This is a genomic window from Sphingomonas sp. UYAg733 (assembly GCF_054057355.1).
This window is the reverse complement of sequence record NZ_JBSRZE010000025.1, coordinates 1-44,516: the sequence shown is the minus strand read 5'-3', so window position 1 is coordinate 44,516 and position 44,516 is coordinate 1. Positions and strand designations below refer to the sequence as shown.

The 44,516-nt window shown below is 64.7% G+C and carries 51 protein-coding genes and 2 pseudogenes; 23 read left to right on the top strand and 30 right to left on the bottom strand.

Going from position 1 to position 44,516, the window contains the following annotated elements; all coding sequences use genetic code 11:
- Positions 1–48 precede the first annotated feature (48 nt).
- Positions 49–1,230 (top strand): ABC transporter permease, encoded by a 1,182-nt coding sequence (locus ACVWZA_RS21245; protein ID WP_457313439.1) that lies wholly within the window; start codon positions 49–51, stop codon positions 1,228–1,230.
- 7 nt (positions 1,231–1,237) lie between these two features.
- On the opposite strand, the gene ACVWZA_RS21240 is transcribed toward ACVWZA_RS21245, so the two are convergent.
- The 5 genes from ACVWZA_RS21240 to ACVWZA_RS21220 all read right to left on the bottom strand — a co-directional run bounded on the left by ACVWZA_RS21240 (position 1,238) and on the right by ACVWZA_RS21220 (position 6,600).
- Positions 1,238–1,825, bottom strand: coding sequence for a nucleotidyltransferase family protein (locus ACVWZA_RS21240; RefSeq protein WP_457313438.1), 588 nt, complete (start codon positions 1,823–1,825; stop codon positions 1,238–1,240).
- A 20-nt stretch (positions 1,826–1,845) separates the two neighbouring features.
- Positions 1,846–2,769, bottom strand: a complete 924-nt coding sequence (locus ACVWZA_RS21235; RefSeq protein WP_457313437.1) for an XdhC family protein — start codon at positions 2,767–2,769, stop codon at positions 1,846–1,848.
- Between the two features lie 128 nt (positions 2,770–2,897).
- Complete coding sequence (locus ACVWZA_RS21230) at positions 2,898–5,102, bottom strand: molybdopterin cofactor-binding domain-containing protein (protein ID WP_457313436.1); 2,205 nt, start codon at positions 5,100–5,102, stop codon at positions 2,898–2,900.
- The gene (locus tag ACVWZA_RS21225; RefSeq protein ID WP_457313435.1) at positions 5,099–6,091 is read right to left on the bottom strand and encodes an FAD binding domain-containing protein; all 993 of its coding nucleotides are present in this window, start codon (positions 6,089–6,091) and stop codon (positions 5,099–5,101) included. Before ACVWZA_RS21225 ends, ACVWZA_RS21230 begins: the two co-directional genes overlap by 4 nt.
- The gene (locus tag ACVWZA_RS21220) at positions 6,088–6,600 is read right to left on the bottom strand and encodes a 2Fe-2S iron-sulfur cluster-binding protein (protein WP_457313434.1); all 513 of its coding nucleotides are present in this window, start codon (positions 6,598–6,600) and stop codon (positions 6,088–6,090) included. The genes ACVWZA_RS21225 and ACVWZA_RS21220 overlap by 4 nt, the downstream gene beginning before the upstream one ends.
- Positions 6,601–6,765: 165 nt before the next feature.
- Between ACVWZA_RS21220 and ACVWZA_RS21215 the strand changes: the two genes are divergently transcribed.
- Together ACVWZA_RS21215 and ACVWZA_RS21210 are read left to right on the top strand one after the other, a co-directional pair.
- A complete protein-coding gene (locus tag ACVWZA_RS21215; protein WP_457313433.1) occupies positions 6,766–7,767 on the top strand; it encodes a glycerophosphodiester phosphodiesterase in 1,002 nt (333 codons plus the stop codon).
- Between the two features lie 8 nt (positions 7,768–7,775).
- A complete protein-coding gene (locus ACVWZA_RS21210) occupies positions 7,776–8,075 on the top strand; it encodes a hypothetical protein (RefSeq protein WP_457313432.1) in 300 nt (99 codons plus the stop codon).
- Between the two features lie 249 nt (positions 8,076–8,324).
- Here ACVWZA_RS21210 and ACVWZA_RS21205 read toward each other — a convergent pair whose 3' ends face one another.
- The 6 genes and pseudogenes from ACVWZA_RS21205 to ACVWZA_RS21180 form a co-directional block, all read right to left on the bottom strand.
- A complete protein-coding gene (locus ACVWZA_RS21205) occupies positions 8,325–9,332 on the bottom strand; it encodes a sugar kinase (RefSeq protein ID WP_457313431.1) in 1,008 nt (335 codons plus the stop codon).
- Positions 9,329–9,472, bottom strand: a pseudogene (locus tag ACVWZA_RS21200) (SDR family oxidoreductase); the annotation flags it as partial. The pseudogene ACVWZA_RS21200 and the gene ACVWZA_RS21205, both read right to left, overlap by 4 nt.
- Positions 9,473–9,485: 13 nt before the next feature.
- Positions 9,486–10,931 (bottom strand): glucuronate isomerase, encoded by a 1,446-nt coding sequence (uxaC, locus tag ACVWZA_RS21195; RefSeq protein ID WP_457313430.1) that lies wholly within the window; start codon positions 10,929–10,931, stop codon positions 9,486–9,488.
- Between the two features lie 67 nt (positions 10,932–10,998).
- On the bottom strand, positions 10,999–12,030 hold the full coding sequence (locus tag ACVWZA_RS21190; protein ID WP_457313429.1) for a LacI family DNA-binding transcriptional regulator: 1,032 nt from the start codon (positions 12,028–12,030) through the stop codon (positions 10,999–11,001).
- A gap of 293 nt (positions 12,031–12,323) precedes the next feature.
- The gene (locus tag ACVWZA_RS21185; RefSeq protein WP_457313428.1) at positions 12,324–12,656 is read right to left on the bottom strand and encodes an antibiotic biosynthesis monooxygenase family protein; all 333 of its coding nucleotides are present in this window, start codon (positions 12,654–12,656) and stop codon (positions 12,324–12,326) included.
- Positions 12,657–12,762: 106 nt separating this feature from the next.
- On the bottom strand, positions 12,763–13,758 hold the full coding sequence (locus ACVWZA_RS21180; protein ID WP_457313427.1) for a helix-turn-helix domain-containing protein: 996 nt from the start codon (positions 13,756–13,758) through the stop codon (positions 12,763–12,765).
- A gap of 104 nt (positions 13,759–13,862) precedes the next feature.
- On the opposite strand from ACVWZA_RS21180, the gene ACVWZA_RS21175 reads away from it, so the two are divergent.
- Both ACVWZA_RS21175 and ACVWZA_RS21170 read left to right on the top strand, forming a co-directional pair.
- Positions 13,863–14,561 (top strand): AzlC family ABC transporter permease, encoded by a 699-nt coding sequence (locus ACVWZA_RS21175; RefSeq protein WP_457313426.1) that lies wholly within the window; start codon positions 13,863–13,865, stop codon positions 14,559–14,561.
- Position 14,562: 1 nt separating this feature from the next.
- On the top strand, positions 14,563–14,847 hold the full coding sequence (locus ACVWZA_RS21170) for an AzlD domain-containing protein (RefSeq protein WP_457313425.1): 285 nt from the start codon (positions 14,563–14,565) through the stop codon (positions 14,845–14,847).
- A gap of 15 nt (positions 14,848–14,862) precedes the next feature.
- On the opposite strand, the gene ACVWZA_RS21165 is transcribed toward ACVWZA_RS21170, so the two are convergent.
- The 3 genes from ACVWZA_RS21165 to ACVWZA_RS21155 form a co-directional block, all read right to left on the bottom strand.
- A complete protein-coding gene (locus ACVWZA_RS21165) occupies positions 14,863–15,915 on the bottom strand; it encodes a hypothetical protein (protein WP_457313424.1) in 1,053 nt (350 codons plus the stop codon).
- Between the two features lie 10 nt (positions 15,916–15,925).
- The gene (locus ACVWZA_RS21160; protein ID WP_457313423.1) at positions 15,926–17,308 is read right to left on the bottom strand and encodes a peptide MFS transporter; all 1,383 of its coding nucleotides are present in this window, start codon (positions 17,306–17,308) and stop codon (positions 15,926–15,928) included.
- 153 nt (positions 17,309–17,461) lie between these two features.
- A complete protein-coding gene (locus ACVWZA_RS21155) occupies positions 17,462–18,280 on the bottom strand; it encodes a helix-turn-helix domain-containing protein (RefSeq protein ID WP_457313422.1) in 819 nt (272 codons plus the stop codon).
- Positions 18,281–18,412: 132 nt separating this feature from the next.
- On the opposite strand from ACVWZA_RS21155, the gene ACVWZA_RS21150 reads away from it, so the two are divergent.
- From ACVWZA_RS21150 to ACVWZA_RS21130, 5 genes and pseudogenes are all read left to right on the top strand, one after another.
- Positions 18,413–18,808 carry a hypothetical protein gene (locus ACVWZA_RS21150; protein ID WP_457313421.1) on the top strand — a complete coding sequence of 132 codons (396 nt, stop codon included), beginning with the start codon at positions 18,413–18,415 and terminating at the stop codon, positions 18,806–18,808.
- Positions 18,809–18,983: 175 nt separating this feature from the next.
- Positions 18,984–19,610 (top strand): hypothetical protein, encoded by a 627-nt coding sequence (locus tag ACVWZA_RS21145; RefSeq protein ID WP_457313420.1) that lies wholly within the window; start codon positions 18,984–18,986, stop codon positions 19,608–19,610.
- 11 nt (positions 19,611–19,621) lie between these two features.
- Complete coding sequence (locus ACVWZA_RS21140; RefSeq protein ID WP_457313419.1) at positions 19,622–20,308, top strand: hypothetical protein; 687 nt, start codon at positions 19,622–19,624, stop codon at positions 20,306–20,308.
- A 154-nt stretch (positions 20,309–20,462) separates the two neighbouring features.
- Positions 20,463–22,916: a protein kinase domain-containing protein gene (locus tag ACVWZA_RS21135; protein WP_457313418.1), complete on the top strand. Its 2,454-nt coding sequence runs from the start codon at positions 20,463–20,465 to the stop codon at positions 22,914–22,916.
- Between the two features lie 206 nt (positions 22,917–23,122).
- Positions 23,123–23,293: pseudogene (locus ACVWZA_RS21130) on the top strand (transposase); the annotation flags it as partial.
- Positions 23,294–23,324: 31 nt separating this feature from the next.
- On the opposite strand, the gene ACVWZA_RS21125 reads toward ACVWZA_RS21130, so the two are convergent.
- Complete coding sequence (locus ACVWZA_RS21125) at positions 23,325–23,867, bottom strand: ECF-type sigma factor (RefSeq protein ID WP_457313417.1); 543 nt, start codon at positions 23,865–23,867, stop codon at positions 23,325–23,327.
- 166 nt (positions 23,868–24,033) lie between these two features.
- Here ACVWZA_RS21125 and ACVWZA_RS21120 point away from each other — a divergent pair, with 166 nt between their 5' ends.
- The 8 genes from ACVWZA_RS21120 (at position 24,034) to ACVWZA_RS21085 (ending at position 29,865) form a co-directional block, all read left to right on the top strand.
- Complete coding sequence (locus tag ACVWZA_RS21120) at positions 24,034–24,558, top strand: helix-turn-helix transcriptional regulator (protein ID WP_457313416.1); 525 nt, start codon at positions 24,034–24,036, stop codon at positions 24,556–24,558.
- Complete coding sequence (locus tag ACVWZA_RS21115; RefSeq protein ID WP_457313415.1) at positions 24,555–25,265, top strand: hypothetical protein; 711 nt, start codon at positions 24,555–24,557, stop codon at positions 25,263–25,265. The genes ACVWZA_RS21120 and ACVWZA_RS21115 overlap by 4 nt, the downstream gene beginning before the upstream one ends.
- Before the next feature lie 134 nt (positions 25,266–25,399).
- Complete coding sequence (locus tag ACVWZA_RS21110; protein WP_457313414.1) at positions 25,400–25,678, top strand: hypothetical protein; 279 nt, start codon at positions 25,400–25,402, stop codon at positions 25,676–25,678.
- A 31-nt stretch (positions 25,679–25,709) separates the two neighbouring features.
- Positions 25,710–27,215 carry a hypothetical protein gene (locus ACVWZA_RS21105; protein WP_457313413.1) on the top strand — a complete coding sequence of 502 codons (1,506 nt, stop codon included), beginning with the start codon at positions 25,710–25,712 and terminating at the stop codon, positions 27,213–27,215.
- A gap of 11 nt (positions 27,216–27,226) precedes the next feature.
- The gene (locus tag ACVWZA_RS21100) at positions 27,227–27,787 is read left to right on the top strand and encodes a LemA family protein (protein ID WP_457313412.1); all 561 of its coding nucleotides are present in this window, start codon (positions 27,227–27,229) and stop codon (positions 27,785–27,787) included.
- Positions 27,788–27,872: 85 nt separating this feature from the next.
- Positions 27,873–28,946 carry a hypothetical protein gene (locus ACVWZA_RS21095; protein WP_457313411.1) on the top strand — a complete coding sequence of 358 codons (1,074 nt, stop codon included), beginning with the start codon at positions 27,873–27,875 and terminating at the stop codon, positions 28,944–28,946.
- The gene (locus tag ACVWZA_RS21090; protein WP_457313410.1) at positions 28,943–29,434 is read left to right on the top strand and encodes a hypothetical protein; all 492 of its coding nucleotides are present in this window, start codon (positions 28,943–28,945) and stop codon (positions 29,432–29,434) included. Before ACVWZA_RS21095 ends, ACVWZA_RS21090 begins: the two co-directional genes overlap by 4 nt.
- Positions 29,431–29,865: a hypothetical protein gene (locus ACVWZA_RS21085; protein WP_457313409.1), complete on the top strand. Its 435-nt coding sequence runs from the start codon at positions 29,431–29,433 to the stop codon at positions 29,863–29,865. Before ACVWZA_RS21090 ends, ACVWZA_RS21085 begins: the two co-directional genes overlap by 4 nt.
- 22 nt (positions 29,866–29,887) lie before the next feature.
- On the opposite strand, the gene ACVWZA_RS21080 is transcribed toward ACVWZA_RS21085, so the two are convergent.
- The 3 genes from ACVWZA_RS21080 to ACVWZA_RS21070 all read right to left on the bottom strand — a co-directional run bounded on the left by ACVWZA_RS21080 (position 29,888) and on the right by ACVWZA_RS21070 (position 32,365).
- Positions 29,888–31,510, bottom strand: coding sequence for a DUF4166 domain-containing protein (locus ACVWZA_RS21080; protein WP_457313408.1), 1,623 nt, complete (start codon positions 31,508–31,510; stop codon positions 29,888–29,890).
- Positions 31,507–31,938 (bottom strand): thiol-disulfide oxidoreductase DCC family protein, encoded by a 432-nt coding sequence (locus ACVWZA_RS21075; RefSeq protein ID WP_457313407.1) that lies wholly within the window; start codon positions 31,936–31,938, stop codon positions 31,507–31,509. The genes ACVWZA_RS21080 and ACVWZA_RS21075 overlap by 4 nt, the downstream gene beginning before the upstream one ends.
- Positions 31,939–32,008: 70 nt before the next feature.
- Positions 32,009–32,365 (bottom strand): hypothetical protein, encoded by a 357-nt coding sequence (locus ACVWZA_RS21070; RefSeq protein WP_457313406.1) that lies wholly within the window; start codon positions 32,363–32,365, stop codon positions 32,009–32,011.
- A gap of 123 nt (positions 32,366–32,488) precedes the next feature.
- Between ACVWZA_RS21070 and ACVWZA_RS21065 the strand changes: the two genes are divergently transcribed.
- Positions 32,489–33,073 carry a hypothetical protein gene (locus tag ACVWZA_RS21065; protein ID WP_457313405.1) on the top strand — a complete coding sequence of 195 codons (585 nt, stop codon included), beginning with the start codon at positions 32,489–32,491 and terminating at the stop codon, positions 33,071–33,073.
- A gap of 141 nt (positions 33,074–33,214) precedes the next feature.
- Here the strand turns inward: ACVWZA_RS21065 and ACVWZA_RS21060 are convergent, their stop codons facing one another.
- From ACVWZA_RS21060 to ACVWZA_RS21045, 4 genes are all read right to left on the bottom strand, one after another.
- The gene (locus tag ACVWZA_RS21060) at positions 33,215–33,619 is read right to left on the bottom strand and encodes a hypothetical protein (RefSeq protein WP_457313404.1); all 405 of its coding nucleotides are present in this window, start codon (positions 33,617–33,619) and stop codon (positions 33,215–33,217) included.
- A 188-nt stretch (positions 33,620–33,807) separates the two neighbouring features.
- Positions 33,808–34,524 (bottom strand): DUF4886 domain-containing protein, encoded by a 717-nt coding sequence (locus ACVWZA_RS21055; protein WP_457313403.1) that lies wholly within the window; start codon positions 34,522–34,524, stop codon positions 33,808–33,810.
- Positions 34,525–34,617: 93 nt separating this feature from the next.
- Positions 34,618–35,217, bottom strand: a complete 600-nt coding sequence (locus ACVWZA_RS21050) for a hypothetical protein (RefSeq protein ID WP_457313402.1) — start codon at positions 35,215–35,217, stop codon at positions 34,618–34,620.
- A 22-nt stretch (positions 35,218–35,239) separates the two neighbouring features.
- Entirely contained in the window at positions 35,240–35,854 is a 615-nt protein-coding gene (locus ACVWZA_RS21045) for a TetR/AcrR family transcriptional regulator (RefSeq protein WP_457313401.1), read from the bottom strand.
- 48 nt (positions 35,855–35,902) lie between these two features.
- Between ACVWZA_RS21045 and ACVWZA_RS21040 the strand changes: the two genes are divergently transcribed.
- Genes ACVWZA_RS21040 through ACVWZA_RS21030 form a run of 3 tightly spaced genes read left to right on the top strand, consistent with a single transcriptional unit; the run spans position 35,903 to position 36,971 of the window.
- The gene (locus tag ACVWZA_RS21040; protein WP_457313400.1) at positions 35,903–36,361 is read left to right on the top strand and encodes a VOC family protein; all 459 of its coding nucleotides are present in this window, start codon (positions 35,903–35,905) and stop codon (positions 36,359–36,361) included.
- Positions 36,362–36,372: 11 nt separating this feature from the next.
- Entirely contained in the window at positions 36,373–36,747 is a 375-nt protein-coding gene (locus ACVWZA_RS21035) for a nuclear transport factor 2 family protein (RefSeq protein ID WP_457313399.1), read from the top strand.
- A 14-nt stretch (positions 36,748–36,761) separates the two neighbouring features.
- Positions 36,762–36,971 carry a hypothetical protein gene (locus ACVWZA_RS21030; protein ID WP_457313398.1) on the top strand — a complete coding sequence of 70 codons (210 nt, stop codon included), beginning with the start codon at positions 36,762–36,764 and terminating at the stop codon, positions 36,969–36,971.
- On the opposite strand, the gene ACVWZA_RS21025 is transcribed toward ACVWZA_RS21030, so the two are convergent.
- From ACVWZA_RS21025 to ACVWZA_RS21000, 6 genes are read right to left on the bottom strand one after another with little or no spacing between them, the layout of a single operon-like run.
- Positions 36,972–38,507: a hypothetical protein gene (locus tag ACVWZA_RS21025; protein ID WP_457313397.1), complete on the bottom strand. Its 1,536-nt coding sequence runs from the start codon at positions 38,505–38,507 to the stop codon at positions 36,972–36,974.
- Positions 38,508–38,533: 26 nt separating this feature from the next.
- Positions 38,534–38,782: a hypothetical protein gene (locus tag ACVWZA_RS21020; protein WP_457313396.1), complete on the bottom strand. Its 249-nt coding sequence runs from the start codon at positions 38,780–38,782 to the stop codon at positions 38,534–38,536.
- 3 nt (positions 38,783–38,785) lie between these two features.
- A complete protein-coding gene (locus ACVWZA_RS21015) occupies positions 38,786–39,541 on the bottom strand; it encodes a DUF899 domain-containing protein (protein ID WP_457313395.1) in 756 nt (251 codons plus the stop codon).
- Positions 39,542–39,552: 11 nt separating this feature from the next.
- Positions 39,553–39,981: an SRPBCC family protein gene (locus ACVWZA_RS21010; RefSeq protein WP_457313394.1), complete on the bottom strand. Its 429-nt coding sequence runs from the start codon at positions 39,979–39,981 to the stop codon at positions 39,553–39,555.
- Positions 39,978–40,319, bottom strand: a complete 342-nt coding sequence (locus tag ACVWZA_RS21005) for an ArsR/SmtB family transcription factor (protein WP_457313393.1) — start codon at positions 40,317–40,319, stop codon at positions 39,978–39,980. The genes ACVWZA_RS21010 and ACVWZA_RS21005 overlap by 4 nt, the downstream gene beginning before the upstream one ends.
- A gap of 32 nt (positions 40,320–40,351) precedes the next feature.
- Complete coding sequence (locus ACVWZA_RS21000; protein ID WP_457313392.1) at positions 40,352–40,804, bottom strand: hypothetical protein; 453 nt, start codon at positions 40,802–40,804, stop codon at positions 40,352–40,354.
- 36 nt (positions 40,805–40,840) lie between these two features.
- Here ACVWZA_RS21000 and ACVWZA_RS20995 point away from each other — a divergent pair, with 36 nt between their 5' ends.
- On the top strand, positions 40,841–41,641 hold the full coding sequence (locus tag ACVWZA_RS20995) for a helix-turn-helix domain-containing protein (protein ID WP_457313391.1): 801 nt from the start codon (positions 40,841–40,843) through the stop codon (positions 41,639–41,641).
- Between the two features lie 104 nt (positions 41,642–41,745).
- Here ACVWZA_RS20995 and ACVWZA_RS20990 read toward each other — a convergent pair whose 3' ends face one another.
- Both ACVWZA_RS20990 and ACVWZA_RS20985 read right to left on the bottom strand, forming a co-directional pair.
- Positions 41,746–43,200 carry a helicase HerA domain-containing protein gene (locus tag ACVWZA_RS20990; RefSeq protein WP_457313390.1) on the bottom strand — a complete coding sequence of 485 codons (1,455 nt, stop codon included), beginning with the start codon at positions 43,198–43,200 and terminating at the stop codon, positions 41,746–41,748.
- Between the two features lie 167 nt (positions 43,201–43,367).
- On the bottom strand, positions 43,368–44,231 hold the full coding sequence (locus ACVWZA_RS20985; RefSeq protein ID WP_457313389.1) for an HpcH/HpaI aldolase/citrate lyase family protein: 864 nt from the start codon (positions 44,229–44,231) through the stop codon (positions 43,368–43,370).
- Positions 44,232–44,516 lie beyond the last annotated feature (285 nt).

Sequence of the window (44,516 nt, the reverse complement as noted above, 5' to 3'; positions counted from 1 at the left end):
CAACACAGCAGGCGAACATAGATGACCCGGAAGGTGGTCCCCGTTTAGGTGCCGATTACCGGGTCAGGTGGTCCCCAATCTCACGCCGAAACACACGGCATCATCATCGGCGTCGCGGCGGTGGTAACGATGGTCACGCTCGGTCAGGCGACGACCGCTGCGGTGCAGAAACAGATTGCCGCGCTCGGCACCAACATCCTGCAGATCCGGCCCGGCCAGGGGTTCGGTCGTGGCGGCGGCGGGCCGCGTCCGCCCGACTTCGATCAGCGCGATGTGGAGGCGATCACGCGCCAGATCGCCGGCGTCACCGCCGTCGCTCCACAAGCGCAATCGACCGCCACGGCGATCTATGAAGGCGCCAACTGGTCGACCACGATCAACGGCACGACCTCGGCCTATTTTCAGGTCCAACCCTGGCCGCTTACTACGGGCCGGCTGTTCACCCCGGCGGAGGAGCAAGCGGGCAAGTCGGTGTGCATCATCGGTACCACGGTGCAAACCAACCTGTTTCGCGGCGGTCGCAGCGTCGGGCGGCGCATTCGGCTCGGCGGCATCTCGTGCGATGTGATCGGCGTGCTCTCGACGCGTGGCCAGGCCGGTTTTGGCGGCGATCAGGACGATGTCGTGATCATGCCGATCAAGACCGTGCAGCGCCGCTTCACCGGCACCCAGGACATCCGCCTGATGCTGGTCGGAGTCGATCAGGCCTATTCGACCGCCACGGTCCAGGCCGCGATCACCGACCTGCTGCGCGAACGCCGCAACATCAAGGGGTCGAAGGATGACGACTTCAACATTTTCGATACCAAGCAGATATCCGATACGCTAACCGGGACGACCACCCTGCTCACCGGGATCGTCACCGCAGTCGCGGCGATCAGCCTGATTGTGGGCGGGATCGGCATCATGAACATCATGCTGGTGTCGGTGACCGAGCGCACGCGGGAGATCGGCATCCGCCTCGCGATCGGCGCGGTTGCGGGCGAGGTGTTGCTGCAATTCCTGGTCGAAGCGGTTGCGCTATCGATGATGGGTGGGCTGATCGGCCTGGTCGTTGCGCAGGTCGCGGTCGTGTCGCTCGCCCCGGTGATGAAGGTCGACTGGATCTTCGTGCCGCAGATCAACCTGATCGCGTTCGGCATCTCGGCGGTGATCGGCGTGGTGTTCGGTTATTTCCCGGCACGGCGCGCGGCGGCGCTCAATCCGATCGACGCATTACGTCACGAATAGCGGGGGTTCACGAATAAGGACGGACGAGCGCGCGTAGCCGCTCCAGGTCTTCCGGTGTGTCGATATCGATCAACTCGTTGACCGGGGCGACGACATGTTTGCCGGCGCGCACCATCTCGCGTGCGCCGTAATCGCCCTGCAGGGCCAGCAATGCCTCGCACTGGTCGATGCCGAATACAGCTGGCGGCCGAGGATATCTGCCGTCGCTCGATGCGACCACTGCATCGCGGCCATCGGCCACCTCGAGCAGGCTGTGGATCAGCGATGCTGTAACGCGCGGCATGTCGGCGAGTGCGAACAGCACCGCGTCAGGATCCAGCGCGCGCGCCGCCGCCACGCCGAGGCGGATCGAGCTCGACAAATTGCCGTTTGGCGCGTCGTTGGGGATGACCCGGTAGCCGCGCGACGCGAAGTCTAGCTTGGTGTGGCTGGTCACCGCAATCCGCCCCAGGAACGGCATGGCCTCCAATGCGGTGACGACGTGGAAGGCAAGCGGTTTGTGCAGGAATTGCTGCTCCAGCTTGTCCTTGTCGCCAAACCGCACCGACCGGCCGGCGGCGAGCAGGATCAGGACGGTACGGTTGACGGGGATCATCCAAGCTCTCCTATGCTGGCCTAACGCCGTGGCGCGTTGAAGGCTCCGACCATTGCGGCGGCGATCGACAGGGCGATCTCGGTCGGCCCGATCGCGCCGATATCAAGGCCCACCGGCGCGTCGATCCGATCCAGATCATCCTGGCCCAACCCGGTCGCCGCCAGCCGTTCGCGCCGCGCCGCATGGCTGCGCCGCGAGCCGAGCGCGCCGATATAGGCGGCGTTGGTCGCCAGCGCCGCGATCAGCGCGGGGTCGTCGATCTTGGTGTCGTGGCTCAGCGTCACCACGGCGGTCGACCGGCCGGGCGCATAAGCGGTCACCGCCTCGTCCGGCCAGCGGTCGTCGAGCGTCACGCCGGGGAAGCGTTCCCCGGTCAGGAAACGCGCACGTGGATCGATCACGACCGTATCGATGCCCAGTTCGCGTGCCAGCCCCGCCAGCGCCTGCGCGATCTGCACCGCGCCGACGATCAGCAGGCGGCGTGGCGGATCATAGCGATTGACGAACGCCGCACCCTCGATCTCGCGCAGCGAACTCGCGCCGCTGTCGAGGTCGGTCACGACGTTCAGCGCCGCGCCCGCATCGCGCGCCTCGGCGATGCGGTCGAACAGTTCGGGATCGAACCCGGTCGCCGATACCGGTTGCACCATCACCGCGATCTGCCCGCCACAGGGCAGCCCGACTTCCCAAGCGGCCGCGTCTTCGACGCCATAATGCTTCACCACGAATGGCGCGCCCGCGATCACCTCGGCGGCGATGGCAAGAATATCGCTTTCAACACAGCCGCCAGACACCGATCCTTCGAACCGGCCATCGGCATGGACCAGCATCTGACTGCCCCTGGGGCGTGGCGCGGAGCCCCAGGTCGAGACCACGGTGGCCAGCGCCATCGGCGCGCCTTTCCAGGCGCTGGCAGCGGTCAGGACGGAATCGTTATCGGCCATCAGCTATTTCTCATTTCATTCACTAACATCCGTTCGTTTCGAGCGAAGTTGAGAAACCGACCAAGGCTCTCCGGGCATGTTTCTCGACTTCGCTCGAAACGAACGGGGAGAGCGCGTCACGCGTAAAATCAAACTGGCGGCAACCCTGCCAATATCTTGTCCAGCGTCATCGGAAACTCGCGCACCCGTACGCCACAGGCATTGTAGATCGCATTGGTCACCGCGGCGCCCGCGCCCGAAATGGTCAGCTCGCCAAGGCCCTTCACGCCGATCGGATTGGCATGATGATCGATATCCTCGATGAAATGCACGTCGAGATGCGGTACATCGGCATGGACCGGCACATGATATTCGCCGAGATCGTGATTGACGAACTGACCATGGCGTTTGTCGAGCACGGCGTGCTCCATCAGCGCATAACCGATGCCCCAGATCATCCCGCCGATCGCCTGGCTGCGCGCGGTCTTGGCGTTGAGAATGCGGCCCGCCTCGAACACACCGAGCATGCGCCGTACGCGCACCTCCCCGGTCACCGCGTTGACGCCGACCTCGGCGAACTGCGCGCCGTGCGCCGCCTGGCTGAACTTGCGCGCATTGCTGCCCTGGCTGATCTTGCCGGTGGCGACGATCGGCGCATCACCGACCAGTTCGTCGAGCGGCACGCGGCGATTGCCGGCGATGGCGTGGCCATCCTTCAGCGTCATGTCTTCGGGCCTGGCTTTCATCCGCCCGGCCAGTTCGGCGACGATGTCCTCGCATGCCAGCGCGACCGACGATCCCGCGCTTGCCGCGCCGAACGATCCGCCCGAGCCGGAGCCCGGCGGCAGGTCGGTGTCGCCGAGTCTCACGTCGACGAGGTGGATCGGCAGGCCGAGCGATTCGCCGGCAATCTGCGACAGGATCGTGTAGGTGCCGGTGCCGATATCGGTCATGTCGGTTTCGACCGTCGCCCGGCCATCGGTGCCCAGCGTCACGCGCGCCTCGGAATCGACCAGCAGGTTGATGCGCACCGCCGCCGCCACACCCATGCCGACCAGCCATTCGCCGTCGCGTACCGACCCGGGCGTCGCCTCTCGCCGTGTCCAACCGAAGCGCTTCGCGCCCTCGTCGAGGCAATCCACGAGCCGCCTGGTCGAGAAGGGGGCGCCGGTCGTCGGATCGACGTCGGGTTCGTTGAGCTTGCGGAAATCGATCGGGTCGCGGCCAAGCTGTTCGGCGATCTCGTCGATCGCGGTTTCCAGCGCGAGCATGCCGACCGCCTCGCCCGGCGCCCGCACCGCACCCGCCTGCACCATGTCGAGCGTGACCACCTTATGGCTGAAGTGCCGCGTCGCCGCCGCATAAAGCGGGATCGTGCCGAGCGCGACCGGCTCCATGAAGCCGCCATCTGGCCCCTGGCTGACCACGCTGTCATGGCCGATCGCGGTCAGGCGGCCATCGGCTCCGGCGGCGAGGCGGATGCGCTGATGAGTGTCGGTACGGCGATAGACGTTATGGAACAGCTGGGCGCGCGCCATCGCGATCTTGACTGGTCGGCCGAGGCGCTGCGACGCGATTGCCGCCATCACGGCTTCGGGCCCAAGCATCTTTCCGCCGAATCCGCCGCCGATATAGGGCGAGATGATGCGGACATCGGCGGGCGCGATGCCGACCGACTTGGCCAGTACCAGCTTGGCGACATTGAGGATCTGCAGGCTCGAATAAAGCGTCAGCTTGCCGTCGCCCCACGTCGCGATCGAGGCATGCGGTTCCATCGCGGCATGGACCTGGTTCGGCGTGGTGTAGAACTGATCCACGGTGACGTCGGCCGCCGCCATCGCCGCGTCGATATCGCCCTTTGCCACGTCCTGCAGCCGTGAATCCTTCGGCGGCCCGCTTGCTTTGGCAACATCGGCCATCGTGTCGAACCGGCCGTCCTCGGTCGCGATCTCGACTCGCACTGCGCGGGCGGCGGCGCGTGCCGTCTCGAAGCTCGTCGCGATCGCCGCGCCGAGCACCTGGTCGAAATGATCGACCGCTTCGTTGCCGCTGGCCGCCGGGCCGAAGCTTGCCGCCTGACGCGGGATGCGCTGATCGTCGACAATGATCTCGATCACGCCGGGCATCGCCCGCGCCGCATCGATATCGAAGCCGATCACCTTGCCCTTGGCGACCGGCGCGGTGATCAAATAACCATAAGCCACATTTTCGAGCTGATGTTCATAACCATAGGTCGCCGCGCCCATGACCTTGAGCACACCCTCGACGCGGTCGATGCCCTTGCCGAGCACGCCCTGCACACCGCGATCCATCGCCAGGCCGGCATGGTCGGCATCCATCTTGAATACGGTCATCGCGGCTCCCCCGGAACAGCCGTCAGGTCGCGCAGGCAGGCAATGAGCAGGCGGCGCGTCAGCGGAATCTTGAAGTCGTTCGATCCGAAACCTCGCGCATCGATCAACAACGCGTCCGCTGCCGCCTCGAACGCCGCAGTGGACGGCGGCTGGCCGACCAGGGCCGCCTCGACCGCCGCATCGCGCCAGGGCATCGGCCCCAGCCCGCCAAAGGCAAGCGCGGCTCCGGAAATCTTGCCGTTCTCGACCGATATGATGCCGGCCAGCGACACCAGCGCAAAGGCGTAGGACGCCCGGTCGCGCACCTTGCGATAGAGTTGCGCGCCGCTAGGCGGTGGCGGCAGGGCGACATGCGTAATCAACTCGCCGGGTTCGAGCGCCGTCTCGATCTGCGGTGTGTCGCCTGGCAGGCGATAAAAGTCGCCGATCGCGATCCTGCGCCGATCCCCATCGGGCTTCAGCGTCACGATCGTCGCGTCGAGCACGCGCATCGCCACCGCCATGTCGCTCGCATGAGTCGCGATGCATTGGTCGCTCGCACCGAGTATCGCGAGGATCCGGTTGAAGCCGCCGATCGCCGAGCAGCCTGATCCGGGCTCGCGCTTGTTGCAGGCCATCGCGGTGTCGTAGAAATAATAACACCGTGTCCGCTGCAACAGGTTGCCGCCGGTCGTTGCCTTGTTGCGCAATTGCCCCGAGGCGCCGGCCAGCAGCGCGCGGCTCAGCACCGGGTAACCCTGGATGATCCGCGGGTCGGCGGCGAGGTCGTTGTTCGGCACCAGTGCGCCGATCGACAGCCCGCCGTCCGCAGTTTCCTCGATGCCGGCCAGGTCGAGCCGGGAAATATCGATGAGCTTGTCGGGCGTCTCGATCTGCAGCTTCATCAGGTCGAGCAAATTGGTGCCGCCAGCGATGAACTTTGTGCCTGCGCGGGTATTGGCGACCGCGGCTTCGGGGCTGTCCGCCTTGGCATATTGGAACGTCTTCATGCGTCCGATCCCGCCACTTCTCTTATCGCATCGACGATGTTGGGATAAGCCGAGCAGCGGCAGATATTGCCGCTCATCCGTTCCGATATTTCCGCGTCGGTCAGTTCGATATCGGTCAGGTCGCTGCTGACATGGCTCGGCCAGCCCTTGCTGACTTCGTCGAGCATCGCCACCGCCGAACATATCTGCCCCGGCGTGCAATAACCGCATTGATAACCGTCATGGCGTATGAAAGCCGACTGCATCGGATGCAGGGCGTCGGCGCTGCCCCCGCCTTCGCCACTGAGTCCTTCGATCGTCAATATGTCATCTTCCTGGTGCATCACCGCAAGCGTGAGACAGGAATTGATCCGCCGTCCGTTGACGATCACCGTGCATGCGCCACACTGGCCATGGTCACAGCCCTTTTTTGTGCCGGTCAGGCCGAGATGCTCGCGCAGCAGGTCGAGCAGCGAGGCGCGGATATCCGGCTCGGCGGTGTGGGCCTTGCCGTTGATAGTGAAATGCATGGGAATCGCGCCTTGTTCGAAGTCAGGGTAACGCGTGTGATGAAATCGGTATCCAGGATCGGTAGCGCAATGAAATCTTTTATCACCGTGTCTTGCAATCGCTTTGTCGCGGCTTGCCTCGTCGTGCTGCTGGCATCCAGCGGCGTCACGATGCAAGATAGGGCCATGGCCGCCGATACCAAGAGCCCGATCGTTATTGCTCATCGCGGCGCGAGCGGGCTGCGGCCCGAACATACCATCGCGTCCTACACCCTGGCGATCGAGCAAGGTGCGGATTTCATCGAACCCGATCTGGTGCTGACCAAGGACAATGTCTTCGTCGCGCGGCATGAGAACGACATCACCGGTACGACTGATGTCGCCGCCCATCCCGAATTCGCCGATCGCAAGAAGACCAGGGTGATCGATGGCGAAAGCCATGCCGGCTGGTTCACCGAAGATTTCACGCTCGCCGAACTGAAGAAGCTCCGCGCGAAGGAACGCCTGCCACAACTTCGCCCCGACAATGGCAAATATGATGGCCAGTTCGAGATTCCGACTCTGGCCGAGATCATCGCCCTCGCCAAGGCGCAGAGCAAAGCGACAGGCCGGACGATCGGCATTTATCCGGAGACCAAGCACCCCAGTTATTTTGCCTCGATCGGCCTGCCGATGGAAGCGAAGCTCGTCGCCGAACTGAGGGCGGTGGGGTGGAGTGACGCGAAGGCGCCGGTGTTCATCCAGTCGTTCGAAGTCGACAATCTCAAGCGCCTGCACAAGCTGACCCATATCCGGCTGATTCAGTTGATGGACGCGGCCGGCGGTCCCGCCGACAAAGCGGTGGCGAGCTATGCCGAGATGGCCACCCCCGCCGGCCTCAAGGTCGTTGCGACCTATGCCTATGGCATCGGCCCGTCCAAATCGATGATCCGCAACGGCGATGCGCCGCCGACCACGCTGATCGCCGATGCGCACAAGGCGGGGCTGCGCGTCCATCCCTGGACGTTTCGCGCGGAGAATTTCTTCCTGCCGTCGAGCCTGAAGACCGGCGTCAACCCTGTGGCACATGGCCGTCTTTCGGACGAAATTGCGCTTTATATCCAGGATGGCGTCGACGGGTTCTTCACGGATTTCCCGCAGATCGGTGCCGAAGCGCGCGATGCGACCAGGCATACGCGTCAACCATAGAGATCATCATGCGCAGATTGCTTATCGCGTCCATCGCCCTCACGCCGCTGCTCTCGGGCGGCTGCGTCCGCACGGTGGCAAGCATCGTGACCGCGCCGGTCAAGGTGGCGGGCAAGGCGGTCGACTGGTCGACCACCAGCCAGTCCGAGGCCGATCGCAATTACGGGCGCAAGATGCGCAAACAGGAAGAACGCGAAGGCCGCGAGCGCAAAAAGGCGGAAAAGGCGTGCCGCGAGGATCCGAACAATTGCCAGCGCTATGACGGGTATCGCGCCGGTCAGAGCGAGCAGGATTACGAACCGCGGTAGCGACCTTGATGCCGGATTTGTTCCGGGTCCGCAGTGCCGCAGCATTGTTCCGTGCTATGGCTGAATCGCCGCCTGCAGCGAGGATGAGGCAATAGCGACGGGAGATATGGGACACCGGACTGTGCCACATCTTTTCGGTGCCCGCTGCGGCGTCCGGGGCCTAGTTGGAAGAAAATCGCGACCAGTGTCGCGCTTCGTTACCGCGACGCTCCCAACTGGACCCCGCCTCCGCCGGGGAAGCTATATTGACTACCGCCGCACATCCAGCCCGCCGGCCAGGAACGCGTCGATATCGGCCTGGCGGAACAGGCTCGCGTCGCCCGGCAGCGAATGTTTGAGCGCGGTCAGCGCCAGGCCGATCCGCGCCGCTTCGGCAATGTCGGAACCGCTGCGCAGCGCATGGAGCACGCCGCTGGCAAAGGCATCGCCCGCGCCGATCCGGTCGACGATCCCGGCCAGCACCACTTCGTCGGTCTGGGCGAAGCCGTCGCGCGCATCGATCCGCGCCGACAGCCGGTGGTCGTCGACCGTCACGACATGGCGCGCAGTGGAAGCTATCATCTGCAGGTCGGGAAAGGCCGCGAATGCGGCATCGGCCGCTTCGCGGCGCCGATCCTCGCCATCCGCTGTGAAGTCGCGGCCAAGCAGCAGGGCAATGTCGCGGTGGTTGCCGAACATCAGATCGGCATGGCGCACCAGCTCGGTCAGCGTCGCGCGCGGATCGCTGTCCCAACGCTCCCAGAGTTTCGCCCGGAAATTGCCGTCGAACGAGACGGCGATGCCGCGTGCCTTGGCCGCACGTACCGCGGCGATAGCACTCTCGCCCGGCACTTGCCCAAGCGCGGGGGTGATGCCCGACAAATGGAGCCGATCAACACCGGCGAGCAGCGCGTCCCAGTCCCAGGCACTCACCGGCACCTCGGCAAAAGCCGAACCCGCGCGGTCATAGATCACTTCGGTCGCTCGCATGCCCGCGCCTGAAGTGACGAAATACAGCCCCATCCGCTCGCCGCCGAACGCGATCCCGGTGGTATCGACGCCGTGCCCGCGCAGCGTGGAAATCGCTGCGCGGCCGAGGTCATTATCTGGCACCACGCTGGCAAGGCCGACGTCATGGCCGAGCCGCGCCAGCGCGGTCACGACATTGGCTTCGGCGCCCGCGACCCACACATCGAGCTTCGGTGTCTGCAGCAGCAATTCGCGGCCCGGCGGCGACAGGCGGAGCATGATCTCCCCAAAAGCAAGCAGCTTGCTCATCGTGCCAACCACCCGCGATCGACCGCCAGGATATGGCCGGTGACATAACCCGCCGCGCGCGAGGCGAAGAACACCGCCGCGCCGCCGAGAACCTCGGGGTCGCCCCAGCGCCCTGCCGGTATGCGGTCGAACATCATTCTCTCCGTTGCAATCTCAGGTCGCCGCAGCGGCGGAGATGGGTAAAGGCACAAGCTTATAGGCACGGCGCACCAGGCCGTTGGTCAACTCGAACGCCAGTTCGGCGGCCTCCCAATCGACCAGTCGTCCTTCGGCAACGAGCCGCGCGAGGAACCCGCAATCGATGCGCCGCGCGACATCATGGCGCGCGGGAATCGACAGGAAGGCGCGGGTGTCATCGTTGAACCCGACCGTGTTGTAGAAGCCTGCGGTCTCTGTGGTCATCTCGCGGAAACGGCGCATGCCTTCGGGTGAATCATGAAACCACCAGGACGGGCCGAGTTTCAGGCACGGGTAATGGCCGGCAAGCGGCGCGAGTTCACGGGCATAGCTGCTTTCGTCAAGCGTGAAGAGGATGATCGACAGATCGGTGCTGGCGCCGAAGCGATCGAGCAGCGGTTTCAGCGCATGGACATAGTCGGTGCGCATGGGGATGTCGGCACCCTTGTCGCGACCATGGCTGGCGAACAATGCCGCATTATGGTTGCGCGATGAGCCGGGATGAATCTGCATCACCATGCCGTCCTCGACCGACATCGCCGCCATTTCGGTCAACATCTGGGCGCGAAACAGCTCGGCCTCGGCCGGCGTCCAGTCGCTGCCCATGATGCGATGGAACAACGCCCCGGCCTCGACCGGCGAGAGGTTGGCGGTCGCGGCGGTCGGGTGCCCATGGTCGGTCGCCGTAGCACCGGCCGCACGGAAATCGGCGCGGCGCTTGCGATGTGCGGCCAGATAGCCTTGCCAATTATGCACATCCTCGCCGGTCAGTTCGGCGAAACGGACCAAGGCGGCCGAGAAATCGTGATGCTCGGGATCGATTACCGCATCGGGGCGATAGGTCGTGACAACGCACCCCTGCCAGCCCGAACTATGGATCGCATGATGGGCATCGAGGCTGTCGTGCGGACCTTCGGTGGTGGCGAGGAACTCGATGCCGAACCGGTCGAACAGCGCGCGGGGACGGAAAGCGTCCGATGCGAGGCTCTCACCGATCGCGTCGTAGACCATATCCGCACTGGTCGCGTCGAGCGCAACGTCGAGGCCGAATACCTCGGCGAGGACATGATCGAGCCAGAGTCGGGAGGGCGTGCCGCGGAAAAGCGTATAATTGGCCGCGAACAACCGCCACGCCGCGCGCGGATTGGCGCTGACCGCACCGTTCCGGTCGGGCACGCCAAGCGCCTCGATCGCGATGCCCTGCGAATGGAGCATTCGGTAGAGATAATGGTCGGGCGCTAGCAGCAACTCGGTCGCGTTCGACCAATTGGCGTTGGTCGCGAACCAGGTCGGATCGGTGTGACCGTGCGGGCTGATGATCGGCAACCCGGCGACACCCGCGTAGAGCGCACGCGTGATGTCCCGCGTGCGCGGATCTGCCGGGAACAACCGATCAGGGTCGAGGATCAATGGACGGGTCATTTGCTGGTCCTGGTGCGTCCCGCCATCGCCAAACCAGACACCGGTGTCAATACGGAAGCCATCAAAATCACTCCGGCTGAGGCCGCGCCACCGAGGCGCGGCGGATCAGTTTGGAAAGGAACAGCGACGGCTCCTCGATCCCGTTATCGTCGTCGAGCGTGCCGGCGAGCAGTTTCAGCGCAGCGGCGCGCGCCATCGACTGGATCGGCCAGCGCACGGTGGTCAGCGGCGGCCAGACATGGCCGGCGATCTCGGTATCGTCGAAGCCGATCACCGACAAATCCTGCGGTACCGCCAGGTTACGCTGGCGCGCGGCGTGGAGTACGCCCGCCGCCATTTCGTCATTGGAGGCGAAGATCGCGGTCGGTATCGGCACCTGATCGAGCAGGCGATTGCCCGCCTCGACCCCGGATTCGAAGCGATAATCGCCGGTCGCGACAAGCCCTCGAGGCAATTTGATCCCGGCCTCGGCGAGCGCCTTTTCGAAGCCGCTGCGTCGCTCGAACGCCGAGCGGAAACCATGCGGCCCGGTGACCAGGCCGATGCGGCGATGGCCCTGTTCGATCAGATAGCGCACCGCTTCGATCACCGCCTCGGCGTCGTTCGACGCGACCGAATGATGATCGTCGTCGAGCTTGGCCGACCCCATCCGTACATAGCGGCAGCCGAGCGATTCGCACAGTTTGGCGAGCTCGTCATTCTCCGAGATCGGCGGTAGCAGCAGCACGCCGAACGGCCGCTGGCGTTCGAGGAAATGCCGGACATCGTCGAACATCGCCGGCGATCCGCGATCGACCGGGCGGACGACCAGCGCGAATTCGGTCTCGCGGATCGCTTCGAGAATGCCCTGCTGCACCCCCAGCACCATCTGCGAGTTGGGGTTGTCGTGGATCAGCCCGATCAGGAAATTGCGCCTGAGCGCGAGGCCGCGCGCCTGTGGGTTGGGGATATAACCGAGCTCACCGATCACTGTCTCGACACGCAGCCGCGTCTTATCTGTGAGCAGCGGCGAGCGATTGATCACCCGGCTGACGGTCTTCTTCGAAACGCCGGCCAAACGGGCGACATCGTTGATCGTGGGATTGCCGCCTGCCTTCATGGATATGGGGCATATCGCCGCGCCTGGTTCTTGGCGAGGGCTGTGGTAGAGGTCACGTTGTTGATCCACCTGTCGGCATCGCTGCGGCGCGGTCATCGGATCGTGCCTATCAGTTGAACATGACGCCGTCTTCCAGCCGATCAGCCGGCAGGCAAGCACGCTCGCCGCTGCGTGCAATCGACGATCTCGGCCGTGCCGTGAAGGCATCGGATTTCGACAACAATAACGACCCGCTGGTCGGTGACGAACTTCCCGGCCGGCAAGACGCCGATCTCGATACGATTCCGGTCACGCTATCCATCAACGGCGTCGAGGTCGGCCTGCAATATTTCGTGATGCTCGACGCGGGGCGTCATTTCGATCAGGAAGTCCGGGTCGAACGGATAATATTTCGCCAACTCCGGATCGCTCCCGGCAAATCGCGCGATCGCCGCCATGTCGGTCCAGAACGTAAGCATGGTAATGTGAGTGAGGTTATCGGCCTCGCGGTGGAGGCACCATGCGCCGGCATTCCCCTTGACCGCGCGATAGTCGGGCAGCGACACCGACCGCATCAGGTCGAGATAGTCGGCTGCCTTCGCCGTCGGCACCGCGCCCTTCCAGATCCTCGCAATCATCCCAGTCATCCCAATCATCCTCCGCTATCTGGCCGCTATCTGGCGGCCGATTGTCCGGCGATCTGTCGAAAATGGCGATCGTACGACGTGCCAAAGGGGCGGAAGATCGCGCCAATCATTCGGCCGCCTGGAGCCATTGCCCGTCATGCTGGAAGGCGGCGCGGAACTGGCTCGGCGTAGTGCCGACGACCCGGCGAAAATGGTGCCGGAAGGTATCGGCGGCGCCGAAGCCGGCGCGCTCGGCGATGCGCTCGACCGGCAGGTCGCCTTCTGCGAGCATCACCTTTGCCAGCCGGATGCGTTCGATCAGAATCCAGTCATAGGGTGTATGCCCGGTCGCGGCGCGGAATTTGCGGAAAAAGGTGCGCGGGCTCATCGCGGCCATTGCGGCAAGTGTCTCGATCCGGTGGTCGCCTGCGGGGTCGCGTCGCAATTGCTCGACCACGATCGAGAATGCCTTGTGGTGAATTTCAGGCACGGGAGTTTCGGCATATTGCGCCTGGCCGCCCCCGCGATGTGGCGGCACGACCATCGCGCGGGCGGCCTCGTTGCACGCCGCAGATCCGAAATCGCGGCGCATGAGATGGAGCAGCATGTCGATCCCGGCCGATGATCCGGCCGAAGTGACGATGCTGCCTTCGTCGATGTAGAGCGCCGCCGGATCGACCGAGACACGTGGATGGTCGCGCGCGAGCTGTTCGGCGAATTGCCAATGCGTGGTCGCGCGCCGCTCGTCGAGCAGCCCCGCCGCCGCCAGCACGAATGCGCCGGTACAGATCGATACGATCCGCGCGCCGCCGCGATGCGCCATGGCCAGCGCGGCGGCGATCTGATCCGGCACCGGCCCCATGCGCCATCCCGGCACGACGATGGTCTGCGCGTCGTAAAATACTTCGTCCGACGCAGCGACTATGATCGACACTCCCCGGTCGGTCAGGATCGAAGAGCCTTCGAGCGAGAAGCTGGCCACCGCGTAAAGGGACTTACCATCGGCCGAACGGCGGTTGCTCAGCACCTCCAGCGTGGTGGCATATTCGAACAGGCACAGGCCTTGATAGGCCAGGATCGCAACCGAATGGGCGGGATTGTCACGGCGGGCGTTTGGCATCATTTTCGCTTACCGGGATATCATGCCAATTTCAATGATTGGCACGATGTTTATCGCATTGGCATTCGCATCACTTGTCCGGCGCGCGCGCGGCGATAGGGTGCGCCATGTCCGCTGCCCCAACAGATTTGTCCTTTGCCGCTGTCGGACGTGGGTTTCGCGACCTGTTCGCTGCCGCAATTGCGGTTGCCGTGTTCGGCATCGGCTTCGGCGCGGCGGCGGTCGAAGCCGGTCTGAGCCCCGCGACGGCCGCAGCGATGAGCGGTTTCGTCTTCGCCGGCGCGGCGCAATATGCCGTGCTCGATCTGTGGCATTTTCCGCTGCCCTGGCTCGCGATCCTGATGACCACGCTGGCGATCAATGGCCGCCACGTCGTGCTTGGCGCGACACTCGGAAGCTATCTCGGTGCGGCGTCACCGATGCGGCGTTATGCCGTGCTTGCCTTGCTCAGCGATGCCAATTGGGCATCGACCCGGCAAGCCATTGCCGGTGGCGAGCGCGATCTCGGTCATCTGCTTGGCGGCGGATTGTTGTTGTGGCTGTGCTGGGTCGCGGGAACGCTGGTTGGAGCCTTTGCCGGAGAGGCGATCGGCGATCCACGTCAGTTCGGGGTCGATGCGTTGATGCCGGCCTTTTTCGTCTGCGTGCTGATCGTCGCCGCAAAAGGTCCGCGCGACGTTCCGCCCTGGGTCGTTGCAGGGGGCTCGGCGGCCGGGCTTTCGCTCGTGATGCCGACCCATTGGGCGATTATCGTGGCGGCGCTGATCGGCGCGGTGTTCGGCTATGCTCTCGATGCCCGGCGCTGAGATGTCGGCCCTGGCGATCGGCATGATGGCGCTCGCCACCTATGCCACGCGAATCCTTGGCGCATGGCTCGTCGCGGCGAACCGGGTACCCGATTCCGTGCGGCGGCTGCTCGACCATCTCGCGACCTGCACGCTTGCCGCATTCGTGGTGCCGGTGATCCTGGCCGGCGACGTGGCGCTGGCCGTGGGCGTCTGCGGCGCGACGGTCGCGATGCTGATCTGGCGATCGTCGCTGTTGTCTATGGCGCTTGCGGTCGTGGGGACCGCGCTGGTCAGGCTGATCTGACCGGTATTGGGGATGTCATGGTGTCGGCGACTGAACCGGGCAATCGCCATCGCGCGTTCCACTGACGCTGCCCACCCCGAGGATGATCTTCGCGCGCCGTTCGAAGGTCAGCGCCTGCCACCGGCCGCTATTGCCGATCGCGGTGCGGCTGCGCAGGAAGGTCAGATTGAGCAATTCATATTGCTCCGGATCGATCAGCCCGGCGTCGATCAAACAACCCCAGCGCGCGACATTCCATTGATGGTCGCGGCCGATGCCGTCCTGGTCGATCGTCTCGGCCAGCGCCTTGTACCAGGCGATGATCGCGCGCAGCCTTGGCCAGCGCTCCGCTTCGGGCATCGCCGCAAGCTTGCCGCGTAACCGCGCAACGTCCTCGTCGCCGGGCAGGAACCCTTGCTGTACCCGGATATCGATCGCCCAGCGCACTTTCCGCAAGGTCATCGGGCCTGCCGGGAAAACGCGCAGCAGATCGAGCCGGACCGCATCGAGCAAATCGATATAAGTGTCAGTCTGCACCTGCAGCATCGCGTCGCTTTCGAAGATCGCGGTGAGTTCGGCCTCGATCGCCGGGCCTAATCGCCCGCCGGAATCTTCCGCAGCGAGAATGCCGGTGCGGCATTTGTCGCCGACCGGTACTGCGCGGCACGGTTCGGAGAAGAACAATTTGCCATAGGTCGGCGCCAGATCCTTGAGCGCGCGCTTGAAGCGCCGCCCCGAACGGAAACGGTCGCGCCAGCGATCGAGCACCGGCTGCAGACTATCAGTGCCGAAATTCCACTGCGCCATGCCGACCGAAATAAGCTGGCCGTCGAAATTGCCCGCCGGCATCGCCCAGCAGCCCATCGTCTCTGGTATCGAGGTCTCGGCCATGCGCGCAAAGATACCGGCGCGATCGAGCCCGACCTCCGCCATACGCGCGGCGGCGGCGGGGTCGATGCGGATGAATTGCGGCTCACCGCCACGGCTGGCCGAGTCGCCGACCATGCGGCAGGGCGGCGGCACCGGTGCCTGATAAGCTGCCGTGTCCTGGGCATGAGCAGGACGTGCGAGCAGCAGCACAGCCGCCAAGGGCAAAAACCTAACCCGCATTCAGCCCGCGCGTAATCGCCCGCCCGAAGAGCAGGACGAGCAGCGCGCCGATCGCGGCGATGCCGGCATTCAATGCCCAGAAAGCGGCCGGCGTCATATGTTCATAGAAGCTGCCGATCCAGCCCATGATGATATTGCCAATAAACAGCGACAGAAATGCGCAGCCCATCATCGTCGCATTGACCTTGGCCGGCGCAGCGCGCGACATCAGCGCGAGATAGGGTGGCCAATAATAAAGAAAGGCCACGCCCATCCCGGCAAAGGCCGCGAAGGGGATCAGCGCGCTCGACGTCCCGGGGCCGGCAAGCCACGCGGCCAGCATCATCAGTCCGGCCGATGCTGCGGCGAGCCCCGCGCCGATACCGATCTTGGTCAGGTCGCTCGGTTCGCGACCGCGTTTTGCCTCTCGTGCCCAGAGCCACACCAGCGGCGGCACCGCGATGACACTGAAAAAGGCATCGACCGAATTGAACCAGGGTGCGGGAATATGGCCAAGCGGCGTGGCGAGATCTGCATGGCTGTCGATCCACACCATACCGACATTGAAGAATTGGAAATAGGCGATCGTCTGGAACACCGTGATGCCCATAACGACGACCAGCAACAGCACGGTCCGCCACTCCGCACTGGTCAGCGGTGCTGCGGCGACCCGGTCGCTTCGGCGCGTGCGCTGGTCTGGCAGATAGCGCTGCCCCGCCAGATAGGTCACAGTGGCGAGGAGCATCAATATGCCCGCAGTGCCGAATCCGATATGCCAGCCATATACCTGCGCCAGCCCGCCGCACACCAATGGGCCGAGCACCGCGCCGGTGTTGATCGCCATGCTGAAGATGGCGAAGGCGCGGGTCCGTCGCGATTTATCCTCCGGTGGATAGAGATGCCCGATCTGCGCCGAGATATTGCCCTTGAGACAACCCGAACCAAGGATCAGCAGCAGCAAGGCGAGCAGGAAACTATGGTCGAACGCCATGGCGAAATGGCCCGCGCTCATCATCAGCGCGCCGATCACCACGGTGCGCTTCGCGCCGAGCCAGCGATCTGCGACCATGCCGCCCAGGATCGGGGTGAAATAGACCAGCCCCGAATACAGCCCGAAGGTCTGCGACGCGAGGCCCTGCGCCGACAGCGGGCCGAGTACGGATTCGAGCACTGCGCGATAGGCCGGTAGCCCGGCGACATTTTCGACATGGCCAGGCAAAAACAGCTGCTGGACCATGTAAAGCACGACCAGCGCGGTCATGCCGTAATAGGAAAACCGTTCCCATGCTTCGGTGAAGGCAAGATAGGCCAGGCCCTTGGGGTGGCCCAGAAAGGATCGGTCGGTTGCGATCTGTGCGGTCGAATCCGGCATGGTTTGTGCAGTCGTCGCCATCAATTTCACATCCCGTTCGAATGCGGAAAAGCCTAACGCGCTGTCGGCGATGCGCTAGTGATTTCTCAGTCACCCGGGAATCTTCCGGCGAACTCGGCTAAACCGCTCCTGTGCCTGCCTTCGACGGGCTCAGGGGGAACGGGATACGTGGGATCAACCCAGCTCGAAACCGCTCTCGCTGCCGCCGCTCGCCAATACCCTGACCATTTCAGCGGTCGCGTCGTCGGCGGGGAAGAAAGTCTCCAGCGTCAATTCCGACAGGGTCACATCCTGCGCGGTGCCGAATACCGTCGTGGTGCTAAGGAAACTCAGCACCCGATCGCCCATCAGCAGCTTCATCGGCACTGCGATGCCGCCCAGATCCTGCGGCTTGGCATCGGCCATCGGTGGCGCCGGATAGCTTTCCAGTTCGGCGACGAGGTCGTCGATATCGGAATCGCTTGCTGCCTGCGCCTGTCGCTTCAAGCGCGCGATCAGATGATGGCGCCACTCCGCCAGATTGATGATCTGCGCCGCCAGCCCGTCGGGATGCAGCGCCAGCCGCATGATATTGGGCACTCCGGCCAGCAACGAAGGTGACACGCCCGCCAATAGCGGCGCGACGCCGCGATTTGCCGCGATCAGGTTCCAGCATCGATCGACCACCAAAGCGGGCCACGGCTCGTGTCCGGCAAGGATCAGATCGACCGCGCGACGCGCACCGGCCATTTCCGGGTCGTCGAGTGACCGTTCGCCGAACAAGGGCGCGAATCCGGCGGCGGACAGCAACAAATTACGTTCGCGCATCGGCATGTCGAGCTGTTCGGCAAGGCGCAGCACCATGTCGCGGCTCGGCCGCGCGCGGCCGGTTTCGAGGAAGCTCAGATGACGCGCGGAAATCTCCGTATCCAGTGCCAGATCGAGCTGGCTCATGCGCCGCTTCTGGCGCCATTCGCGCAACTGATCTCCGACATTTCGTGCAGCAACCGCCATGTTCATTTCCCTCCGTGACAGATGAATAGATCGGCATGCAACGAGCCGCCATTACCTTCGAAGTAATCGACGCGCCTACCTCGTTCGGCGAAAACCTCCTCACCAACAACGCCTGCACCAATGGAGGACATCATGACCGAAACGACCAATCAGAATATCCGCAAGATCCTTGGCCTCGATGCGCTGACCTGCGTGCTCGCCGGTGCGGCGATGAGCCTGGGCGCGACGATGCTTGCCGGACCGACTGGCCTTCACACGACTCTCCTGTTGATTGCCGGGGTCAGCCTGTTTCCGGTTGCCGCCCTGTTCGCCTGGATGGCGAGGACGCCGCTTCTCAACACGCCGCTCGTCCTGCTGGCGGTGGTCGGCAATATCGGGTGGGTCGCCGCAAGCATTGTGGTGCTGCTGATGACCGAGCCGACTGCGTTCGGCGTCATTTTCGTACTCGCCCAGGCGCTGGTCGTTGCACTGCTCGCCTGGCTTGAATTCAACCATCGGCCGCACGCCCTTACGGCGCTCGCCGACTGAAAATACGTCAATGTCCCTTCTGCGGCGGTTCCACATGGGGCCGCCGCATTCTTTTGTGCTGGCCATTGGCAGTCACCGGGGATCGGCCGGCGACGCGCGGCAAATATTCTCGGGCGTGTGTCCGCTTTCACCGTCCGATCCCGTCAACTCCTGTAGGACCTATGGGAGAAACGACGTGCCCCACCGCAATCGCTTGACCATCGCCGTGCTGGCTGCGCTGGCCGGCGCCACTTCGATCGCCGCGGTAGCTCAGCAACCCAGGCTCATCATCAAGAAGCTGACGCCGCTGCAGCAGAAGCAACGACCCCAGCCGCAACCCCAGCCACCGGTACGGGGCCAAGACGAAAGCTATCTTGATGAAATGCCGCAGGACATGCTGACCATCGCCACGGTCGATGGCTGGATGCCCGCGACCGTCACAAATAAGGGCGTGCCCGGCGTTTCGCGCACGGCCTATCCATTGAGGAATTGCCGTCAGCCGGCCGACCTCATCGATATCGGGCGCGTGCGCAGGAACGGCTTTCGCGTGATCGAATATCATCTGAACGGGCGCATCGGGCCTTCGGGATACAAGATCGCCGCCGAGGGTATCGTGCGCCCCTATTCGCGTTCCGGCACGCGCCTGTTCAACGCCAAGTCGCCGGCCGACATCGAGGTATTCAGCGTCTCACCGACGATTTTCGTGCTCGACATGCCGGTGCGCGGCAAGGTGCAACGGTTGGGCTGCTCGGCGACCTGGGGGCTGGCGATCAAGGTCTGGGGACCCAAGGGTATCGATCCCTATACCGGCAAAGCGAAATGAGGAGTTGCACCATGAAGATCGTCACTGTCGCGTGCCTGCTTTTGCCGATCCTGGCCGCCACCGCCGGACAGGCCCAGATCGGCAAGGCACAAGTCACCCGGAAGATTATCCCGCGCGACCGCACGGTGGTGATCAATCCGCTCATCCGTCAAGCGACGGTCACGCTCAACGCGGTGCCCGATTCCGCGCTGCAAATCGCCACCTGGCCGGGCCTGATCGTCAAACGGGTTGCACCGGCGCCGCCCGGGGCGATCCCCAGCGCGGGCGCGACGATCTATGTCAGCAAGGCCTGGATCAACCGGCCGCAGGAAAAGCGCGGCGACATCTGCGACAGCGCGGAATACCCCGTCCGTCATGGCGATCAGGTCGACCTGACCGCGCCACGCAGTCACGGCTTTCGCCTCGCCGCCTTTTCGATCGAACCGATCCCGCCGCTGAAGAATTATGTCCCGACCTATTCGGATGGACCACGACGCCGCGGCGGCAGTGACCGCTTCATCGGCGCCGACGGCCAGAGTACTGACAATATGGCACAGGCGGTGAAAATCCCGCTGCGCGGTACCCGCTACCAATATTTTATCTATCCCGGCATGCCGGTGCAGTGTTTCACCGGGTACCGCGTCAATATCTCGCTGCGCGGCCCGGTCGATGTCGACCCCTGGACCGGCAATCCGATCAGACGCTCGCAAGTGAATTGACGATCTCCATCGGCTGTTTTTTGGTCAAACCTTATCCTTCGATCGCACGATGCCGGCCCCGCATCGCCCCGCCATGAGAGCTGTGGTAGGAATGGGAGAGCCAGTCCGATCGGGCCCAGGCCGCGTAGTCAACGATTTCCAAGGGCAGGGCGCCATGCGTCAACCAACCGGCCAGGAATGGGCGAGCATCAACGACGCGTTCGACCGGCTGGTCGATCAGGCGCCCGAACGGCAGGAACGGCTGCTCGTCGCGGGTGGCTATGATCCGTATGTGGCGACGCGGGTGCGCGCGATGCTTGCGTCGCACAACACCGTCGGTGTGCTCGACACGATGTCGCCGTTGCTTCCTGGAGAAGGGATCGATCCGGGATATAGCTCGCTCAAGCAGGACGATGTCGTCGGCGCCTTCCGCATCGCCCGGTTGATCGGCCGCGGCGGCATGGGCGAAGTGTATCTGGCCGATCGGGTTGAGGGGGGGTTCGATCAGCGCATTGCCGTGAAGTTGCTTCGGCCGGAGGCGGCCGGGCGGATGGAATTGTTCGATGCCGAACGTCAGCTTCTCGCGCGGCTCGAACATCCCGGCATAGCACGACTGATCGACGGCGGCCTCGCGGTCGATGGCCGCCCGTACATGGCGCTAGAATATGTCGATGGCGAAGCGATCACGCACTGGTGCGCGGCGCATGGCTCGTCTCTGGCCGACCGGCTTCGCCTGTTCCTCGATCTGTGCGACGCGGTCGGTTATGCCCATGCGCGCGGCGTCATCCACCGCGACATCAAACCGGCCAATATCCTGGTGGATAGCGAAGGCCGCGCGCGGCTGCTCGATTTCGGCGTCGCGCGGATCATCGACGCCGCGTCGCCCGAACAGACCATCACTCAGGCGATGCTGACCCCCGATTATGCCGCGCCCGAACAATTCCGGCGCGACCAGCCGACCGTCGCGACCGATATCTATGCGCTGGGCGGGATATTGTTCGAACTGCTCAGCGGACGAGGCGCCTGGCTTGGCGAGGGCAATGCGTTACCCGCGACCATCCGCCGCATGGTCGACGAGGAGCCGCCGCTGCCGAGCAAGCTCGCTGCTCAGGTTGCGACCGCACCGGTTTCGCCGGCCAGGATCGCCGGCGATCTCGACGCGATCGTGATGAAGGCGATGCGCCACGACCCCGCCGCGCGTTATGCCAGTGTCGCGGCGCTTGCCGACGATGTGCGACGGCATCTGGCTTTCGAGCCGGTCCAGGCGCGCAGCGGCAGCACCGCCTATCAGTTCCGCCGGTTCGTGCGGCGGCATCGCTGGGCGGTGGCGGCGGGCGCGGCATTGCTGTTCGCCTTGCTCGTCGGGGCGGGCGGCGTCGCCTGGCAATCGCGCCAGACAGCGATCGAACGCGACATCGCCAAAGCGGAGGCGCGGCGGGCCGAAGCGGTCAATGAATCCATGTCGCTGATGTTCCGCAATGCACAGGAATTCGGCAAGGGCGGTTCGGCCTCGGCGCAAGACCTGCTCAACGACAGCACGGCGCGGCTGATCCAGTCATTCGGCGAACGCTCACCCAATACCGCGCCGGTGGTCAATTCACTGGCCGAACTCTATCTCCAGATCGAGGATCTGGTCGGCGCTGAAACGCTGTTGTCCACCGCCATCGCCAGGGGCGTCGGTCGCGAGGATCCGGCTCAGTTCGCGACGATGCAGATGAACCTTGGTTCGATCCAGGGCGCAACGGGCAAATTCGACGCCGCGACGAAGCTGCTCGACCAGTCCGACAAGGTTTGGCGCACCGACCCCGAGCGGTTCCGCAACGAACGGCTCGAATCCGGTGCCGCGCGTGCCCAGATCATGCGCCAGATGGGCAAACGCGATGAGGCGATCAAATTGCTGATCGACGAAATGCCCGAGGCCGAGCGCGCCTATGCCGACGAACCTCGCTCACTATTGATTCGCTACAATAATCTCGCCGTTCATCTTGGCGAGGCGGATCGGCTCGTCGAACTCGACAGGGTCCTCAAGCGCGCCGAGGTGCTGCTCGAACGAAGCCATATGGAAAAAAGCCCGATCGGCATTTCGCTGATCCAGCAGCGCGGCAGCTGGTACACGCGCAAGGACGATCAGCGCGCCGCGCTCAGATATTTCCGCCGCGCGGCGGAACTGCGGCGCTCGCTCTACGGCCCGTCTGCCGGGCTCGCTACCGATCTTCTCCAGGTCACGCGCGTCATGCTCGGTGTCGGCGAGATCCGTCAGGCGATCCCGATCATTATCGAGGCACGCCAGATGGCAGAGCAATATGCCGGAGCGGGATCACCGATCACCATCATGCTCGGCGTCTCGCTCGGCGAGGCACAGGCGCATGAAGGCGACATCGCCGAGGCGCGCAAGGTATTCGCCGAACTGGAGCCGGGATTGAAGGAACTGGGCACGCAGAATCTGATTTACGGAGCGTATTTGCGCGGACGCTTCCAGTTGCACCTGATGGAGGGCGATTTTCCCGCCGCGCGCGCCGATCTCGATGCCGCGGAAAAGCTGTTCAAAACGATCGGTGCACCGGCAGCGCCGTTTACCAGGAGCATTCCATTGTTAAGAGACGCTCTGAAGAGGGCGGAAGTGAGGTAGCTATAGGGCCAAGGCCGATCGGATCTCGTCTGGGCTTCGATCTACCCTATCTCAAAAAATCCGTAGCCGCTCACGATACCGCCGTTGATATCGATCTTGTATTTTCCTCGGGTGAATGGTTTGCGGACCTTCTGCTGCCCGTTTCCTGGACCGTTTTGAGCTGGAAAATTCCAGTTATGATGGAGGGTCAGGAAGCGGAGCGAGTGATGAAGAGATCGAAGTACAGCGAGGGGCAGATTGCGTTCGTATTGAAGCAGGCCGAGGACGGCACGACCATTGGCGAGGTGTGCAGCAAGACCGGGATCAGCGAGGCGACGTTCTACGCCTGGCGGAAGAAGTATGCGGGACTGATGCCGTCAGAGATGCGGCGGCTGCGGTCAGGCCGAACAGGCAGGCGGTCGACCGCGCTTATTCCTCGGTCATCTCCTGGTGGATCCACGCGCGCGCCTGCAGCCAGCGCCGCCTGACCGTGCGGTCGCTGACCCCGAGCACGCGCGCGGTTTCCTCTTCGGTCATGCCGGCGAAGAAGCGGCAATCCACCAGCCGCGCCAGTTCCTCGTCGAATCCGGCCAGCGCCTGCAGCGCTTCGCCGAGCTTGACCAATTGCCGGTCGCCACTGTCCTCGGGCAGGACCGCCTCGTCGATCGGCACCGCGCGCTCCCCGCTACCGCGTTTCGCCGCCAGCCGCGCGCGCGCCGCGTCGACCAGCACGTGGCGCATCGTGGTCGATGCGACCGCCATGAAATGGTCCCGGCTCTGCCATTCGGCGCGGTCGGACAGCTTCAGATAGGCGTCGTGCAAGACCGCCGTGGTCTGCATCGTATCGGGTCGTCCGGCGCGGAAACGCTCGCGGTGCGCGACCTTGTGCAGGTCGTCGTACAGCGCGGCGGCCAGCACGTCCGATGGCGCGCCGGGCTTTCTTTCGGAAGGCGTGTCCGCATCGACGTTCAAATTCCGTCTCTCTTCCTGTGGAGCTTTCACTAAGGGAGCGAGTACCATGTACCGGTTTTCTGCTACGACTGCCAGCGCGCCAATTTATCATCCGCCCGAATTCTTGCGCCCGGCGGCCGCGATCGCAAGCGACCCTGGCGAAGATGTTTCCGACCAGCCGGTCATGATGCTGATGGACCGCGAACGCCGGCTGCTTCAGGCAAGCCCCGCCGCCTATCGGCTGCTCTCATCCTGCCAGGCGCTACGCCTTGTGCACGGCGTGATCTGCGCCGAAAGCACCGCGCTCGGCGCGCACCTCGCGGCCGCCTTCCGCGCGGTGCTGACAGGTCAGGAGCCGGAGCGCGCTTTGCGGCTTGGCGGTGACGAAACCGGTGATACGGGCCTCGAGATTCGCCTCGTCCTGCTGCAGTGCATGGAAGGCCAGGCGCAGGTCATCGCGACCGTTCGCGTTCTTGCCGACCGCAAATCCACCCAGCTCAAGCGCGCGATCGGGCAGTTCGGCCTTACGCCCGCCGAAGGCCGCCTCCTGCACATGCTGTGCGGCGGCGCATCGGTGCCACAGGCTGCGATCAAGCTCGGCGTGGCCAAGACCACCGCGCGCACGCACCTTCAGCGCATCTTCGACAAATCCGGCGCGCGTCGGCAGAGCGATCTGCAACGCCTGATCTTCGCGCCGATGCTGTCGTCGTGAGCCTGGTCGCGCTCGCCCTGCTCGCACTCGCCGCACCCGCCATGGCGGCCGATCCGGTGTGCCGGTCGGCGGTCGTCACCGGCATGGATGTCGACGCCTATGCCCGGCAGCAGGCGCTGCACGCTTCGGCCGGCTTGCGGCTCGAACGCGAAGCCATCGCCGACAAGGACGGCGCGCCCAGCTTCTCCGCCCTTTGGGGATCGACCGGCGATCCGACACGGCTGACGCACGGCGCGCTCGGGCATGAAGCCTTTTATTTCGCCTCGCTCGAAATGACCGGGCGGGATTATCGCATGACCGACCTGACCGTCGGCGTGGTCGGCGGTGCCGCCTGGTACGGCGTGCTGTGGGATAAGGGCCGCAACGTCCAGCAATCGATCAGCTATTGGATCAGCGAGGCCGAGCTGCGCAAGATCGTGGCCCGATCCGGCCAGCGCGTCGTCGCGATCGCGCCGTTCCAGCTCGGCAAGATCCAGTATTTTGCGGTGCTGGTCGATGTCGGCCCGGCACTGCGCACCACCGCTGCGGTCGGCCTGACCACCCAAAAGCTTGCCACCGAGACCGAGCGCATGCGGCGCAACGGCTTCATCCTGCGCCGCGCCCCGCCCTATGGCAGGGGCAAGGCATTGCGCTACGCCGCGGTGTGGCAACGGGCCGATCAGCTCACGCCCTGTTCGCGCCAGCTCGCTTCGGTCGAACCACGCTGACCATGCATCTCGCCGCGCGCCAGTCTCGATCCATCATGGAGCGTCCCTCGATCGGATGACGCCCGGTGCCGGGGCATTCGGCACGATCGCACGATCGCACGATCGCACGATCGACAATTTATTGGGAGAATATCATGAAAATCCTTCTCGCAGTCGCGCTTGCCGCTTTCGCCACGCCTGGCTTAGCCCAGGAAGCGCCGCCCGCCGCCCAGCCCGCCGCCGAGCCCGCCGCCCAGCCCGCAGCTCAGCCCACATTCGAGGAAAATGCTAAGCAGCTCGGCGGGCAGTTGATGATGTCGCTGTTCGAAAAGTTGCTTAACGGCAAAAAGGCACAGCCCGCTGCCCAGCCCGTCGAGGCGGCGGTGGAGCAGCCGGCAGCGGAAGCGCAGCCCGCCGACGCGCCGAACCGTTGACGCGCGGGGTCATCCGCACCGCGATACAGCGATGGTGAGCGAAGCCGCCGATGCCGTGTTCACGCCAGTCCGCCCCGTGCTGTTCCAGGAGGAACAGGCGCGGCGCCGGCGGGGCACATGGCGCGCGACATTGGCCTGTATCGTCGCGGCATGCATTGCCGGCCTGTTCCTCAGCATCGTGCTGCTGCTGTTTGCGCCGGCAATGCTTGGCGTGCTGCTTGGCCTGATCGTGCGCTGCATTCGCGATTTCGGGTTCGAAGCGACGGTCATGAAGTTCGCTTATGGCGTGGCGGAAAACCCGAACCGCAACGCGATCCTCATCACGACCGGCGTGCTGCTCGTTTTGCCAGCTTTCCTGCCGCCGCCGCTCGCCTGGATCTGGCTGCGCTGGCTGATGCTCCGCCCACAAGCGACACCCTGGCCGGATACGATCGGCGTCCGCGCGCCCGCGTTCGGCGATGCCGAGGAGCATCAGTTCGGTAATCTCGTTGCCGAAATGGCGCTCGCCGCCGGCCTGCCGACGCCGGCGGTGGGATTGATCGACGCCGCCGCGCCCAATCTCGCCGCGTTCGGCACCGCGCATGACCATGCCGGGATCGTCGCGACGCGCGGGTTGCTCGATACGCTTGGGCGCGGCGATACGCAGGCATTGGTCGCGCAGGCAATGGGGTCGATCGGCAATGGCGATCTGCGCATCTCCGCTTCGCTTCTTGCGGCGTACCGCGCGATCTGCCTGTTCCTGACTCTGATCGACTTGCCGTTCCGTCGCGACGCGCGCCGCGCGATCGGTTTGCTGATCGCGGCGAGCTTCGGCCGCGTCCGCGCCGACGTCGCGTTCGAGATCCTCGATTCCCGTCTTGCCGGGCAGCGGTTGTTGGCGCTGCTGTTCTGGCTACCGATGCTGTTGATCCTTCCCGGCGTGATTTTCTGGTCGGTCGCCGACAAGTTCGCGGTTGACAAGAACACGCCCTGGGGCGCCGCGATTCCGGCGTTGCTGCTGCTCGCCGGGTCGGCGGTGCTGTTCTACGGTCTGGTGCGCCTGACGCTCGGCGTATGGACGATCATCGTGTTGCGCTGGCCGCTGGCGATGGTCTGGCGGTCGCGCCGCTTCCTCGCCGATGCGACCGCGGTGCAACTCGCTGGCGATCCCGACGCTCAGGCTTCGGCATTATCCTATCTCCGCGACCGTTGTGGCCTGCCGCCCGGATGCGGCCTATGGGGTCATGCGTTCCTGTGTCAGCCGGTCGTTGCGACGGGCCGTCACGGCGCGATCCTCGACGCGATCGAACCCGACATTGCCAGCCGCCTCGCCCGTCTGCGCGCGCTTGGCGCGACGGTTCGTGAAGGCGCGCCGGTCGTCATCCCCGCCATGTCGCCGGGTGAGATGAAGCGGCTCGGCATCCTCGCGGTCATCCTGTTGTTCCTGGCCGCCAACTACAAACTGACAGGGTTGATCCTCGCGATCGGACTGATCGCGCTACTCGCGACCAGCGCCGGCGCCGGGCTGCTGATCTTCACCACCATCATGAATGTCTAAAAGGGAAAACCATGCCGCACGAACTGATCGTCGCCATCGTGATCGTCGCGCTGCTGATCGCGATCATTGTCCTGATCTACAATTCGCTGGTCCGCTCACACATGCGGGTGAAGACCGGCTGGGCGCAGATCGACACGCAATTGAAGCGCCGCCACGACCTTGTCCCCAACCTCGTCGCGGCGGTGCGCGGGTATATGGGCCATGAAAGCGCTGTGCTGGAAAAGGTCGCCGCGGTGCGCGAGCAGGCGGTTCAGGCCGGCAGCGACGTCGCGCGCCGATCGAGCGCGGAAGGCGCACTGAGCGGTGCGCTCGGCCAGCTCATCGCGCGCGTCGAGGCGATGCCCGATCTCAAGGCCGACAGCACGGTCATGGCGCTGCAGGAGGAACTCGCGACGACCGAGAACCGCATCGCCTTCGCCCGCCAGCATTATAACGAGACGGTCGGGCGCTATAACGGCGCGATTGCAACGATCCCGGCCAATCTCATCGCCGGCCCGTGCGGCTTTGCGGCGGAGAAATTCTTCGAACTCGATGGTCCGGTGACCGTGCCAGTGGTCGATCTCGGGCGATAGCGAGAACGGGCGGCCGTCCTCCGATCGGAGGACGATAGCCATTGGCGGCGTCGTTATTCGACAATCAGTTTTCAGGAGATCCTCAATGCCCTGCCTTTCCGCCGTCCGCTCGTTGTTGCGCTTCGGCGCGCTCGGCAGCTTTCTCTTCATCGGTGCGACTCCGCTCGTGGCGCAAATCGTCCGCAAGCCGGTCAAGCCGATCATCCTCAAGCCGCTGCCCCGGCCGACGACGTCCCTCCAACAGGCGGATCCCAACCTCGTCGCCGCGCGCAATGTCCGGATCGCGAAGCTGAAGACCGATTCGAACAAATTGGTCGCGGTGAAAACCGTCGCCCGCCCGGGCGCGCGGACCGCGATGACGATCAATGCGCAGCTCAAGATAAAAAATGCGACGGTCCGGCAGAAGCCGAAAATGATCGCCGTGTTCATGATGCCCTTGCCCGGCGTCGCGCGGGTCAATGGCCAGGCCGGCGGAATGCTCGAGCCCGGTGGCGATTATGAGATCGTCGGCAAGGGCTTCGGTACCGGCAACGGCTCTGTTTTTCTGCGCCATGGCACGCGGGTGATCGACATGTCGATTTCGCACTGGTCGGACGGGCAGATCTTCGCACATGTGCCGGACGATGTGTCCGGCCTGCCCGATGCCGGCAGCGTCGAACTCGCTGTCGGGCCGGCCGGGAAGCCTGTCCTCAGGACCACCAAGTTCGGCTTTCGCGCGGCGCGAGCCGATTACACGCTCCCGATCGACAACGGCATGTTCAGTTACGACAAGGGCCGGATGATCCGCGTCGCGTCGCTCGAAGTACCGACCAATATGGCGCCATCGACGAAACGCTATGACGGCGAATATTATAATGTGTCGCGCTTTACGCAGGACGATGGCGGGGACAAGCGCTGCTTCGAACCCGGCTTCGACCGCATCAGCACCAGTATCCCGCTCAAGCCCGGTTTCGAAGTGACCGCTTATTATTTTACCCATTCGCCGGTCAATCGCGGCGCGTTCAATTTCACTTGGGAACCTGGCGCCATCCGCGTCGATTACGGCGTCAGCCGTTACTTTGAGCCACGCTATTTCCTCCTGCCGCCGCATGGCGGGTGCTCGTCGACCTATAAGGTGAAGCTGGTTGCGACCGGCCCGCGCGGAATGTCGCCACAATGACCCGGCGAATCCACCTCCCGGCGCTGCTCATGCTGGCGATCACCACCACCGCCTCTGCCTCCGCAACCGAGGTTCGCGCCACCGATCGGCCGATGACCAGGCAGATCGACCCACGTCTCGCCGAACGTATGGCGGATCGCCTGTCGACCAAGCTCATGGTCAATCCCGACGGCAGTTATATCAGCGACATCAACGGACGCGGGCGACCGCTCGTTTTCCGCAACGGCATGACCCTGGTGATCAACGGCAGGGGCTTCGATCAGCGCAAGGCGCAGAGCATGGTCAGCCTCTATGACGGCGACAAATGGACCGGTGCGGCGCTGGCGATCCTGTCCTGGACCGACGTTCAGGTTACCGCCCGGATCGCGCCCGATCAGAATGTCCTGACCCAGAACACGCTTAACGCCCGGCTTCTCCTGCAAGGCGTATCCACGTCCAGTTATCTGACGCGGTTCGAGGTCAGGAATATCCGGTTCGTCGTACCATGACCCCGCATCTCCGTCCCACCCTGGCGCTGTGCATTGCCGCGATCTGGATTTCACCGGCTGCCGCCCGCACCGTCACCGCAACGCTTGGCTGCGAAAGCGTGTCGAACCAGTACAGCTCGCAATACCGGCTCTGGCCGCGTGACGGCGCGGTGCCGGCTGGTGCGACGATGCTGGTGACGATGCACGGCACCGGGCAGAACAGCGGCAACACCAGCTTGGAAGATCGCCCGGTCCAAAACCTATGGCCGATCGGCGAACGCCGTACGTACGCGCCCTATGCGCGCATGTTGTTCGCTAGCTGCGAGGCGCAGGTGAGCTGGGACGACCCCAATGCCGCACCGCAGATCAGCAGGGCGATCGACGGGCCGGTGATCAGGAAGTTGGTGCCGCTGAAACGGAAAATCATCCGCAAGCCAATGCCGAAACGCTGATCTTCCCTGGCGCGGGGAGGAGCTACGACGGCACCAGCCACCCCCGATAACGGATTACCAGCCCGATCACCGGCAACGCGATCGGCACGTCAAACTGAAACCGCCCATCCTCGACCCATTCCCGCGCCACCGTGCGCGGCGCAAGGAGCAAGGGCAGGGGAATGCGGAAGACGGACCAGCCCCTCATCACCATGGTCAATCCCTGATCGTCCGACGGCAGGTCGAAGCGAAACCGCAAAGGTCCGAAGCGCTCGACCAGCCGCCCGCTTTCCTCGCTCAAATTGCTGTGAAACGCCCGGTCCGAAAAGGTCCGCGTCCAGCGCTCGACGCCATCTTCTTCGCGGAACCCGACATGCAGCGCATGTTGACCCGCAGACGGAAAACCCATCACGGCGCCGACCAGCCGGGCCAGCGGATTGTGCCCGCGCTCGACCGTCGCTCGCCCGCTGGCGCCGCCGTCGCGCAGCACCTGGTGCAGGGCTTGCACTACGGGTGGTAACGCTGCGAAACGTTTCCCCATGACGCGGTCGTACAGTGCCGGCGGCTGCTGGAATTCCTCGATCTCATGGCGGATCGACAGTCCGGCAAAGGCAGGCTCGAAATCGGGCAGGTCGAGCAAGGGGCCCGCGTCGCCCGCACCGTGCGGCAGTTCCGTGATCCGGCCCGCAATCACTTCGGCGGCCAATGTCGGTATCTCCGGTCCGTCGCCATCGCTCGCGATCAGCGTCCATCTGCGCTCGACTCGTTTCCCCGCAGCCAATCCGAACACGCGCACGACCATCGCCGATCGATCCGATCCCCAGCCGGCGGTGAGCCGCTGCAATGGCAACAGCCACCGCGCCAAGCTCGTCAGCGACCCGAGCCAGCCCCATCGCACCAGCCAGCTCGCCAGCCACAAGGTCCCGTTCTGGAACGCCAGTTCGGTGCCCGCGCGAAACGTCACCGCCGGTTTGCCCGGCAACCGGCCCGGCAGCAGATCGAGATCGGGCACATCGGCCAGCCCAACCAGCCGGCTGTTCAGCGCGGTGCCGTCGCAAAGCGCGAAGCGCTGGCGTCGCATCTCCTGCCAGCCATGCGACACTGCCCAGCGCCCGCCACGCCACAAGGTCAGCGGCTTGCCGGCATAACTCAGGATCGCCGCCGCGACCGACGCGCCGGCCGCCGCCTTGTTCGACGCGCTGATCGCCATCTCGACCGCCGTCACCTGCTCCATGCCGGTCGTCAGATCGCGCACCACCGCGCCCGACAAAGCGGGGACGCTCGACGCACCCGATACCACCACCACGCCCGCGTTCTTCGCCGCCGCGTCGAGCATGGAAATGCCCGCGACAAAGGCGCGACCATCCGCAAGATCGAGATAGTGAATATGCGCGTCGATACAGGCCTGGACGACATGGTGGCCGCTGGTCTGGAACGGCCCGGCGGCATCGATCAGCAAGTCGGGGCGATGCTCGGCCAGCACCGCGCCGAGATCGCCATCGCGGTCGGCGACGACCGGTATGCTATCAGGCAAGGCGCGGCAGAATGCCGCCGCCTTATCCAGATGCCGGCCCGCCACGAATATGGTGTGGCCGCGTGCGGCAAGTCGTCGCGACAGCCGCGCGCCGAACCCGCCATAGCCGCCCAGGATCAGGATTTTGCTCACAACACCCGCGCCCGGTCGGCGGGGGAGGGCCGCCAGCACGTTTCGCGCTTGCCGAACAGGCGATAGCGGTTGCGCGCGATCAGCCGATAGAGTGGATCGCGCAGGATGTGCGGGACCAGACGGAAAACACTCGCCGCGCGCCACGGCCAGCCGCAGCCGGACCAGATCGCGATCACCGCATCGGAATTCTTCAGCACCTCGGGCCCGTCGACGACGATCAGCGTCTCGGGCTCGGCCGGATCGATGCCGTGCGCCCGGTACAGCGCGTCACCGATCGGTCCTTGCATCGACGCGAGACGAAAGCGAGGGCGCTTGTCATGGCGCAGGACGAACCGGGCGTTCGCCGCACACAATACGCACAGCGCATCGAACACGATGATCGGGCCGTCGCGGGTGATCCTGTCGAGGTCGAGCGTATCGGGCGGCATTGGGCGCCTTAAGCCTGTCAGGTGTGCGTGTGTCCAGTGACTCCTCCCCGTGCCAGGGGGGTGCCAGATTTCAGTTCCACTGCGCGGGCTCCCGCCCGCGCAAAAACCCGCGGCTCTTGCCATCGACCACGAGCACCGGCTTCTTGCACAGATCCCGATCGCGGAAGAGTTGTTCGGCCGGGCGATCGCCCAGCACGACGCGCACGTCCCAGCGGCACCCCGGCGCGGGCAGCACGATCGCCAATTCGCTTTTGTCCTGGATATTGTCCGATGCGCGCTCCGGTCCCCAATGATCGCTGCTTGCCGGCGAGAGGTTTACGCCGCGCAGCACGTCGCCAGATCGATTCTGGATCGTCACCTTGAGCGGCGGGACCATCGCTGCGCACAACATCAGGCCCGCCATCGCGGCGATACGAAGGATTGGCATTGCGCGGTGTCCTGTCATTGCAACCCGGATCGTAACGCGCCCGATTTTGCCGACATCCTTCGATCGCATGACGATCGGATTGCTTTGCGCGCGCTAAGCCGTGCATCGAAACGGGAGTATTCCATGCGCGCACTCATGCTTGCGACATTGCTGTTTGGCTGCGGTACGGCGGCTGTGGGCCAGATCCAGAGCCAGAAGCCGATCCGCCCCGCGCAGAAGCCGGCGACGCAACCGACGCCCAACGTCTTCGTCCCCAACACGGTGCAGGATGCCGGCGCCCTGCCGCCCAAGCCGAGGGACGCGGTGCCCGGAGGCGCGATCGGCGCATCATGGGACCGCAAGGCTTGGATCACCACGATAGACGGCAAACGCAACAATTTCGTCTTTAGCCTGGGCAGCGAGCATGTCGTTCGCGGCAGCGGGTTGAAGGGCGTCGTCGGCGCCTGGATCACAAGCATGCGCCTGCCGCCCGGCAAGGGCAAATATGAAAGCGTCGGCTCGGTCCTGGCCGTGGTGCGTGAAAGCGATACGGAATTGGTGTTGCGCGTGACGCCGATCGCCGGCGGCAAACTGCCCTGGTCGCGGCTCAACGATCATCAAGCCCCGCCCCGCCTCAAGCTGCGCGTCGATGGCGGCGCGCGTGAGATCAATATCGTGTTCTTCAAGGCGGAATATCATTGCGCCGCCGGTGAGCCGAACTGCGCATGATCGCCACGCTCCTCATGCTGTTCGCCGCGCAAGCACCCGCTGCGAAGCCCGTGGAGCCCGCGCCTTATATCGGCAAGTTCATGGTCGGCTATCAGCCGATCTATTGCCGCCAGGCGCCATGCCCGCCGGGTCATTACAAAATCATGATTCCGGGACAGCCGGCTGTATCGGTGAGCAGGATCGTCTATGATCCGGAGACGCCATTGGCGCTGCGTCTGTCTGCGCAAGGCGGGGGCACTTGGCCCGACGGCCTCGCGAATTGAGGATCGCGGTCGATGCCATGGTCAGCGGGATCTGCACCGTTGGCACGCGCGGATAATCGCTCGATACCTCGACCAGATTCTTCGACACGCGCCTGACGGTGATCGCGACCCCGGACTGGGATCCGCCGCGCGTATCGGCGACGACCGATCCCTCATAGGTGCCGGCGGCTCGATCGGCGAGGTCGGGCTTGCGTTGCACGTCGGCGGCGGACGCGGCGGTCGGGGGCAGGGCGGTTGCGGGTATCGCGGCGAGCAGCAACAGCGTCAGGATCGGGGATCGCATCGGGCTTCTCCTTGTCTGGAAACCAGGTGATGCGACGACCACGAAAGCGGCACATCCCCCGATCGCAGGGCAAAAAATCTCCCCGGCACGAGGAGGGGGACCAACGAAGCTGGTGGAGGGGGCGTGCCGGCAACGCTGCGCATGCGTCACGTCCCTTCACCCCTCACCGTGTCGGAGAGGCGTTTACATCACCTCTTTGCCAATTGCTCATATGCCGCCCGCTGCAATGCCACCGCCTCGCTCGGCGATATGCCCAGTTCGTCCGCCGCGCGTTCCCTGGCGCCAAGCGTGCGCGGATCGATGCCGGTGATCTTCCCGAACACCATCAGCGCTTCGAGATAATAGCCATAGGTGCTGCCGTGATACTGGTCATAGGTCCAGAGGTCGACCTGGCCGAAGGTTTTGCCGTCGAACGGGTCGGGGTCGGCCACGCCATCGGCCATCGCGCGGGTCCAGGCTTCGCCGACCGGGATCACGCCATCGATGTCGCGCGACGACCGCTTCGCCAGCTCCGAGGCTGCGCGCAGGTCGGCGGTCATCGCGGTAACCGGCTTGCCCAGCCACGGACTCTTCTTTTTGTACACCAAGTCGGCCCGTGCCCAGGTCGAGACGAGCTCGACATCGACCGCCGGATTGGCGGCCGTGAACATGGCGGCGAGCAAGCCAGCATTGGTGACATGCGAGCGTGGATCGCCCGGCACGTTGCGGTCAAGTACGCTATGGCCCTGCAGGATGACCACGTCCCAGGCGCGGTTGAGCAACGCGCGCTTGGTCTGGTAATGCTTGTCGAGGCCTTGGCCGCCGATCGTCTCCAGGCTGACGGCATAATCGAGCCCGGCTTGCTCGGTGAAGGTCTTGAACAATGCCGGCATGCCACCGACGCGTTCGTCGTTCAGGTCGGTCACGGCGTCGGCGGATCATCATCTCGTCCCTTTAGAATCGCTTCCGCCAGCGTCGCTGGCCCCGCCCTGCAGGGGTGGAGCAATCCGCCATCAATCTCACCCGTCAAGATCGAGCACCCACTCTCCGCTCGCGGGAATCCTGCTCGTGGCAGTGGGCCGCCCCTCGGCGGTGATCGTCGAAAGCTCGACCCGGATGCGCCATTTCGTGCCCGGAAACCGCGCCAGTGCGATGTGATATTCGCGGACCGGCGTCGGTAGGAAGGTTCGCGCGGCAAATGAATCGACGCGCGAGACATTAGCGACCCAGCGGTCATTGTTCCACCAGATCCAATCGTCGGTCGCCGCAGGAACCCGCCGCTCACCGAGCTTTGCCGATGCGTGCAGGTCGATCGTCCGGCCACAGCCCGGCGAGACGAAAAGGTCGGTAAACCCCGATTGCCGGCCGGCAAAGGCAACGGCGATATGGAGATGCCGGGCCGTGCGCCTGATATGGATGGTGCCGGCATCGGGCACTTCCCTGACCAGCGCGCCCTGCCATTCGTCAGGCGAGATCACGCCATCAATCATTGCCGCTGCGTCGGTCCGTGGCACGCGCAAAACAGGAATGCGGTCATCACTACAGGCTGACTGCGCCTGGACCGGCGTGGCGACGATGGCGAGGGGAAGAAACCAGGCGGGCGGGGGAGCACTGCGCATGCAATATCCTTTGTGCGGCATTTCAGCGGCGCAACTGCATCCCGCGTTCGATCCCGTCGAATACAGTATCGACGACCCCGCTTGCAAAGCTTTCGGAAAGCGGCTGGTGCCCGATCAGCAGCCGGTAGAAGACCGGGCCGTAAATCATGTCGAGGATCGTCTCGATTCCATCCGCCACGTCGACGATGCCCGCCGCCTGCGCCGCGTCGAGGATCGCCCGACCTGTCTCGCGCGACTTGAGGATGATCTGGCTGCGGAATGCCTTGGCCAGTTCGCTTTCGCTGTCGGCCGACGCCATGGTCAGCGTGATCTGCCGGCCCCGGCTGGTCGCGAATGCCACCACGACCGACCGCAGATGCGCGATTAGTGACGCGCGCGCGGATACGCCCGGCGCGGACGCCGGCTCGGCATCGGGACGGGCGATAAAGGCCGCCATCGCCAGTTCCTGTGCGTTGTTCCAGTATCGGTAGATGGTCGGCTTGCCGACCCCGGCGCGCGCCGCCACCGCCTCGATCGTCAGGCGGCCGAAGCCATCATCCATCAGCAGACGATAGGCGGCTTCGAGGATCGCCTTGCGCGCTTTTTCACTGCGCGGTCGGCCCGCTTTACGTGGCGTTGGTAGAGGCGCTTGACTCATTACGATACGAAACGTAACGTAATTACCAATAGCCGTCAAGGAATCGTTATGTCGTTTGCCCAATCCAGTCCGACAAGTCTCAGCCCCCATCTGGCGATGAAGGATGCCCGCGCGGCGATCGATTTCTATATCGCCGCATTTGGCGCGACCGAGGATTTTCGCCTCGTCGATCCGGTCGATGACCGCATTGGCCATGCCGAACTGAGCTTCGGCGCGACCAGACTGTTCCTGTGCGACGAATATGCCGAATTCGGCTCGGTCGGCCCCGACACGCTCGGCGGATCGCCGGTCCAGCTGCATCTGAACGTCTCCGACGCCGACGCGTTCGCCGCCATCGCAGTGGCGCATGGCGCGACCGTGCTGCGTCCGGTCAAGGACCAGTTCCACGGCCATCGTTCGGGCCTGCTTGCCGATCCGTTCGGGTATCGCTGGTTCATCGACGCGAAGATCGAGGATGTGCCGCCGGACACGCTGCAACAGCGCTGGTCCGCCTCCACCGATATCTGACGGGAACCTTGATGACTGATCAAACCGCCTTCTTCACCGCGCTCGAGGATGATTTCAACGCCGCGATGGTGTCGAACGATGTCGACCGCATCGCTGCCTGCATCGCCGACGACTGGGCTCTCGTCACGCCCGAGATCGGCCCGGTGAGCCGCGAGCGCATCCTGTCGGTGATTGGCAATGGCATGCTCAGCCACGACATGATGGTCAAACAGGTCGTGCGGGTGAAAGTCTATGGCGACACCGCGGTGGTCACCGGGCGCGGCCAGAACAGCGGCGCGTTCGACGGCAAGTCGATCAGCGCCGACGAATGGATCACCGATATCTATCGTCGCGACGGCGACCGGTGGCTTTGCGTGCTGACTCATCTGACTCCGGCGCAGAACTGAGACTGGCATTCGGCTTGCGCGGCTTCACCGTCGATCAGGGCGACGATGCGGCATCGCCGCACAGCTATGCCAACAAGCGACGGTTGCGCGACGTCCGCATGCTTTTGAAACTGCCCGCCGATGCTGATCTTGCCGCCGTGGATGCCGCGACCCTGCGCGCGACCGCCGCCGCCGAACTGCGCGCCGACACCGCGCGGCGAAAGGCACCCAAGCCGGCAGGTTGATCAGTATTTTCCGTCCGGGCCGTCGTCCTTTCCCGCTTCGGCGATCGACCTCGCGAGTTCGGACCAGGGCGTCGGGCCGATATGCATCATGAAGAACCGCTCGGGCTTCAATCCCTCGCGCGCCGTCGCGTCGGTCACTTCGCTCACTGCCTGCGGAAAGGAATAGCCGCGCTCGCCGCCGCCCTGAAACGGGTCGCTGCCATAGAGCAGCCGGTGATCGGGAAACCAGATCATCATCTGCCGCTCGCTGACCTCGCCGTGGAGCGGATAGATCACCATGCGGTTCGCACCCGTGCCCAGCGTCGTCGCACCGCTTATCGGTCGCAGGATCGCCTGTCGCGGCTTGCGCTGCAGCGCGTCGGGACGGCTGGTATAGGGCGCCGCGATCACGCGCTTGAGGATCGGCGCATTGATGTCGAGATGATAGATCGGAATACCCGCCGCGACATATTCGCGCACGCCGGCCAGATGCGGCCATGAATCGGACGTGGTGATCACCGCTTTGACCGGCACGCCGGGAAATCGCCGCCGCGCCTCGGCGATCGACTTGGCCGCATAACCCGATGAGATCGGCGCCTCGATGATCACCACACCGTCGTCTTGGCGTACGAAGGTGACGTTCCAGGCGCCGGGCACCAGCACGATTCCGGGGGCGAGATCGACCGGCGGCTGGCGCGTGCTGCCGAACGGCATGTCATCGATGCCGATCGGCGCGGGCAGGGCGGCGAACGCGGTGCGGATCTCCGGCGTGATCTGCAGCTCGGCCTCGGTCGCCGGCGTCTCGAGACTGAGCTTGCTGATCGCCCAGCTGCCTTCGGGGAGGCCGTTGCGCGACACGTCCCATTGCAGCGGCATCTTCACGCCGCCCTTGCCGATCCACCAGAAACTATACGAAGTGCGCATCACCGTATCGCCGAGGAAGCGCCAGTAACCGGCGCGCGCCAGTGGTCCGGCGTAATCCATCGCGGTCGGCAGATGCGTGTAGCGATCGAGGAAAATCGTCACCGGTGCGCCATCCAGCGTGAATGCGATCACGTCCTGCACCACCGACTGCAGCATCGCTGCGGGCATTACGTGCGCGTCGGGTGCGTCGAGCGCGGTCAGCAGCAATCGTTCGGGGCTCAGTGCCAGCGTTTCGCGCGCCAGCGTCACCATCTCGGCGGTACCGGGGCTGCGTGTGTCGCCGGCTAGGCGCATCGCGGCGCTTTTGTCGGCGACGAATCCGGTGGTGAATTTCGCCACCGGATAGATTGATGACTCGGTGACGCTGCGCTGCCGGCCGCGCTGATGGTCGTGCACGTCGCTCACCATCTGATGCTCGACGATATAAGGGCCTTCGGGGCGCTCCGACTGTTCGAGCATGTTGCGATACCCGGTGGCGCTCCAGCGCACCGTGCCGATCGTGCGCAGCGTCGCTTCGCCGCCCTGTGCGGTCAGCGCCTGCCGCAGCAACGCGCCCGCGGCGGGGTCGGCGGCATGCGCCGGCGCGGTCATGCCCAGCGCCGCCAGCGCGATGATCAGCGGCCGAATGATCATAACCAACCCGCGAACCCTCTTGCCATTCAGCCCCCGGTCGGGCGGCGCACCGCCATCCCGGCATGATCGCCGCAAATCGACCGCAACGATGCCGCGACGACGTCGCCCCGGCTCATCGTCGGATCATCGGGTACGCTCATCGCCAATGCAATGATCGGCGCAACCGCAAACAGGACGAACGACATACCCAGGCATACAAACGACACGTGACGAAGACGGCGCCACACGCTGGCCAGCCCCGCCACGACCAGCGCCACCAGCCCGCAGCACAGCATTGCTCAGGCCGCCGCGGCGATCATCGCCGCGCTGAGCGGGCGCGTGCGACCGTCGTGTTCGTACTGGTCGTGGCGTTTCAACCAGTCGCTCATCATGCCTGTTTTCGTCTCGTTACGGCCAAGCGGCGCCACATCGAGAAATGCATAAACGCCAAGGAATTTTTCCAACCCGCGCGCATAGCAGGAAAAGGTCCGGTAAGTCGCGCCGTCGGTATCGCGATAATAGACGCTCATCCCCGGTAGCTCGTCTATCTTCGGGTCGGCACACGGCTCGAAATTATAGAAAATGCCTTCGTCGCGTTCGCCATCCGGGAAGGATACGAAATGATCGAAATTGAAATCGCTCCGCCCCGATGAGACCCAGCGGAAATTCCACCCCATGCGCCGGCGATAACTCGCGATCCTGTCGATCGGCGCGCGCGACACTGCGGCGAAACTGACATCATTATGTTCGAAATGCTGTCGCGCGCCGTCGACATGGTCGGCCATCAGCGAGCAACTCGGGCACCCCTCGTCCCAGTCGGGTCCGAACATGAAGTGATAGACGATCAACTGGCTGCGCCCGTCGAACAGGTCGGCGAGCATCACCGGCCCGGTCTCGCTCTCGAACATATACGGTTTGTCGACCTTCACCCAGGGCAAAGCGCGGCGCTCCGCCGCGATACGCTGCTGCTCGCGCGTCACCGCTTTCTCCTCGACGAGCAATGCGCGCATCGCGTCGTTCCACTCCGCTTCGGACACGATCCGGTGGGGGGGCATGGTTTATCCTTTCATTTCCGCGTCGAAAAATAGCGTTCGAGCTTGTCGAGCGACCCGCTCCAGCCCGCCTCATGGCTGATTACCGTGTCCGTGTCGGGCAGGCGCGCATGGGTGAGAGTCAATTCGGTTCCCTCGGGAATCTCGCGCAAATCCATTTCGAGCCGCGTCTCCAGATCGACATCGTCGGTCCATTGCCAGGACATGACGAGCCGACGCGGCGGATCGTTTTCGAGATAGATGCCGAAGCTTTCATGCTCGCTGCCGTCGAGCATCGCGAAGCGTACGCGGAACGCGCCGCCGACGCGCACATCGGTCTCGGCGATCAGCACCGGCCCGGCGTCGGGACCCCACCAATGGGCGATCCCTTCGCCCGTGGAGATCGCCTCGAACACGGTTTCGGGGCGCGCGCGAATGCGCCGGACCAACGTCACGCTGGTCATTTCGTCGCTTCTTCCGCTTCGACATAGGCGGTCAGGCGATCGAGACTCGCCGACCAGAAGCGCTCGTAACGACGCAACCAACTCATTGCTTCCTCCATCGGTTCGGGCGCCAGGCGCACCGCGACGGTCCGCCCGGTCTTGGTTCGCGTGATCAGTCCGGCATCGCCGAGCACGTCGAGATGCTTCATCACCGCCGGCAACTTGATCGCGAACGGTCGCGCCAGATCGCTGATCGATACCTCGTCCTGCTGCTCAAGCCGTGCGAGGATCGCGCGTCGGGTCGGATCGACAAGGGCAGCAAAAGTGCGGTCGAGCTGCGTGGTTTGTTTGTTCACCATATAGTGAACTATCACGCCGTTCGAACAACTTGTCAACCGACGATCGCGTCGATCAGCCGCTGGTCCTGATCATGCACCCAGCATTCGATCAGCAACCCGTCCACTACGCGATAGGTCAGCAGGCGTTCGACCTCGACCGGCTCAATACCCTGCATCAACCGTTCGCGCGCGACGATCGCGCCGAGCCCGTCGCCTACCATGATCGCGCTGATTCCGATCAGCCGTCGCCGCGTCCGGGCGGTGAAGGCCGCGAGAATCTTCAGCGCGTTGGCCTTGCCGACATGATCGCCCGACAGCGTGTTGCGGCCGAAATAATGCAGCGTGAACCCGCCATGATAACAGGCCGCGATCCGCGCCGTGTCGCCGCTGATCCACGCGTCGGCGTAGCGCGACAGTGCCGCGCGGATCTCCGCATCGCTCGATCGCGCCGCCGCCATCGCCGGTGTCGGGCCGACCGCCCCGATCAGGGAAATTGCCTTGAGCATGGTGCGTCTCGTCCACGATTGTTGCATGACCGGCACATGGCAAGTTCCGCACCGTCACGCTTTCACGAAGCGGCTGAATCCGCAGCGCGTGTTTTCGCCTGGGGCGCGCGCGCGATCTATCTCGGTCCGGCGCTGAACTTGTCGGCGCATCGCAACGCCGTGGCGGTGGTCGCGCTTGGCCTCGACCACGCGTTCGGGGTCGCCGACCCCCCGGCGGGGTCGTCCGGCTGGTACCGGCGTTGCCGCAGCGCGGTGATCCCGCCTGGTACGCTGCATCATTTTGCCGTGACGTGCGGCCGCATGGCGTTCCTCTATGTCGATCCGTTCAGCGACGATCTGTTCCGCCTGCGCGCCTCCGCCGCGACGCCGATGCCGCACGCCGCGTTCGACCTGGCGCAACAGGATCCGCTGATCCGCATCATGACCGCGCTCGCCGATCGTCGAGCGGATTGGCCCGCGACCCGCGCCGCGCTCGAACCGCTGCTCGCCGGGCCGGCCCGCCGCCCGATCGATTCCCGCGTCAAAAGCGCGCTGGCGATCCTCCATCGCGACGCGCAGGAACGCACCACGCTCGAAACGCTCGCCGCTCATGTCGGCTTGTCCGAATCACGCTTGCGCCATTTGTTCAAGGACGCGACCGGCGTGCCGCTGCGCCGCTATCGCCTGTGGGTCGCGATGCGCGCCGCGCTCCAGACCATGGCGCGCGGCGAGTCGCTGACCCAGGCGGCGATGGACGGCGGCTTCGCTTCGTCCGCGCATTTCAGCAGCGCCTTTCGCGACATGTTCGGCATGGAACCCTCACGCCTCGCCAGGGGCCGGATGGCGATGGGCGGCTGATATCCGAAGCCTGTCCCGCAAGACGGCCGCAGCGCAGCCGGATGGTCAAGTCATTCAAGCAGCGGCTGGAGTCTCCGACTGGAACCATCTGAATCGGAACGATATCAGGCCGCGTCCGCCGCCGCCGTGGTCCAGCCCAGCCCGGGAATCGTGATCGACCGTCGCCCCGACAAATCGGTGCGCGTGACCAGTATGTTGCGCCCCTCCATATAACTCATCACCCGCCGCGCCCGGCCAAGCGAGCTGGTGCCATAGGTCCGCGCGACCTCCTCGTCGCTCGGGCACGGCTCGCCCTCTTTCGCCGCACGCGCGACCAGCAGGAACGCGCCGAGCATATCGTCGGGCAAGTCGTTCGCGGCACGGATCACCTCCGCCCATTCCTGGTCCAGCCCGCCAAATATCCCCGCCCGCGCCGCCGCCAGCCGCCGCGCGAAAGCCGATGGCGTCAACGGCACGCGATAAACCCCCGCCATCCGGCACCGCACCTGGAAATCCTGGAACAGCACCGCCGCCGTGCGCGACGCCGCATCGGGATCGGCTACGATCGCGCGCATCACCGCGATGATCACCGCCTCGATATGCGCCGGATCCTCCGCCGGCTTGCCCGACACGGGCTCCGCCTCCACGGCATGCGAGATCCGCTCGATCAACTCCTCCGCCGGCGCGGGGCGCGGCGGGGGCGGGGGCGCCAGTGGCAACATATCCTCCAGCCCCTCGAGCAGAAACTGCTTCATGTCCGCCGCTGGAGCGCTCGGCAGCGGCGTCAGCACCGGGCTGCTGCTGCGCGCGGAGGTATCGACCGCGCCGATGCGGATCTCCACCGGCCGCCGCGACACCGCCGGCCCCAGCGCCAGGAATGTGCCGCGCTGCAGATCGCGGATCGCCTCCGCCTGACGCCGCTCCATCCCCAACAGATCGGCCGCCCGCGCCATATCGATGTCGAGAAAGGTCCGCCCCATCAGGAAGTTCGACGCCTCGGCCGCGACATTCTTCGACAGCTTGGCCAGCCGCTGCGTCGCGATGATCCCGGCCAGCCCGCGCTTGCGCCCCCGGCACATCAGATTGGTCATTGCCGACAATGACGCGCGCCGGATCTCCTCCGACACCTCGGCGCCCGCGGCCGGCGCAAAGATCTGCGCCTCGTCAACCACGACCAGAGCCGGATACCAGAACTCGCGCGGCGCATCGAACAGGCCGGACAGGAACGCGGCGGCGCAGCGCATCTGCCCCTCCATCTCCAGCCCTTCGAGACTGAGCACCACCGACGCGCGATGCTCGCGACAGCGCGCCGCGAACCGCGTCACTTCGCTGACCGAATAAGCCACCGCCTCGATCGCGGTATGCCCGTACGGCCCGGCCAAGGTGGTGAAGTCGCCTTCGGGATCGATGATGATCTGCTGCACCTGTCCGGCGCTCCGTTCGAGCAGGCGGCGGAGCAAATGCGACTTGCCCGACCCCGAATTGCCCTGCACGAGCAACCGCGTCGCGAGCAATTCTTCGAGGTCGATCGGCACGCTTTTACCCGCGCCGTCGGTGCCCATGTCCACCTGAAACGTCATGCGCGCGACATGGCCGATGCAGGGGTGAAGGAGCAAGAGGTAAGCGTCGGACGGCCTTCTAAATTCCTCCCCCGGAACCGGGGGAGGGGGACCGCAGGCCGACGGCGAGGGGTGGAGGGGGCGCCCTCCACCAGCTTTGCTGGTCCCCCTCCCCGTGCCGGGGAGGATCAGGAAGAAACCAGCTCCCACAAAGCAATCACCGCCTCGGCCTCAACCAGATGCAACCGTTCCACCATCCGCCCCTCGACCCGAAGTGCCCCCTTGTCCGCATTCTCCGGCAACGCGAACGCCGCCACGACAACCCGCGCCGCCGCCGCCTCGTCATCACTCGGCGTAAACACCCGATTGCACACCGCAATCTGCTTGGGGTGGATCAACGTCTTCCCATCGAACCCGAACGCCCTGGCCTGCCGGCACTGCGCCTCCAGCCCAGCCTCATCCTCGATAGAGTTATAGACCCCGTCCAAAATCGTCAGCCCATGGGCCCGCGCCGCCGCTACCGACTGCGCCAGGAATCCCAGGAACGGCACCCGCTCGACATCCAGCGTCGCGTGCATTTCCTTGGCCAGGTCGTTGGTCCCCATCACCCACGCCGTCAGCCTTGTGGTCCGCGCCTGCGCCGCGATCTCCTCCAGCCGGAACATCGACCGCGCCGTCTCGATCATCGCCCATAGCCTGGTATGTTCGGGCGCGGCGGCGATCGCCGCGTCATAGGCCGCGACCTCCGCCCCATCATTGACCTTGGGCACCAGGATCGCATCCGGCCCGGCAAGCGCCAGCGCGGTCAGGTCGTCACGCCCCCATGGCGTATCGATCCCGTTCGCCCGCACGATCAGCGCCCGCTGGCCAAACCCGCCCTCACGCACCACCGCCACCGCGGTCTCGCGCGCGGCGGCCTTGGCCTTGGGCGCCACCGCATCCTCCAGGTCGAGCACCACCGCATCACACGGCAATTCCCGCGCCTTCTCGATCGCACGAAGGTTAGAGGCAGGCATATACAACAGGCTGCGTAAGGGGCGGGGATGGGTCATGGCCGTCTTCATACCGCTAAAACCACCTTGGTCGATGATCCGTTACAACCCCCACTGCCGTTCGTTTCGAGCGAAGGCTCTCTCGAGCGAAGTCGAGAGATCGAGAAACAAACCTTCGCTCGAAACGAATGGCAGGGGCAGGCGCCCGCCAGCTCCCCAAACGCAACACCTCCGCGTCCTCCGCGCCAAACAGAGGTGGCTCGGTTTGTTTGAACAGACCCGCGTGCTCGTTAAGTGGAGCGTCTGCCGGTTCATGCCGCTGCGAGAAGCGGTTGGTTGAAGTAG

Excerpts from the sequence above, each read along its gene's own strand:
- ACVWZA_RS21230 (WP_457313436.1), bottom strand. The coding sequence starts at position 5,102 with ATGACCGTATTCAAGATGGATGCCGACCATGCCGGCCTGGCGATGGAT.
- ACVWZA_RS21095 (WP_457313411.1), top strand. The coding sequence starts at position 27,873 with ATGCCCTGCCTTTCCGCCGTCCGCTCGTTGTTGCGCTTCGGCGCGCTC.
- ACVWZA_RS21110 (WP_457313414.1), top strand. The coding sequence starts at position 25,400 with ATGAAAATCCTTCTCGCAGTCGCGCTTGCCGCTTTCGCCACGCCTGGC.
- ACVWZA_RS21000 (WP_457313392.1), bottom strand. The coding sequence starts at position 40,804 with ATGCTCAAGGCAATTTCCCTGATCGGGGCGGTCGGCCCGACACCGGCG.
- ACVWZA_RS21240 (WP_457313438.1), bottom strand. The coding sequence starts at position 1,825 with ATGATCCCCGTCAACCGTACCGTCCTGATCCTGCTCGCCGCCGGCCGG.
- ACVWZA_RS21035 (WP_457313399.1), top strand. The coding sequence starts at position 36,373 with ATGACTGATCAAACCGCCTTCTTCACCGCGCTCGAGGATGATTTCAAC.
- ACVWZA_RS21220 (WP_457313434.1), bottom strand. The coding sequence starts at position 6,600 with ATGCATTTCACTATCAACGGCAAGGCCCACACCGCCGAGCCGGATATC.
- ACVWZA_RS21215 (WP_457313433.1), top strand. The coding sequence starts at position 6,766 with ATGGCCGCCGATACCAAGAGCCCGATCGTTATTGCTCATCGCGGCGCG.
- ACVWZA_RS21190 (WP_457313429.1), bottom strand. The coding sequence starts at position 12,030 with ATGAAGGCAGGCGGCAATCCCACGATCAACGATGTCGCCCGTTTGGCC.
- ACVWZA_RS21185 (WP_457313428.1), bottom strand. The coding sequence starts at position 12,656 with ATGACTGGGATGATTGCGAGGATCTGGAAGGGCGCGGTGCCGACGGCG.
- ACVWZA_RS21140 (WP_457313419.1), top strand. The coding sequence starts at position 19,622 with ATGAAGATCGTCACTGTCGCGTGCCTGCTTTTGCCGATCCTGGCCGCC.
- ACVWZA_RS21065 (WP_457313405.1), top strand. The coding sequence starts at position 32,489 with ATGCGCGCACTCATGCTTGCGACATTGCTGTTTGGCTGCGGTACGGCG.
- ACVWZA_RS21155 (WP_457313422.1), bottom strand. The coding sequence starts at position 18,280 with ATGGCGGTTGCTGCACGAAATGTCGGAGATCAGTTGCGCGAATGGCGC.
- ACVWZA_RS21170 (WP_457313425.1), top strand. The coding sequence starts at position 14,563 with ATGTCGGCCCTGGCGATCGGCATGATGGCGCTCGCCACCTATGCCACG.
- ACVWZA_RS21160 (WP_457313423.1), bottom strand. The coding sequence starts at position 17,308 with ATGGCGACGACTGCACAAACCATGCCGGATTCGACCGCACAGATCGCA.
- ACVWZA_RS21010 (WP_457313394.1), bottom strand. The coding sequence starts at position 39,981 with ATGACCAGCGTGACGTTGGTCCGGCGCATTCGCGCGCGCCCCGAAACC.
- ACVWZA_RS21225 (WP_457313435.1), bottom strand. The coding sequence starts at position 6,091 with ATGAAGACGTTCCAATATGCCAAGGCGGACAGCCCCGAAGCCGCGGTC.
- ACVWZA_RS21045 (WP_457313401.1), bottom strand. The coding sequence starts at position 35,854 with ATGAGTCAAGCGCCTCTACCAACGCCACGTAAAGCGGGCCGACCGCGC.
- ACVWZA_RS21205 (WP_457313431.1), bottom strand. The coding sequence starts at position 9,332 with ATGAGCAAGCTGCTTGCTTTTGGGGAGATCATGCTCCGCCTGTCGCCG.
- ACVWZA_RS20985 (WP_457313389.1), bottom strand. The coding sequence starts at position 44,231 with ATGACCCATCCCCGCCCCTTACGCAGCCTGTTGTATATGCCTGCCTCT.
- ACVWZA_RS21085 (WP_457313409.1), top strand. The coding sequence starts at position 29,431 with ATGACCCCGCATCTCCGTCCCACCCTGGCGCTGTGCATTGCCGCGATC.
- ACVWZA_RS21015 (WP_457313395.1), bottom strand. The coding sequence starts at position 39,541 with ATGCCCCCCCACCGGATCGTGTCCGAAGCGGAGTGGAACGACGCGATG.
- ACVWZA_RS21150 (WP_457313421.1), top strand. The coding sequence starts at position 18,413 with ATGACCGAAACGACCAATCAGAATATCCGCAAGATCCTTGGCCTCGAT.
- ACVWZA_RS21025 (WP_457313397.1), bottom strand. The coding sequence starts at position 38,507 with ATGATCATTCGGCCGCTGATCATCGCGCTGGCGGCGCTGGGCATGACC.
- ACVWZA_RS21070 (WP_457313406.1), bottom strand. The coding sequence starts at position 32,365 with ATGCCAATCCTTCGTATCGCCGCGATGGCGGGCCTGATGTTGTGCGCA.
- ACVWZA_RS21090 (WP_457313410.1), top strand. The coding sequence starts at position 28,943 with ATGACCCGGCGAATCCACCTCCCGGCGCTGCTCATGCTGGCGATCACC.
- ACVWZA_RS21210 (WP_457313432.1), top strand. The coding sequence starts at position 7,776 with ATGCGCAGATTGCTTATCGCGTCCATCGCCCTCACGCCGCTGCTCTCG.
- ACVWZA_RS21235 (WP_457313437.1), bottom strand. The coding sequence starts at position 2,769 with ATGGCCGATAACGATTCCGTCCTGACCGCTGCCAGCGCCTGGAAAGGC.
- ACVWZA_RS21105 (WP_457313413.1), top strand. The coding sequence starts at position 25,710 with ATGGTGAGCGAAGCCGCCGATGCCGTGTTCACGCCAGTCCGCCCCGTG.
- ACVWZA_RS21075 (WP_457313407.1), bottom strand. The coding sequence starts at position 31,938 with ATGCCGCCCGATACGCTCGACCTCGACAGGATCACCCGCGACGGCCCG.
- ACVWZA_RS21120 (WP_457313416.1), top strand. The coding sequence starts at position 24,034 with ATGCTGATGGACCGCGAACGCCGGCTGCTTCAGGCAAGCCCCGCCGCC.
- ACVWZA_RS21175 (WP_457313426.1), top strand. The coding sequence starts at position 13,863 with ATGTCCGCTGCCCCAACAGATTTGTCCTTTGCCGCTGTCGGACGTGGG.
- ACVWZA_RS21100 (WP_457313412.1), top strand. The coding sequence starts at position 27,227 with ATGCCGCACGAACTGATCGTCGCCATCGTGATCGTCGCGCTGCTGATC.
- ACVWZA_RS21060 (WP_457313404.1), bottom strand. The coding sequence starts at position 33,619 with ATGCGATCCCCGATCCTGACGCTGTTGCTGCTCGCCGCGATACCCGCA.
- ACVWZA_RS21180 (WP_457313427.1), bottom strand. The coding sequence starts at position 13,758 with ATGATGCCAAACGCCCGCCGTGACAATCCCGCCCATTCGGTTGCGATC.
- ACVWZA_RS21135 (WP_457313418.1), top strand. The coding sequence starts at position 20,463 with ATGCGTCAACCAACCGGCCAGGAATGGGCGAGCATCAACGACGCGTTC.
- ACVWZA_RS20990 (WP_457313390.1), bottom strand. The coding sequence starts at position 43,200 with ATGACGTTTCAGGTGGACATGGGCACCGACGGCGCGGGTAAAAGCGTG.
- ACVWZA_RS21050 (WP_457313402.1), bottom strand. The coding sequence starts at position 35,217 with ATGCGCAGTGCTCCCCCGCCCGCCTGGTTTCTTCCCCTCGCCATCGTC.
- ACVWZA_RS20995 (WP_457313391.1), top strand. The coding sequence starts at position 40,841 with ATGGCAAGTTCCGCACCGTCACGCTTTCACGAAGCGGCTGAATCCGCA.
- ACVWZA_RS21005 (WP_457313393.1), bottom strand. The coding sequence starts at position 40,319 with ATGGTGAACAAACAAACCACGCAGCTCGACCGCACTTTTGCTGCCCTT.
- ACVWZA_RS21020 (WP_457313396.1), bottom strand. The coding sequence starts at position 38,782 with ATGCTGTGCTGCGGGCTGGTGGCGCTGGTCGTGGCGGGGCTGGCCAGC.
- ACVWZA_RS21040 (WP_457313400.1), top strand. The coding sequence starts at position 35,903 with ATGTCGTTTGCCCAATCCAGTCCGACAAGTCTCAGCCCCCATCTGGCG.
- uxaC (WP_457313430.1), bottom strand. The coding sequence starts at position 10,931 with ATGACCCGTCCATTGATCCTCGACCCTGATCGGTTGTTCCCGGCAGAT.